Consider the following 55,637-nt stretch of genomic DNA (forward strand, 5'->3'; position numbering starts at 1 on the left):
TTCCGATCTAATTTGAGGGACAAATCAAATCGGCTACGGTTTCTCTCAATCCAGACGGGAAGTATTATGTGTCCCTTCTAGTTGATGATGGTCAAGAGCAACCTATTCCCAGTGCTGAGGGGAAAGCGATAGGAATTGACCTGGGGTTGACGCACTTCGCAATTACTAGCGATGGCTCGAAGTTCGACAACCCTCGGCAGTGATCTCAAACATGCTCGTAACCTAAAGCGCAAACAGAAGAAGCTTTCTCGCAAACAGAAGGGAAGCAACAATCGAGATAAAGCTCGAAAGCGAGTCGCTCGCGTTCACCATAAAATAGCTCGCTGTCGTGAAGATTTTCTGCACAAGCTATCCCGCAAGATAGTCAACGAAAACCAAGTGATTGCTGTAGAAAATCTTTATGTGAAGGGGATGGTGCGCAATCCCAACCTCGCTAAAGCGATTAGTGATGCTGGCTGGGGGATGTTTTGCACCATGCTCAAGTACAAAGCTGAAAGAGCAGGAAAGATATATATCGAAGTCAATCGTTTCTTTCCTTCTTCAACAACCTGCCATGTTTGCCTGAATCAAGTGGGTAGCCTACCGCTTGAGGTTCGCAATTGGACTTGTGATGTTTGTAATACAGAGCATGATAGGGATATAAATGCTGCAATCAACATAAGAAATGAAGCCTTGCGGATATTGGAGTTAGGAACTAGCTCTACTGCCTTTGGGAGGGGACGTAAGACATCTGGTAAAACTTCGGTTTTGCTAGATGCTGTCCCCGTTGAACAAGGAAGCCGCTTATCTATCGCGTAGCGATGATGAGCGGTAGTTCACTTATACGCATGGAGAAAGCGTACAGCTACCGTTTTTACCCAACTGCTCTGTTTGCCGAAGCGGTTTTCGTTCAGTCTTTCAGTTTTGCTTCAAGGGTACGCACGCGCTTCAGGAGGTCGGGTAACTGTTTGAGTGCAGCAGAAACTCGTAAATAAAGACGTTGCTCCATGGCAGGAATGCCCCCCATGCGGGCGTTGGCTGGTACAGAGCCACTGATGCCTGATTTGGCAGAGACGATGGCGCGATCGCCAATAGTGAGGTGCCCCGCTGCCCCCACTTGCCCCGCTAAAATCACCTGATCACCAATATGGGTGGAGCCAGCCAGTCCTACTTGGGCGCAGAGAATCGTATTTTTACCAATGGTGCAGTTGTGTGCCACCATGGTCAGGTTATCAATTTTACTGCCTGCCCCTACGGTGGTGGCACCGAGAGTCGCTCGATCAATGGTGGTACTGGCGCCAATTTCGACATCATCCCCTAGGGTGACTGTCCCCACTTGGGGAATTTTATAGTGCCGCCCATCCGGCAGAGGTACATAGCCAAAGCCATCTCCCCCCAAAACCACACCATTTTGCAAGATGACGCGATCGCCCAGTTGCACGCCTTCGCGCAGGGCACAATGGCTGTGGATTAAGCACTCAGCCCCCACAACCACGTTGTCATACAGGGTGCAGTGACTATGAATCACGGTGCGATCGCCAATGCGGACGCGATCGCCAATGACCGTATAAGGGCCAATGGTGACCTCTGCCCCCAGCTCCACGTCTGCTCCCAGAATAGCGGTGGGGTGAATCTTGCCCAACGGTTGGGGTTGGGGATAAAACAACTCAATACACTTGGCAAAGGCAAGATAGGGATGAGGCACCCGTAACAATGGACAGGCCGCCGCCCCTTGGAAATCAACCCCCACAAACACAGCAGCGGCAGATGTCGTTTGCAATAGCGGTGTGTACTTCGGATTCGCCAAAAATGACACATCGGTTGCTGTTGCGGCTTCAAGGGGGGCGACCCCCAACACTGGGCGATCGCTAAGCTCAACTGCATCTAGGGAGGCACCAAACCGTTCCGCCAGTTCACCAAGCCGCATACTTGTCTCCACATCCGCCGTTGTTGCTCAGTCTAGCAGGTCTATCGTCCTCAAACAGCGCATCCGCGATCGCCCACCACTGGCGATACCCTGCCACTAGTTGAATAAACTGTTCATCTTGGACACTTTCTTCAGGAAGAGGATGCTATTCATTGAGTGGCAACTTTGTCAATGTGTTTGTTATATTTTTTAACATACACATACCATGTTTAATGGAGTAAGGAGTTACGTCCTATGGAACAACGATTCCCAGAGCTGAATGTTGATCTCAGCTTCGAGCAGGAGTTCCAAATGCGAGTGATGGAAGAGCAGGTCGGTGCCATGAGTCTTCAGCAAACGCGTGAGCTACTGCTGCAAGCCTCGCGGTTGCTAATGATGAAAGATAACGTCATTCGCTCCCTCGTCAAACGCGCTGCCTAGGCTACAGGATGTGGGGCTGACCTCCTGCTTCACCTTGCTTCGTTGCCAGAATCAAGTAGGGGCTGTGGGGCTGAACCACCATTTCCTGAGCGGCTATTCATCGAATAGAGACTAGATAGGTACTAAACATCTGGCTAATATCTGGCGAATCACGCCTTTTACTCTCTTAAAAAGATTATTCGTTACTTATAGAAACCGGAGGGTTCGGGAACCGGATAAAACCTCGCTCGTTCCCGACGGGGATACAGAACGGTTCCCGCGCCTACGGCAGTAGGCAGAATCAGTCTTGACATTCTTCTCCAGACAAAGTGATGTCCTGACTGATACGTGCAATGACGAGTCGATTTTAGCTGTATGCCATCTTCTCTCATACGGTTGCTATTCGCGTAAATCGGCATCTATAATAACTGCATGCCATCTTAACCCAATGATGTTTTTAGCCGTCCAAAAAGATGTTTTTCAACCTGACAAGCAGCTTGCTCAGTTGCTTACTGAGTTAGCGCGTCTTGCCAACAATCTCTACAACCAAGGTGTGTATGAGTCTCGACAATACTTCTTTGAGCAAGGACGGAAACCGTTCAAGGTTCTGAAGTACGTCAACCTCTACGCAAAACTGAAGGAGAGTGAAAACGGGAAGCTGTTACATTCTCAGGCTGCACAGCAAGTGTTGAAATCTGTGAATGAGGCGTTCAAAAGCTTCAAATCACTCTCAAAACTGTTCAAACTGGGGCAGTTCGACCATGAACCAAAATTGCCGCGATACCGCACCAAAGGCGGGTTGTATCAAGTCGTATTCACGGGGCAATCCCTGAAAGTAGAGAAAGGCTTGATTCGAGTTCCTTTGGGTAACGGTGGAAAAGCTGCATTTGGAAGAGATGCGTTCTACATCCCGTTACCAGAACGATTAAAGGATGTGCAGATCCGAGAACTGCGATTCATTCCGGCGAATGGGCAGTGGGTTGTTGAGTATGTTCACTTCACGATGGGCAAGACTGCTCAATGCTGCAAATTGTGTCCTGAGAACGTTTTAGCGCTTGACCCAGGCCTGAATAACCTCTTGACCGGCGTGACAAATACTGGACTTGCCTTTGTGCTGGATGGTAGAGGGTTGACATCTCGAAACCAATGGTTCAATAAGCAGGTTGCCAAATTCAAATCGATTCTGACTCATGGCAAGCCATCCATGAAGGGTGCGACCTCGAAGCGAATCCAACTTAATACCCATAAGCGAAATTGCTACGTGCGAGACTACATCAACAAAACAGCACGGTGGGTCGTCAACTTCTGCTTGGAAAACGACATCGATACTATCATCTACGGTCGAAACAACGGGCAGAAAGATGAAATCAATTTGGGTGCAAAAATGAATCAGGAGTTCGTGCAAATTCCGCACTACAAAGTGTTTGGACGAATTAAGCAGCTTTGTTTAATTTTCGGGATTCGATTAGTCGAAACCGAAGAATCGTATACGTCTCAAGCCTCGTTTTTCGATAACGACTTCTTGCCTACGTTCGGCGAAAAACCTGAAGGGTGGAAGGCATCAGGAAAACGAATTCTTAGAGGTCTGTACCGAACTGCGCAAGGATGGCTCATCAATGCAGACTGTAATGGAGCCTGCAATATCATGAGAAAGGTAAGCACAAAGCTCAATATCGATTTGAGTGGAGTGTGTAGAGGGGCTGTGGCAGCCCCTTCTAAGGTCAAGTTAGGGCAGATTGGTTTTGCTCTAGCCTAACTTAGAGAAGCCTCGCCGTTCCACGGCGGGGAGTGTCACGACACGTATTACACGCTGAGAATTTGAATCGTTGTTGTGTGTGGTAAATTCCCCGCTGAGGCTGCAAGGGAGCTACTGCCACTCCACCGCACAGGGGTGCCTTCCATTACTGATAAAAAGTCATCTAAGCCCGTTAAATCGCAATTGTTCGGATCAGATGTGGCGGTGCGAAAGTGCCACGGAATGACTACACGGGGTTGCAATAACTGGTGTTGCTGAATGTGGCTATGAATTACCCTCATCCCCAACCCTTCTCCCCAAGGAGAAGGGAGCTAAGAGTCTTGTTCCCTCTCCGTTGGGAGAGGGCTAGGGTGAGGGCGGCAAAAGACTCAAACCCGAAGATCATACGTCTATTCAGCAACGCCCCCATCCAGTAGCGCAGACATATGTTGCGAATGAACTGAGCCGTTCTAATCGCGTCATCAATCAGCGCGAACTGATTTGGATTCCCCCTGAGCTTGGTTTCCAGAACAATTATGGGCAATCAGACTAAATCTTATGGGTTTATTTTGCCATAATCAGGAGTACGGGTGTATGCAACGATGGTCGGTTTTGTCCGATAGATTGAGTGTCCGTTTCCGCGCATCGCTGCAACGGACGTGAGAAGAGATGGCTACATCCCCGTGGATGAATCGCAGGGGCTTTGCAATCTCCTCTCAAACTCTCCCCTTTTCGGTAAGCTGCCGCTTTTACGTACCCCCAGTACCCGAAATACCTGAATTTTGCGCTCTTTGCCCTTGAGTTCAAGAGGCCCCCACGCTTCCGTGTCGTAGCGATCGCCTAAATAGTCAAGGGTCTCTTGGGCAACCAAAATCCGGCAGGGACTCATCTGCCGATGTTTATCTACACTTTCAAGGCGGGAGGCTGTGTTAACGCTATCGCCAATGACACCGTACTCTAGGCGGTTTTTACTGCCCAAACTACCCACAACAATCGGGCCGGTGTAAATCCCCGCCCGCATCATGACTTGGGGTAACCCCTGCGCTGCCCACCCTTGATTCAGTTGCTCTAGTAGTCGCCCTAAGGCAAGGGCACAATCTACCGCATTGCGAGCATCGGCAGCAATGCCTTCGCGCGTTGTCCGGGGAAAGGGCMCCCCAAACACCGCCATGATGCCATCTCCAGTAAACTTGTTAATCACGCCATGGTAACTTTGAACCACATCCGCCACTTTTTCGAGGTAGGCGTTGAGCCAATCAAAGAGTTCCTCAGGTTCCATCCCCTCAGAAATGGTGCTGAAGCCCTTCAAGTCGGTAAACAGTAGGGTGGCAATGAGCCGTTGACCGGGTAATTTTCCGTCCTTAAGCAGCTCATCGCGGCGTTCCCACATGGCGGCAGCAATTTCGGGCGACATACTTTGCCCCAGCAGTCGCATCACCATCTGCCGTTGCCGTTGCGCTTGTTGCGCAGTGTAGGTCACCACTGTTCCGCCCGAGAGCAGCAGCGTTAAGGTGGGTGGCACGAGGGGAACCCAGCCCAACTTTAGGAACAGACCATAGCAGCTGACTAGCAAAATCGTCAGACTCAGGCCAACGGCGATCGCCAACCCCAAGGGATGTCGCACCCGCCATGCCAAGATTGCCCCCACCAGAGACCAGACCACCATCCACAGGACTTCCAGCGAATCTGGCCAGAACCAGATCATCGACCGCTGCCCCTGCCCAGCATCAATGAATTGCCCCACCATTTGGGCGTGGATAAACACCCCCGCCATCCGCTGATCATCCCGCAAGCTGGAGCTAAAGGGGGTGTAAAAGAAGTCCTTGCCACTCTCGGCAATATTGCCCACCAGCACCACGCGATCGCGAATTAACGCTGGCGCAACCCGCCCTGCCAACACATCCCCAAGGGGAACCCATGCCACCGCACGATTATCCCCGCGATAGTTGAGCATCACCTGATAGCCTGCGGTATCGGCACCGACATAGCCGCCGTCATTCGGCTGTAGCGGCGTAAACACCGTCTGCCCCAATTGCATCACATTGGGGTCAGCATCACTACCGCGCGGCTCAATTCCCTCGTCCGCAAGATAGCGCAGGGCTAAACGCAGCGAAAAGGAGTAAAGAGGATTGCCCTGATCATCCGCTAAAAACAAAAGATTGCGGCGGACAATTCCCCCCGCATCAACCGTGACATCATTAAACCCCACTTGATCCGCACTGAGCGCTGGTGGCGGCTGAATCGTCGGATGGGTATCATCCCCCACCTTTATCACCCCAAACAGGCGATCGGAGCTTTGCCACACGCGATTGAGCGCTTGATGACCGGGTTCTACGGGAAAGTCACGATAAATATCTAAGCCAATGGCGCGCGGGTTGTGCTGCAAGAGCTTTTGCAGCAGTTCCGCATAGACTTGATCCGGCAAGGAAAGGGCGCGGTAGCGTTGAATATCTGCTTCGGTGATGGCCACCACCAGTAGGCGCGGATCTGACCCCCTAAAGGGGCGTAGCTGCATGAGCCGGTCGTAGGCCGCTAGTTCCAATGGCTGTAGCCCCCCTACGCTGCGCACGCCCACCACAACCATGCTGGCAACGGTACTGGCCATCAAGACAAGACCCAGATCAGCAAAATAGCGGCGAAAGTGGGAAAATAGGGGGGGCATCGGTTATTGTCGAAGGATATTTCCTCTATCGTAGCTAGCTGTGACTTTAGTATTCGCTGTACTTAGTGTCCTAAATCGTTCAATGACCCCCACCTCGGCGGATGCTAGGTGGGGGAGTGACCGGAGATAACCCGGTCGTAGCTGCGAATCGGCCACCAAGGTTAGTACGGCAACACTTCCGGTTGCTTCTCTAAATCGGATTATCTGTAAGGCTCTGGAATCTCAGGGAGTGGGTTCAGCCCAGCAACACCGTACTAACTGGCTTAAGAGACCTGTAGTTTTGGAATTATCTTCCATGCAACGCAYCCCCGTCCAAAACCCTGATGGTACTCCCGCCATGCCCACTAAGAGTAGTCGCGCTCAACGGTGGGTAGAGCAAGGCAGAGCAACATGGGTAAAAACAAATCTCCGCCTTAAGGCCGTGCGCCTAACCGCCGAACCATCGGGTCGTAAGACTCAACCCATGGTGGTTGGAGTCGATCCCGGCAAACTCTATTCAGGGATTGCCGTTCAATCCGCTCAAGCGACATTATTCCAGTCCCACCTAGAACTCCCCTACCCCAAGGTGCGGGCACGGATGGATAATCGCAGAATGCTACGGCGTTCTCGCCGCAGTCGGCGGATTCATCGAGAGTTACCTTTTCAATTACGGAATCATCGCCAAAAGCGATTTAACAACCGTAGACAGCAGACAGTCGCCCCCAGCATCCGCGCCAACCGAGACTTAGAGTTTCGGGTGGTTCAGGAGTTATCTCGACTCTTCCCCATTGCTGCCATTGGCTACGAGAAAGTTCGCGCCGACGTGGACTTAACCGCAGGTCGAAAGGGAGCAAACTCTGGGAAAGGTTTCTCTCCGGTCATGGTAGGGCAAACCTACGCCATTGAGAAAATGGAGCAGATTGCCCCCGTCTACAGTCGCGACGGGTGGCAGCCGGACGGCAATGGCACCGCTCAACTTCGCTCTGCCTTGGGATTGAAGACGTCTCAGGACAAAGCAGAACAAATTCCCCAAACCCATGCGGTAGATGGTATCGCCCTAGCTTGTGGATGCTTCATCGAGTATCGTCCCTTCCACCGGAAACGCAGTCACGGTTATCTTTGGTTTGGAAAGGTTAAGCTCACATCTGCCCCATTTGTGGTGATTAAACGGCCACCCATCAGTCGCAGGCAACTGCACCTTACGGTTCCCAGTAAAAAGGGTCTACGTCGCAAATACGGGGGCACAGTAACCCGCCATGGATTCCGGAAAGGGGATCTAGTGCGGGCTGAGATGGCAGGTTGCGTCTCGGTGGGCTATGTGAGTGGGGATACGACTCGGCAAGTTTCTGTTTCTGAGTTTACTTGGAAGCGTATTGGGCAGTTTAGTGCTGCCAAGGTTGAGCTACTCTATCGCGCCACGGGTATTTTGGTCAGTTGCCCGCAGAGATTGTCAGTCAGTGGGGCATTTAATCCCGCTGCCTGACGCTTGTTTCCTCCGCCACCTGCGGTGCGAGGTGGGGGTTTCCACAAGGAGTTTTTGATGAAGACTGTCTTGGTTGCAACGGTGGGCGATCGCCTTGGTGCAGAAGCTATTTATACCCGCTTAGAAACCGATGGCTTTCCGATGGCCAAGGTAAAACTATTGGGGCGGGGTTATAAACAATGGTCAGAGGCGGGAGTCGAAGATCCCTTTGCGACGGCGCGTCAGCAAATGCAGCGAATGCTCCTTTGGCTGGTGCCCTTTGGGTTCTTTGCGGGGTTTACCTTTAACCAAGCCACCCAAATTGATATTCTGCCTGGCTTCAACCGCCTAGATAATAGTTTAATTGGGGGACTTTTTGGGGCAGTTGCCGGAGCCTTGGGCAGTTTAACCGTTGGCGGCGGACTCAAAGTGGTCATTGCCGGGCGATCGGGAACACCCTTTGAAACGCGGTTACAACAGGGGAAGTATCTAGTGCTCATTCAAGGGAGTGACAGCGAGATTCGCCGGGCAGAGCGCCTCCTCAAAGCCCAGCCCCTTGAATACCTGCAAGCCTATACTCTAGATGAGTAGGAGAAGGGATTGAGGGATGAGGGGGCAAGATTTTGCTGGGGAACTAGGTATAGGTATTATCCCGGAAGGCTCGAATAACCGCTTGAGTGGCTATTTGCTGATGCTGTGCTTCACCACCCTCAAACTCTCCAAAGCGCACTGTTCCCCCCGTGGTTTGCAGTTGTACCTGAAATACTCGGTTGCGCCGTCCACGGCTAGAGCGCCATTCTTGGGCAATATCGATATTTTGAATCGCGGCGATGGGCATGTGATCGTGACGGCAAAGCAGTTCGTATGTGGCGGTCAACCAAACGGGAACTGAGCCACCAATCACGAGTAGCATCCCTGCCAGCCATCCTTTCCAAGGGCGGTTGCGCAATATCAAGCGTTGGGGCGATCGCTCAAGGATGTCCATGGGCTGAAGGGGGTGATGGGGCAATACCGCTATCGTGGTTAGAGGCAAACCGCTGCCATGAAAAAGCCTTGAGGTGGCGATCGCTGGTTTGGTGCAACACTAAATTAGCCAAGAGTTTTGCCGTGATGGGAGCCAAGAGTACGCCGTTGCGGTAGTGCCCTGTGGCAAGGTAAAGATTGGTTGCAGGCCCTTGCCCTAAAATAGGCAGTTCATCTGGCGTGGCGGGTCGGTAGCCCCACCATGTATCAATCACTTCATAGTCAACCAGAGTTGGCATGACAGCGGTGGCACGGTTCAGGAGGGTTTGTAACCCTGCCACGGTATTTCCATCCTGAAACCCAACATCTTCACTGGTGGCTCCCACCACAATTTTGCCGGAGCGGCGGGGCACAAGGTATAGCTGATCTGCAAAAATAACATGGTTGAGGAACGGGGCGGCGGGGGGGTGCAGCGCCAGCATTTGTCCTTTGCGAGGGGTCACAGGGATTGGCAACAGTGCCTGACTCCATGCGCCGGTGGCCAGCACGTAGGCACCGGCCAACCAACGTCCGCGATCGCTCTGTAGGGCTGTAATCTCCCCTTGGCGATTCTGATGCCAGTGCTGAACCTGTACCCCTTCAATGATTTCGACACCAAGAATGCGAGCGGCACTCAACAGCACCTTAGCAAGATTGCGGGTATTGACTTGGCCATCCTGAGGGAACCACCATGCCCCTAAGACGGTGTCGGCAAACCCCGGTTGCTTCTGCGCCAATTCCCTTGCCTCTAGCCAGCAACTATCGGGTTCCATAGGGTGGTGGCGATCGCGCCGTTGCGGATCCGTCACAGGAGCCAAGATGCCGCAGGCCCAATAGCCCGCATCCATCCCAGTCAGTTGCTCTAGTTTGTCAATCCATGCCGGATAGAGTTTGCAACTCGCGGTACAGAGGTTCCACATTGCCCCCGCAGGTAGCCCTTCCGCTTGGGGCGCTAACATCCCTGCCGCAGCATGGAGCGCCGCCTCCCGAAATTGGCGACTCAGAACGGTAGGACGCACACCGCGCAGTGCTAGCTCGATGGCGATCGCTAACCCCATTGTGCCGCCACCAATAATCAAAATATCCCGCTGCTCATCGCCAAGGATCATATATGGACGCTCAATGCTGCTGAAATTTCGCCTTCCTATGATACTGTCTGTTTTGCAGCCGAACAGGTGCATACACGGCTAGCCACCTATAGGGTAGAGTCCCACTGGCACATCCAACCGATGGGCAAATGGATGACGCGAGAGAATTGTAGCTTTGACAACAGTTTTCAGTGTTTTGTAACAGTCAATCGCGTCAAATCTAAAGAATTGGTGAAAACCCCACTCCTTTGCAGCAGGTGCCCTTATGGTAAGGAAGCAAGATACCTCCTAACTGCGTCTTTGACCCCGCCCTCTTACCGTATGCGTATGGTGTGGGGTCTCTTTTTTCTCATTCCTCCGGTAGCTCTTCGTGGGGATGCACCACCGTATTGGCAGAAACAGCCACCCCTTGATCTAGTTTTTGGCGTACCAGTTGCCCCACCTCTTGGGCAAAGGCGGGGTTCTCTTCCATGTACTTAATGGTATTGTCGCGGCCTTGAGCAAGGTTTTCCCCGTTGTAGGAGTACCATGCCCCCTTGCGGGTAATAATTCCCGTTTCTTCCGCCATATCTAAAATGCAGCCCAGATTAGAAATACCCTTGCCAAAAATAATGTCAAACTCAGCAATACGGAATGGGGGGGCAACTTTATTTTTCGCCACCTTGACTTTGGCGCGAATCCCAAACTCCTCCGTCCCCTTTTTCAGGGTTTGCACACGGCGAATATCTAAGCGCACCGATGCATAAAACTTGAGCGCGGTGCCTCCCGTGGTGGTCTCCGGGTTCCCGTAGGTGACACCAATTTTCTGCCGCAGTTGGTTCAAAAAGATCACTGTACAACCGGTTCTCGCGATGTTACCGGTAATTTTGCGCAGGGCTTGGCTCATTAACCGTGCCTGCAGGCCAACGTGGCTATCTCCCATATCCCCTTCAATTTCGGCACGGGGCACAAGCGCCGCCACTGAGTCCACCACCACCACATCAACAGCGGTAGAACGCACCAGTTGATCCACAATTTCTAGACCCGCTTCCCCAGTATCTGGTTGGGCCACCAGCAGGTTTTCAATATCAACGCCAAGGGCAGCGGCATAGGTGGGGTCAAGGGCATGCTCTGCATCGACAAAGGCCGCCACGCCACCTAACTTTTGCACTTCTGCAACGGCGTGTAGAGCAAGGGTGGTTTTACCGGAGCTTTCTGGGCCATAGATTTCAATCACCCGTCCTTTAGGCAAGCCGCCCCCCAAGGCCAAGTCAAGGGTGAGGGCGCCGGAGGAGGTGGTTTCCACTCTCATGCGCGTGGCATCCCCAAGGCGCATAATGCTGCCTTTGCCAAAAGTGCGCTCGATTTGGGTTACAGCAAGGTCAAGGGCTTTACGCTTTTCGGGGGAGAGGCTAACATCGCTCATTGAACTATCCTAGGTGGCAAAACAGACGGGCGGTGTGTAGTTTCTAGGGTAGCTTGCGGCGAACCACAATGGCGTTGTTGCCCACCACTGGCTCACGAACCAGTGGCTGACCTTGGGTATCTGTAATCACCACGGTGGTATAGCCCAGATCGTGGGCTTGCTGCCAGAGTGCTTGGGCGAGTTGATCTTGCTTGGCGGCACTGAGGTCGTACCAACCCGCTGCCAGCATCAGATCGAGTCGATGGTCGCTAGGATTGAGGGTGAGGGTGGGATCAAGGGCATTACTGTAGCGATCGCAGATGGCCAACAGTTGCTGACGAACGGTCGCCGTATCGCTAGGAATGGGAGCGGGCGAAGGACTGGGGGGCGCTACCGCAGCAGGCGCTACAGGGGCTACCGTTGGTACAGGGGTTGGCGCAGGAGGCGGCTCAACGCTCGTGGATCGCCGCGGCTGTACCAAGATTGTACTGGGAACCTCAGGGCGAGGGCGGGGGGTACTAGGGCTGATCGTAGGACGCTCAGGAGCCTGAAACCAACTCAGGGGATTCAGCCAAAGCAGGAGCAGAAGGATGCCGAGGGCGATCGCTGTTAAGGTGGTACGGCTATAGCGCTCTCTGAGGCCACTGGGTAAGCGCTGTTGCAGCCAGCCCATCGCCTGCCACCATAGCGTGCCAAGACGTTGTAACCAAGGGGTAAGTTTTCCTAGCCAAGACGCTTCTGCAGCCAGTTGTGCCGAGGGAATGTGTTGGTTACTCGCTGTTGTCTTAAGCTGTGCCGTAGCTTGACCAAGGAGGTGAGTGATCCCCTCTAGGAAGACGATGGCTTCTCGCAAGAGAATGGGTTGGACAGTTTGCCAGATGGTGGGTTTAGAAGGGGGAGAGGGGGTCATCGGGTGTTCAACTATCTAGCAACCAACGATCTTAAATTACCAAAAAGGGGGCACGCCCCTGCCATTCGGCTCTAGGAGTACAACGCCTTTTGCAGTGTCAGGGTAACAGCGGATTGGATCTATCTCAGGCGGCTCGGCTGCAATTGCTGAGCATAGTCGCGAAAGCGCTCTAAATCTGCCTGTAATGTACTTTCGACGATCCGCCCTAAAAAGAGGCGATCCATCAGTTGACCTAAAATGCCGGGAATCGCATAGGCCACTGAGAGCTTTACAACCGTGCTGCCGTGGCGATCGTAAAAGCGAATGGCACCACGGTTTGGCAGCCCATCCACTGACTCCCACTGAATGATCTGGTGCTTGATTTGCTTGCGAATGCGCGAGAGCCAACTAAAGTGCCAGTTACCCGTCGCAAGCGTCCAGCGGGAGAGTTCAGCATCGTCGCTGGTAATGACCACTGACTCTATCCACTTCATCCACAGGGGGATTTTTTCTAAATCTGACCACAGCGACCAAACCAAGTCGATGTCGGCAGCAACTTCAATTTGGACGGTGTGCTCTAGCCAGTTCGTCATCGGTTTCCTCCCGCTAAAATTGCTTGAGCCGCTTGTCGTCCAGACATGGTTGCTCCTTCCATACTGTCAATGTAGTCTTGCTGGGTATAACTGCCTGCTAGAAAGAAATTAGGAATGGGCGTTTTCTGGGGAGGGCGATAGGGATCCATGCCGGGGGCTTCACGGTACAGCGATTGGGCGAGTTTGACGACACTGTACCACGTCATTGTTAAGTGCCGCGACGAGGGAAACAGCTCATGGACTTGCCGCAAAACGTGCTGTGCAATCTCTTCGTTGCTGGCTTTAATGAAAGGGTCGCCGGGGGTGAGCACCACTTGCAGGAGAGAGCCTTGGCCTTCCCGGTAGTAATCCGCTGGGCTGGTCAAGGCTAAATCGGCAAAACAGGAAAAGTCGGCATCGGCAGTATAAAGCAGATTATCTAGCCCCGTAGCGGCCACCTGCCGTTGCTTGCTGGGGTCTTGCAGTTCGGTAACCCAACCGTCGAAACGCAGTTGCACTGTGGCCACCGGAACGGCATCTAGTTTGAAAATGTTGTCAAATACTGGTAGCGCACGCCACGCTTGGGGAATCAGGCGTTGAATGCCGGGAACATCGCAGGCACAGAGGTAGGCGTCGGCGGTTACAGTTGCTAGGGGATCGTCATCTTTGGGAATCACTAAGCCATCTACCCGCCACGCGCTTGGCTCGCTACCACTATAGAGAATTTCCTTGACCCGGCGGCGCAGGTGTACCGTTGCGCCACGGGCACTGATGTAGTTCACCAAGGGTTTGAGGAGGTATTCTGCGGGGGATCCCATCAGCATATTCAGGCGCGACGCTTCGGTTTTAGCCGCAAACATCATAAAAATTGTCAGCATACAGCGTGCCGACATGTGCTCTGTGTCAATAAAGCCCAAGGCGTAGGCAATGGGGTTCCACAGCCGCTTTAAGCTATTCTCAGAGCCACCGTGCCGCCGGAACCACTCAGCAAAGCTGAGGCGATCGAGGGCGCGGATCTGTCGCATGGCGCCATTGTAGTCCACCAAACCGCGCACCACTGGACTGGTTCCCAAGGCAATAGCGTTGAAAAATTTATCGACCAAGGAGAGTTGCCCTGTGGTGAAAAATGCTTTGAGACCGTTAAAGGGGGCACCCAAGGGAAACCGGAAGTCCAATTCCCCTACTTGGCCACCGCGATTGATGAAGGTGTGGGTGTGGTCTTTGGGCAGGAGGTGGGCGATCGCCCCCACCTTAGTCATCAACTCAAAGAGGTTGGCGTAGTTATAGAAAAAAACGTGTAACCCCATCTCGATGTGGTTGCCGTCAGCATCCTGCCAACTGCTGACTTTGCCACCAACGAATGGCCGGGACTCATACATTTCAACGGTGTGACCGGCATCGACTAGATCCACTGCCGCCGCTAAGCCCGCCAGACCGGCACCAACAATGACAACCCGCATCAGTGATTCCAGAAAACTTCACAGATTTTAACAATCCTAACATTTTTCGCCAACTGCCCTCTGCCACAAGCATTAAGAAAGTTGGCAGACCCCCACCGCCGCCAATCCCCTGTTCTATGATTAAGGTAACCTTAGTCCATAGAATCGCTCACGCTCACGGTATGCTTATGGCTTCGCGTCGTGTTCTTCGATTTCCCCTTTGGCTTTACCTGAACCAGCCCCTATTTAGCCGTCACTTTATGCTGAATCCCAGACGATTTTGGCTGGAGTATCGCAATGCCTACCTTGAACGCTGTTGGCAGCAGGAGTACACCTCTAAAGGCGAACCATCCTGTTAATCGTTCCCTCGGTTCGCTACAATGGGATAGCTCACTTTCCCAATCAAGATTAGGGACTTTGGTGAGCAGTAAGTTGCACTGCATTCATCCCGCCTGCTGGAACACAGAACACTATGGTTGCTTCCCCTCCCTCTGCTGACGTTGCTGCTAAGCGTTCCAAAGTTGAAGATCTTAAGGAACAGAGTCAGCACCTCCGTGAACCCGTTGCCACAGAGCTGCGAGAGCCAACCAATCGCTTTAGTGAGGCGGGAATTCAGATCCTGAAGTTCCATGGTTCCTACCAGCAAGACAACCGCGATAACCGCGTGAAAGGGCAGGAAAAAGACTACCAGTTTATGCTGCGCACCCGCAGCCCGGCGGGTTATATTCCGCCCCAACTCTACCTGACCTTGGATCGCTTGGCGGACGAGTACGGTAACCATACTTTACGGGCAACCACTCGCCAAGGGTTTCAGCTACACGGCATTCTCAAGAAGAATCTGAAAGCCGCGATCGCCGCCATTATCCGCAGCATGGGATCCACCCTAGGTGCGTGCGGTGATTTGAACCGGAATGTGATGGCGCCGCCAGCCCCATTTAGGGATCGCCCCGAGTATCGCCTTGCCTACGAGTATGCCCACCGCATTGCCGATTTGCTCACGCCCCAAACGGGTGCTTATTACGAAATTTGGCTCGATGGTGAGAAGGTTATCTCTGCTGAAGAGCATCCTGAGGTCAAAGCAGCCCGCCAGCGCAACGGTACCGGCACCATTTTTCACGACAACGAAGAGCCAATCTATGGCGATCGCTACATGCCGCGTAAGTTTAAGTGCTGTGTCACAGTCCCCGGGGACAACTCGGTGGATTTGTTTTCCCAAGACCTCACCCTCGTTGTGATCACTAACAAAAAAGGCGATCTAGAGGGCTTTAATATCTATGCGGGGGGCGGTTTGGGGCGCACCCACAATAAAGAGGACACCTTTGCCCGCATGGCTGATGAAATTGGCTTTGTGGCTGCTGCTGATGTATACGATGCGGTGAAAGCCATTGTGGCAACACAACGGGATTACGGCGATCGCTACAATCGTCGCCACGCCCGCCTCAAGTACTTGATCCATGATTGGGGAGTCGCCAAATTCAAAGCCAAAGTCGAAGAGTATTTTGGTAAACCCCTTGCTCCCTTTCGTCCCTTGCCGCCGTGGCAGTACCATGACTTTTTGGGCTGGCACTCCCAAGGAGATGGCAAGTTTTTTTATGGGGTCTCCATTGCCAATGGTCGCATCCTTGATCGTGGTAGCTTCAAGCTCAAAGCAGCTCTGAAAAAAATCGTCAAAGAGTTTAATGTGCCGTTGCGGGTCACCCCCCACCAGAACGTGCTGATCTGTGATGTGGCTCCCGATCAGCAAGATGCCATTCAACTGATTTTGCAGCAGCATGGGATTCCTGATGTTAGCGCTATTGATTCCCTAGAGCGCTACAGTATGGCTTGCCCAGCACTCCCCACCTGCGGCTTGGCCATTACCGAATCCGAGCGTGCCATTCCGGGGGTTTTAGAGCGGATTCGTCGCCTCATGGATCGTCTTGGGTTAGAGGATGAGCATTTTGTGATCCGGATGACGGGGTGCCCGAACGGCTGCGCTCGCCCCTACTTAGCTGAACTAGGCTTTGTGGGGATTGTGCCGGGAACGTATCAAACATGGCTGGGGGGCAGCCCTCACCAAACTCGCTTGGCTCAAGTTTATATCGAGCGGTTGCCCATTACGGAACTGGAGGCCACCCTTGAGCCGTTACTTGTCTATTACCGCGATCGCCGCCACAGTGGCGAGTCCTTTGGGGATTTTTGCCATCGGGTCGGCTTTGAGGCACTGCGCCAGTTTGCCGCAAGCTATACCCCCCCTGCAACCCAGCGCAAACGCTATCGCGTGGACGTACAGGCAGAGCAGTATCAGCAACTAAAAGCATTGGCAGCAGCAAAGGGAGTGTCGGTGGCCGCCTTAACCCGCCAAGCCCTGCAGCAATACCTATCAGCCCAGTAGCCAATCGCTCTGCTGAGGGGCTAGGGCACGGGAAATAGCATCAACGGCAGACATGCCCTGACGCTTGGCCGTGTTAACCACCTAAGCGAACAACGGTGCCCCCCAGTCCGAGCAGGCACCGTTGGTGACCGTGAGAACTAGACTGCACCCGACTAGTGCCATAAGAGTTTGTTCATCTGCGCGGCATTGAACCCCTTGATGAACACGCTTTCATCCCGATGGTCACGTTAGCCTTCGGAAAGTGAGCTACAGGTAGAGCGCAGGACTTCCCGCTTGATAGCTGAAGGTTAAGGTTGGTTGCGGAAACTGGAATTTTGTAGCGAAGGCGGCTCTATCGTCCGAGTTATGCTTAATCAATAGCTAAATGCCAGCAAATTAAGCAACGTAACTGAAAATTGTCAAAGTTCCTGAACCCATAACCTGACCGCTTGATCAGCTTCAATTTATTGTTAATACCTTCAACAACACCACTATTTGTGTGATTATCAAAATAGGTGGTGACTTCACCAAACCACCGACAAATTGTTCTTACGCTCTCTTGAAAAGAATCCTGAGCTTGAGCTAACCAATCGAGCAATTGAAACGTTCCATCTTCCCAATCTTTTGCTGGCTCAAAGATGGCTCTAAGCGATTCCTTCTCCTGATGCATTCGAGCCAGACTTGGCACTACTTCTCGAATTTCTTCCAGTTTTGCTTTTTACTTCTGAGTTAGATTTTCCTCCGGCTTGAGTAACGCATATTTACTTTGTTTGAGCGCGGCTGCAATCTGGGCTTTCTTGACTTCATTTACCGTCTGTTCATTCGCTTTACAAATACTTTGTCGAGCCTTATCCAATTCCTGATTCACAATCTTCATAACATGAAATCGGTCGGCAACCACCGTAGCATTAGGTAGGAGTTTATGAACCAAACTTTTATAGTTTCCAGACAGATCAATACTCACCTCAATAATTTGATTGAGTACTGCTGCTCCCCATACCTCAAGCACTTGCCTCACATCTTCCTGCTTGCGAGAAGGGGCAAGGGGAATTCACCGCTCTAAATCGACCAAGACGACTATGTAATCTCCTTGTCCTTTACGTAAGGAAATCTCATCTATACCTAATCGTTTTACTGAACTCACATCGACGTGGAGTTTTTTGACTGATCGACGTGGAGTTTTTTGACTGACATACTGTACTATTGACCATACTTCTTCATCAGTGAGACCATTTGAAATTGCAACATTATGAATGTTGCTGTGCAAAACCTGTTGCACGATTGACTGAGCAAATCGATCCGTTTGCTTGCGACGATTGCCGATGAAATCGAGCGTTTCACTGAATGGCTTACCACAAGTTCGACTCTTAAACTGGCGACGATTGATCTTAAGAAATACGGTTCGTCCACTGATGCTTAAATCTCGCACTAGATACCAATGATTCTGGTGTAAATGAAACTTTTTTGTTGGCAACGTGGGCAAATCGCCTCGGTTGTCTTTGCTTCCACTATAAGAATCAATTCTCCTGCAACATCGGTATAATCTTCAACCTCAATTCTAGGTAGGTTTAGTAGATCAGTTAGAAGTAGCTGCATATCTCAGATTTGGTATAGCATGTTACATTAGCATACCAAGTCCGATAGACCCCAAAAATCAACCCTTGAATTTGCTTTGGGGCAGTAGTCCGATGACACTCGCCCAACTATATGATGAATTTGTGGCAGCAGGGGGCAAGGTGATGGTCTGTCCAGCTTGTGCAGAAGCTGCAGGGATAACAGAAAGCAACTTGCGATCAGGCGCTCAATTGGCAAAAGAGAATCAGGATATCCCCAGTTTGATTTTGGCGGCAGATAAGATCATCGACTTCTGATTGGTTCTTATCTATGGTGAAATAGCAAGGGATGAGACTGTAATCTTTTGCTGAATGGTGGGAATGCCTTAAGTCAAGGCGTGTGTTTGAGAATCGGTTGTATTATTGAGGAACTCGGTTTTGGTGGGGAACAGCCACCAGACGTAAGGGGGAAAGAGCAGTGTAAATCTGCCGCTGTCCCGCAACTGTGATAAGAGATTTATCTCTTTAAGTCAGGATGCCCGCCGAATGTGACAGCTTGTTTTGATTGAGAAGTCTGCGAGGTACAGATGAACAGGAAAAACCATCAATGGTTCAGCCTTGTGATGATGGCGGGGCTGAGCTGTTATTTAATTCTTGGATCGCCCACGCCTGTGTATGCCATGCATATTATGGAAGGGTTTCTGCCGGTTGGCTGGGCTGTTTTCTGGTGGATCGTGTATCTGCCATTTCTGTTCTGGGGGCTGCGATCGCTCACTCACATCACCCGTCAGCATCCTGAAGCCAAACTATTACTGGCTTTAGCAGGCGCATTCACTTTTGTTCTCTCTGCCTTAAAAATTCCCTCAGTGACAGGCAGTTGTTCTCACCCAACCGGCACAGGTTTGGGAGCCGTGTTATTTGGGCCAGGGGTGATGTCGGTGTTGGGTGGCTTGGTCTTGCTATTTCAGGCTTTACTGCTAGCGCATGGCGGCCTTACAACCTTGGGTGCCAATGCCGTGTCAATGGCGGTAGTGGGGCCTTGGATCGCCTATGGCATTTATCAACTGGTGATGCGTATAAGCGCTGTGCTCAAAACTGCCCCCGTGAAAGGGTGAGTTGATGCATCGGTAACTAGGCCAAGGAGTCCCGCTACAATTTGTAATAGTTGCATTCAATTCAACCGGCTCATGAGCACACCTCCTCTGATTTGTCTTGAGCATTTACAGAAAATCTATGGTCAAGGTGAAACAGAAGTGCGTGCGCTCAATGGCATTGACCTCCAAATCCAGCACGGAGAATACGCTGCCATTATGGGGGCCTCAGGGTCTGGCAAATCCACGATGATGAACATTATCGGCTGCTTGGATCGACCCACCTTTGGTAAGTATTTCCTGGATGGTCAAGATGTCTCGCGGCTCACGGATGATGAATTGGCGCATATCCGTAATGCCAAAATTGGCTTTGTGTTTCAGCAGTTCCATTTGTTGGGGCAACTGACAGCGCTGGAAAATGTGATGCTGCCGATGATCTATGCCCAAGTTCCCCCCAAAGAACGACGGGAGCGAGCGATTGTGGCGCTGGAAAAGGTAGGACTGGGGCACCGCTTACATAACCGCCCAAATCAACTATCTGGGGGACAACAGCAACGTGTGGCGATCGCCCGTGCCATTGTCAATCAGCCATTGTTGCTGTTAGCTGATGAGCCAACGGGTGCCCTTGATAGTCAAACAACTATTGAAATCCTTAATATTTTTAGTCAGTTGAATGCTGCTGGGATGACGGTTGTCATGGTTACCCATGAGCCAGACGTAGCTAGTATTACGCGACGCATCATTCACTTTCGCGATGGCCAGATTCGCTCTGATGTGCCAAATATACCTAACTCTGCCGTCGCTTCTGCCTTATCATGAACTACCCCACCGGATAGACGGAGTCTCTGCCTTGTCCTTAGCATTCCAGATTCGTGCGGCTGCCCCTGCCGATGTACCGACTCTATTTCGCCTGATTCAAGACCTAGCTGCCTACGAACATCTAAGCCATAGCGTCAGTGGCACCGCTGCGCAGCTAAGGGAGCACCTGTTTGGCGATCGCCCCTACGCGGAAGCCCTCCTCGCTGAAAGCCACGGCCAAGAGATTGCCTATGCCCTGTTCTTTACCACCTACTCCACATTTTTGACCCGACCGGGACTCTACCTCGAGGATCTCTTTGTGCTGCCCACCTATCGCCGCCAAGGAGTTGGCACCGCTTTGATCAGAGCACTGGCTCGTATTGCCCGCGATCGCCACTATGGCCGCCTAGAGTGGAGTGTCCTTGAGTGGAACCATCCCGCCATTGCCTTTTATGAAGGCATTGGTGCTGAGGTGTTACCTGACTGGCGCATTTACCGCTTGAGTGGTGCCCCCCTTTGGCAATTGGCGCAGAGCCAGTCATCCCAAGCCAGCAGTTGAAATCTCAAAACGACCTTTGCTAGATTAAAAGCGTTGTTAAGATTCGTAAACTTGGCGCTCACTTTATCTTTAGGGCAACCTAAAGGTGCAGCCAAGCGCGAATCCGGTATTATCTTTGTGGAGTTTAATTCCATGACAATAGCAATCGGACGTGCGCCAGCGGAGCGAGGATGGTTCGACATTCTCGACGACTGGCTCAAGCGCGACAGATTTGTGTTTGTGGGCTGGTCAGGCATCCTGCTGTTTCCCTGTGCCTACCTTGCCCTGGGTGGTTGGCTGACCGGCACCACCTTTGTAACCTCGTGGTACACCCACGGCTTAGCCTCCAGCTACTTGGAAGGCTGTAACTTCCTGACCGTGGCAGTCTCGACCCCGGCCAACAGTATGGGACACTCCCTGCTGCTGCTGTGGGGCCCCGAAGCCCAAGGGGACTTTACCCGCTGGTGTCAACTGGGAGGCCTGTGGACGTTTATTGCCCTCCATGGTGCCTTTGGCCTCATTGGCTTTATGCTGCGGCAGTTTGAAATTGCCCGCTTGGTTGGCATTCGCCCCTACAACGCCATTGCCTTTAGTGCGCCGATTGCCGTATTTGTGAGTGTCTTTTTGATTTACCCACTGGGGCAGTCGGGCTGGTTCTTTGCGCCTAGTTTTGGGGTAGCGGCGATTTTCCGGTTCTTGCTATTCTTCCAAGGGTTCCACAACTGGACCTTGAACCCCTTCCACATGATGGGGGTTGCCGGGGTGCTGGGGGGTGCCCTACTGTGTGCCATTCACGGTGCGACGGTTGAAAATACCCTGTTCCAGGATGGGGAAGGGGCCAGTACCTTCCGTGCCTTTACCCCCACCCAGTCGGAAGAGACCTATTCGATGGTGACGGCGAACCGGTTCTGGAGCCAAATTTTTGGGATTGCCTTCTCGAACAAGCGCTGGCTACACTTCTTTATGTTGTTTGTGCCAGTGACAGGTCTGTGGATGAGTGCGATTGGAGTTGTAGGGCTAGCGGTGAACCTGCGCTCCTACGACTTCATTTCGCAAGAGATTCGTGCGGCTGAAGACCCTGAGTTCGAGACGTTCTACACCAAGAACATTCTGTTGAACGAAGGGATTCGGGCGTGGATGGCGCCGCAAGACCAACCCCATGAAAACCTAGTCTTCCCCGAAGAGGTACTCCCCCGTGGTAACGCTCTCTAGTAATTCTATTTTTTCCACCAACCGCGACCAAGAATCCTCAGGGTTCGCGTGGTGGGCCGGGAATGCTCGCCTGATTAACCTGTCTGGTAAGCTTTTGGGTGCCCACGTTGCCCATGCTGGCCTCATTGTCTTCTGGGCAGGTGCTATGACCTTGTTTGAAACGGCTCATTTCATCCCTGAAAAGCCGATGTATGAGCAAGGCTTAATCCTACTGCCCCACATTGCGACCCTCGGCTGGGGCGTAGGCCCCGGCGGTGAAGTTGTCGATACCTTCCCCTTCTTTGTGGTGGGGGTGGTTCACCTAATTTCCTCCGCTGTCTTGGGCTTGGGTGGTGTTTATCACGCCATTCGTGGTCCCGAAACCTTAGAGGAGTACTCCTCCTTCTTTGGGTATGACTGGAAAGACAAGAACAAAATGACGACGATCCTAGGATTTCACCTGATCGTCCTTGGCATTGGCGCCCTCCTACTGGTGGCGAAGGCCATGTTCTTTGGGGGGCTGTACGACACTTGGGCACCCGGTGGTGGCGATGTGCGGGTGATTACCAACCCCACCCTTGATCCCACGGTGATCTTTGGCTACCTACTCAAGTCTCCCTTTGGCGGTGATGGCTGGATCGTCAGCGTCAATAACCTTGAGGATGTGGTCGGTGGTCACATTTGGATTGGTTTAATCTGCATTTTTGGTGGTATCTGGCACATTCTCACCAAGCCCTTTGGTTGGGCACGCCGTGCCTTTATCTGGTCCGGTGAGGCTTACCTCTCCTATAGCTTGGGTGCCCTCTCGATGATGGGCTTTATTGCCACCTGCTTTGTTTGGTTCAACAACACGGTGTATCCCAGCGAGTTCTATGGCCCCACAGGCCCTGAAGCCTCGCAAGCCCAAGCGATGACGTTTCTGATCCGTGACCAAAAGCTAGGGGCAAACGTTGGTTCGGCTCAAGGCCCAACTGGTTTAGGTAAATACCTGATGCGATCGCCCACAGGTGAAATCATCTTTGGTGGCGAAACCATGCGCTTCTGGGATTTCCGTGGCCCGTGGCTAGAGCCGCTGCGTGGGCCGAATGGTCTTGACTTGAACAAGATCAAAAATGATATTCAGCCATGGCAAGCTCGCCGTGCTGCTGAGTACATGACCCATGCACCGTTGGGTTCATTGAACTCCGTTGGCGGCGTAGCCACCGAAATTAACTCGGTGAACTTTGTGTCGCCCCGTTCGTGGTTGGCCACATCTCACTTTGTACTGGCCTTCTTCTTCTTAGTTGGTCATCTGTGGCATGCAGGACGTGCCCGCGCTGCTGCGGCAGGGTTCGAGAAAGGCATTGATCGCGAAACTGAACCCGTGCTGACAATGCCAAGCCTTGACTAGTCGCTAAGGCTAAATATCACAACCATGTCTAAGGCTCCCATTTAGATGGGAGTCTTTTTATTTTTGACCGTTTAAGAGCACAAATCCGAGTTATCAGTTTGCGTGACACGCAGATAGGATGGCGCGATCGCCAGGACTGACGTGATCAAGGCTGTAAAAACTAAACAGATCAACGTGGGCTGGATAGGTTTCGTCATCGTAGGTGGCCTCTACAGTGACATCAAGTTGCTGATCACCAACAGTTCCTACAAAACAATCAAAGGAAGAGTTGGGTAGGTAAAATGCACCACGAACTTGTTGATTCGAGACTTCAAAGACTATATAGCCATGCCCCGTCTGGTGGGGCTGGGGAGATTCACCAAAAAGATAGATACCGTCTGCTAACTGCGTAGGCTGGTTTTGCCGAGCAATTAAGCTGACGGGTTGGGCGATCGCCCCCCCTGCAAAAAGCGTGACAACACCAACCAAAACAGACAATTGCCGACCAAACAACCGCACTGAAAACATTGCTGGACCTACCTGAGACGAGGTAAATGAATGGTCAACGGTCATACCAGAGCTTTCGACAGCGAATTGTAGCGAAGCGTGGTGTGATAGCGCTGATACCTTGATCGTGACAGATTTTAACTGATCGCTCTACTGAACTGTGACAGTAGTGGCACAGGCACAGATGAACGATTAAATTGGCTACACTAGCTGGGATTTTGCTGGCTACGAGCGTGGGCGATCGCCTCGCGCAGATGCTGTAATGCCAACGCTAGGCGAGCTTCAGGAGCAACAGGAATCAACCCTTGGGCTGTCATTTCATGAATTTCAAAATGGAGGTGTGGACCGGTGGAGTTTCCGGTACTACCCACCAAACCAATGACCTCCCCCTGCTTGACCCACTGACCGGGATTGACAAATAGTTGTGACAGATGCGCGTACAGGGTTTCATGCTGATCCGGCGGGTGTCGCAGAATGACCGTGAGGCCGTAGCCCCCTAACCGGTTGGATTCAACGACTCGGCCATCAAATACCGCAAGGACAGGTGTTCCTTCAGGGGCAGCTAAATCAGTGCCAGAGTGAAACCGGCGATCGCCAAAGATGGGATGCACACGCCAGCCAAACGTAGAGGTAATGGAGGCAGCAAAAGGCAGCGGAAACAGCATTTGCCGGTTATTAAAATTCAGCCAACGCAGGGGATTGGCCCCCGGAAAGGGTTGGCGGACGTAGGTGGTGGTTGTTGCCCTCGGTTGTGATGCGTGTGATGCGCTATGGAGTGGCGGATAGGAGTGATGGGTCGGGTAACTGGCAATTGTAGCGGGGGTGGCAGGGGCAGCAGGCGCGATCGCTGGGGCGCATAGAGAGGCGGGAAGTTCCTCAGCGCCATGGAGTGTTGCTTGGCAGCCAGTGGAACGCTCTTGCAGAACAACGGGCAAGGGGCGAGCAGGACGCAGATTTTCGAGGGGTTCACTGCCCGCCGGCGGATCCACTGGCTCCGTTGAAAACACAAGGGGTTCACTGTCCACCGCTTCGACAGGATTGATGAGGGTTGGCGCAGGGGAACTATCTTCAGAAACTGCTAGTGGAGGTTCAGCATAGCTGGTGCCCGTCCCTACTGCTAGCAACCCAGCGGTTAACCCTATTGCCACTAATCGCAATCCCATGGCCTTAATATCCCCTTCACACCCAGTTCTCCCCAAATTTTAGCTTAAGCAGCGGGATGCTGGCGTTTAACTTAATTAACACTCCCCGCACTAAAGTGACGAGGCTACCAAGCTGTTTTAAGGTGTCGCGGACATCCCCATCCTGTGAGGTCGTTGGCTCCCTTAGCGTGGCCTATGCCCCACCAAGATCAAAGCCTGCTGCGTAGGATAGAGGTAGGCGCACTGGTGTTGTCCTATGGCTACTTTTTTCCGATTCCGGAGCCATTTACTGTTTCTTCTGGTGCTACTGGGGGTGGGGGGGCTAGCACGGTCGGTGATGGCGCAGAATGAGTCCCAGCAGTTACGGGACATTATGCAACGCCTTGACTCACTACAGCAGCGCTACACGACGGCGGTGAGTGAGTTGGATGTGATTCGCCAAACCTCCTTTGGTGCCGATAGTGGGAATGTTATTGCCCTAACGAACTCAATTGAACAATTACAGCGGCAGGGAAACTATACCGCCGCGATCGCCCCGTCCCAGGAATTAGTGGCGATCGCCGAGCGGGTGTTAGGGCCAACGCATCCAACCGTAGCGGCCACCCTAAACAATTTGGCCGTCCTCTATAAAGAATTGGGCAACTTTAGCGCTGCTGTGCCGCTGTACCAACGCAGCCTCAGCATTCGGGAACAGGCGCTGGGGGCACGCCACCCCGATGTGGCCACCAGCCTGAATAACCTAGCAAATCTTTTTAGTGATCAGGGCAATTATGGGGAGGCGCTTCCCCTCTATCAACGCAGCCTCAGCATTCGCGAGCAGGCATTGGGTGCCAATCACCCCGATGTGGGGGTTAGCCTACATAACCTTGCAGTGATGTACCACCTCCAGGGCAATCTGGCGGCGGCTTTACCCTTGTATCAGCGCAGCATTGCCGTGGTAGAGTCCACCCTTGGCGCAGACCATCCCCTTGTGGCCACGCTGCTCAATAACCTAGCTGAACTTTACCGGGCACAGGGCAACTATGGTGCGGCTTTACCCCTGTACCAACGGAGTTTGAGTCTGCGCGAACGTGTTCTTGGCCACGATCATCCCGATGTGGCCACCAGTCTCAACAATTTGGCAGAACTTTACCGTAGCCAAAATAACTATGGAGCCGCACTACCGCTGTATCAACGCAGCATTGCTCTGCGGCAGCGCACCCTAGGGAATGAGCATCCTTATTTGGCCTTGAGTTTGGCGAATCTGGCCAAAGCTTACTGGGCACAAGGCAATGTGCCGGAGGCTCTAGCCACCCTGACGCGCTCCCTTGAGATTGAAGAAACGAACCTTGCTCGTAATTTAGTCGTGGGTTCCGAAGCGTATAAGCGCAACTATCTCAGCACCTTCCAAGACTCAACGAATACCGCCATTTCCTTCCACCTGCAAGGCAATCCCCAGAATCCAACAGCGGCAACTCTGGCCTTGACCACTATTTTGCGGCGTAAGGGTCGGTTACTGGATGTGTTGGCACAGACCACTAGCCGCTTGCGCCGTCAACTGGATGCTGTTGGCCAACAGCAACTGGAGGAACTCATCCGGCTGCGCACCCAGATTGCCAGCCTCACCTTTGTGCGCGATCGCCCAGTGCCCAGCAGTCAAATTAGCCAACTCGAGCAGCGTGCCAGCCAGCTGGAAGCCCAACTCACCGGCCAAAGTGCTAATTTCCGTGTCGAAGTGACCCCGGTCACCCTGGCAGCCGTTCAGCAAGCCATTCCTGCCGATGCGGTTTTACTGGAATTTATCCAGTACGTGCCCTACAATCCCAAAACCAATCGCTGGGACGCACCTCGCTATGCCGTTTATGGCCTTAAAGCCACCGGTGCACCGCAGTGGCGAGATTTAGGCACCGTTGCTGAGGTGGATAGGGTTGTCAATGCCGCGCGATCGCGGGTGGCGGATCCGCGTTTGACGCCCAACATTGTCAAGCCCCCTCTCAAGGCAGCCTACGAGACCTTGCTAGCACCGCTGGAACCATTCATTGGCGGCAGTACCCACCTCCTCATCGCCCCTGATGGCCAGTTAAATACTCTCCCCTTTGAAGCGTTAGTCAATCGCCAAGATCGCTACTTGCTGGAATCCTACACTGTGACTCTCCTCACCTCGGGTCGGGATTTGCTGCGGCTACAACAGCGTGGGCGATCGCCCAGCCCTCCCTTAGTGGTGGGGAACCCTGCCTTCGGCCAAAGCCGCCCTAGCCCACAGCAGAGCAGTAGCAGTCGCTCCCTAGATCTGCGCAGCCTTACCTTTAATGAGTTGCCCGGAACTGCTACCGAAGTGAAAACTCTGAGTCATCTGCTCCCTCAAGCGCAGGTGCTCACGGGGAGCAATGCTACAGAAACAGCCATCAAGCAGGCCAATCGTCCCCGCATCTTGCATTTGGCCACCCATGGCTTTTTTCTAGAGAGTCCTTCGATCAGCCCTCAGGGGTTACAGAACACGCGGGGCTTGAATGCCTACGCACCCTTTGGGGGGGAAAACCCGCTGCTGCGCTCTGGCTTGGCCATGGCCGGCTTCAATCAACGCCAAAGCGGTAGTGATGATGGCGTGCTCACTGCCTTGGAAGTGACCGGTCTTAACCTAGAGGGCACCGAACTCGTGGTGATGTCTGCCTGTGATACGGGGCGGGGCGACATTTTTAATGGCGATGGGGTCTATGGGTTGCGGCGTGCCTTTACCCTAGCCGGAGCACGCACTCAACTCAGTTCCCTGTGGAAGGTGGACGATACAACAACCCAACAGTTAATGACAGCCTTTTACCAGAACTTAGCCGCCGGCAAGAGCCGCAGCGAGGCATTGCGACAAGCCCAACTCACCTTAATGCAGGACACTAGCAAGCAGATTCCCTACTTTTGGGGGGCGTTTGTGACCAGCGGCGAGTGGCGATCGCTCCCCTAGCGGTTTATCTCCCGCAAAATACAGCGCAGATTATCCCAAGTGCTCATATAAACCAAATTGTCAATCTGCCAGCGATCGCCCGTCTTTTTCATGATCACCTTAATGGGCACAGGGGTTCCCCGCCGTCCCCGTAGCCCAGCAATAACATCAATATCCACGTCAGCGCTGCGCGGATCTGTGGTGGAGGGAGTCACCGTGCGTACTTGCATCCCCAAAGTGCTGACCTGGGTGTAGGAAAAGGGGTCAAAGTCTAGCCATGCCCCATCCTGGGGTTGTTTGCGAAAGGCCGCCGTTAGCTGCTGATACAATTCCGGCGTGAAATGATGCTGTTGCTGCCGCAGTTGTTGGCGACTCTGGTCTTGATGTTGCACCAGCCATTGATAGAACTGCGTGACCACAGCCTGAGGAGGAAGGCTGGCGATCGCCACCGCCATAGGTGAGATCACCAGTCCCGCTGCAATGCCTAATCCCAAACCAGCCCGCATTAGGCCAGTCCCACCAGTTTCTCACTCAGTTCCCAGAGGCGGCGGGCTTTTTGCTCATCACTGCCTTCCGCTGAAAGCTCCTGAACAAAGGCTTGGCGACCCGCTTTTTGGCGATTGCCCCAACTCCAGTGCACACCCGATTGCCGAAACTCCGGATCTGCCACCACCATCGCTAAGCGTTCCCCCGCCAACTCCTGGGTGACATAGCCCCCGGTGATATTTTTCTGGAACAGGGGAAAGAGCTTCTGAAAGAGGGGAAAATGATGACGGAACAAGGGCGTATCGGCTACACAGCCAGGATAAAGCGAGTTAAAGATAATCCCGGTGGACTCATGGAAGCGACGATGCAGCTCCCGTGTGGTCAGCATATTACAGAGCTTACTATCCTTATAGGCTTTACCCGATTTGAAAGGCTTGCCATTAATCATCGAAATGGGGGCTTTGAACCCCTTCTCAAAGCCTTCTAGGTTCCCCAGATCGGGGGGAGCCGGAATCGGAATTTTGCCCCCCAACTCCTTGCGGTTGGCCGTAACCGTACCCAAGATAATCAGGCGTTTATCGCTTTCGGGAGACTGTTGTAAATCGCTCAGGAGTAAATTACACAGGAGGAAGTGCCCCAGATGGTTGGTGGCCACCGTCACTTCATAGCCATCAACGCTGTAGATTGGCTCTTTCAGCAGTGGATAGTACACTGCTGCATTGCAAACCAACGCCCGCAGCGGCCGATTCAGAGCGCGAAACGACTCGACAAATCCGCGCACACTGGCTAGAGAAGCGAGATCCAGATGCAGCAGGGTATAGGCATCACTGGGGAGATTGAGATCCTGCGCCGCCTGTGCTGCTTTTTCAAGATTACGGCAGGCCATGACAACGTGCCAGCCCTTGGCGGTTAAGGCTTTGGTTCCGTACAGTCCAACGCCAGAGGAGGCACCTGTAATAATAACGGTAGGGCGTGGCTGATCACTCATAGGTCTTGCGGGGTACGTGCTGTAACGTCGCTATTGATCCTGCCACAGAAGCGATCGCCCCCTAGGGGGTGCCCCACTGATAATTTACAGTTACTTAATAAATAGACTCAATAATTCATTAAGTTTTGTATTTATACGTCCTCTGCTCTATTGCTATCATTCAAAGGCATTATGACCCATCTTCAGCCCCTCCCAGCTTGGTTACGCAAACCCCTCGGCAAAGCCAGCGATATCGCCACCGTACAGCAGTTAATACGACGGCACGGCATCCACACCATCTGTGAGGAGGGGCGCTGCCCCAATCGGGGGGAGTGCTACGCCCAAAAAACCGCAACGTTTTTACTATTGGGGTCAACCTGTACCCGCGCCTGTGCCTTTTGCCAAGTGGATAAGGGACACGCCCCCCTAGCGGTGGATCCCCAGGAACCGGCGAAGGTAGCCGCGGCAGTCGCTACGCTGGGGTTAGACTACGTAGTCTTAACCAGTGTGGCGCGGGATGACTTACCTGACCAGGGAGCCGGGCAGTTTGTGGCCACCATCCAAGCCATTCGCCAACAGCGACCCCAAGCGCAAATTGAAGTCCTCACCCCCGACTTTCGCATGGATCACAGGCGGCTGAGCCAGCGCGACTGTATTGCCCAAATTGTTGCCCTAGACCCCGCCTGCTATAACCATAATCTGGAAACCGTGGCACGGCTGCAAAAACCCGTTCGGCGCGGCGCCACCTATGAGAGTTCCTTGCGGGTACTGGCAACCGTCAAGGCGTTGAACCCACAGATTCCCACCAAATCGGGGCTGATGCTTGGTCTCGGCGAGTCTGAAGCAGAGATTGTGGCCACGCTGAAGGATTTACGGGCAGTGGGGTGCGATCGCCTCACCCTGGGGCAGTACCTGCCCCCATCCCTTAACCATCTTCCTGTTGTCAAATACTGGCACCCTGAAGAGTTTGAGCGCTTAGGTGAGATAGCCAGGGAGCTGGGGTTTAGCCATGTACGCTCAGGCCCACTGGTGCGAAGCTCTTACCACGCTGGTGCAGCTTAGGGGACATTTGCACCAACGCATGTCTGAGACACCATCAAAGCCAAAGTGTTATTCTAACGTTACTGTCATGATTCCCCTGCGCTTATGAATCCTGCACTCTCCCAGATTGGCCAACAAATGTCCCAACTGACGGGAGTACGGGCAATCATGAAGGACATTATCGAAACCCTGCGTCTGAATCGCGGTCAGGATCTTATTAACCTGAGTGCAGGCAACCCGCTGATTTTGCCGGAGGTCGAGCAACTGTGGCGAGAGTGCACCCAAGAACTCATGGCCAGTCCAGAATTTGGCCAAGTAGTGTGTCGCTACGGTACCAGCCAAGGTTATGAGCCGCTCATTGCCGCCGTTGTCGATGACTTTAACCGCCGCTATGGCTTGAACCTCAGTGAGCAGAATGTGCTGGTGACCCCCGGCAGCCAAGCGATTTACTTCTTTGCTGCCAATGCCTTTGGAGGGGCTGCGGCGAACGGTCAAGCCAAGAAAGTGGTGCTGCCCTTGAGTCCCGAATATACCGGCTATGGTGGCGTGAGTTTGATGCCCCATACCGTAGTGGCCTACCGTCCCCGCTTAGAGATTTTTGAAACGGAGCACGCCTTTAAGTACCGTCCTGATTTTCAGCAGTTACAGATTGATGACACCACTGGGTGTGTAATTTTTTCGCGCCCCTGTAACCCCACTGGCAATGTTCTGACCGATGTGGAAGTGCGGCAAATTGCAGATCTGGCGGTGCCCTACGGGGTACCCGTGCTCATTGATGCCGCCTATGGCCCTCCCTATCCCAGCTTGAATTTCACAGAACTGGTGCCTGTGTTTGGTGGCAATATTGTTCACTGTCTCAGTTTGTCTAAGGCGGGCTTACCCGGTGAGCGGGTGGGGATTGCCATTGGCGATCGCGACATTCTCAGTGTTCTAGAAGCGTTTCAGACCAATGCGTGTATTCATGCCTCCCGCTATGGTCAGGCAATTGCTGCCTTGGCCATAGCCAATGGTGCCCTTGCCGATGTCTCACTAAATGTCATTCGGCCATTTTATCAACGTAAATTTGCTGTTTTAGAGGAAACCCTAAGAACCGCCTTACCTCAAGATTTGCCATGGTTCCTCCATCGCGGTGAAGGGGCGATTTTTGCCTGGCTATGGCTGCGGAATTTGCCAATGACGGATTGGGAACTGTACCAGCACTTGAAGCAAGCGGGGGTGATTGTGGTTCCCGGTAGCTCCTTCTTCCCCGGTCTGAGCGAGGAATGGCATCATAAGCAAGAATGCTTACGCATTAGCCTCACTGCCAGTGATGAGGAAATTGCTCTGGGGATGGAGCGCTTAGCAGCAACAATTAGCCAAATCTATCAAGACGCTTCGACCTACTCTGCCGGTCAGCAATGGCAGATTTCTGAAGCAGGTATGCGACCATAGACATTATGTCCATGGTTGAGCTTCGGAGATAGATGCTGCCTACATGATTGATGAGTTGCTGGAACTGTCACCCAATTGGGGGGTGGACACGCTGCTGTTGCTGGTGGTGTTGTTGGCGTTAGAAGCAATTCTCTCCGCTGATAATGCGATTGCTCTGGCAGCATTAGTACAGGGCATTGACGATCCGCAAGAGCAGCGCAACGCCCTGAATTTGGGGCTGGCCATCTCTTACATTTTTCGCATCGGCCTCATTTTTACGGCAAGCTGGGTACTCCAGTTCTGGCAGTTTGAATTGGCGGGCGCACTTTACCTCCTCTGGTTGGCGATCAAGTACTTTTTCTTCACAAACGAACCAGAGCACGAGCATGAACGGGTGATTCGCTCCTTTTGGCAAGCGGTACCCCTGCTGGCGCTGGCAGATTTGGCGTTTTCTTTAGATAGTGTGACAACGGCGATCGCCCTGTCGGATGAACGCTGGCTGGTGGTGCTGGGGGGCACCATCGGTGTCATTATGCTGCGGTTTATGGCAGAGCTATTTATTCGATGGTTAAAGGAATTTCCTCGCCTTGAAGATGCTGGCTACTTAACCGTCACCTTGGTGGGGTTACGGCTGCTTATGCGGGTTGTCAACCATGCCCTTGTTCCCCCTGACTGGCTGATGATTAGTCTCATTGCCCTGTGCTTTCTTTGGGGGTTTTCCAAACGGGCGACGGACGAGCCCCCTCCAGCCATAACCCCGCAAGCCCAGGAGCCTACATCTCGTACACCCAAGAGGTAAGGGATGGCTCCCAAGGAACCAGTTCTTGCGTTTGGAACCAGAGGTTAATTTCGCGCTCTGCGGTTTCGGCGGCATCAGAGCCATGGATGATATTGCGCCCCACGTCCACACCAAACTCTCCACGCAGGGTGCCTGGCTCGGCATTCAGGGGATTTGTCGCGCCAATCATCTTACGGGCAGCGGCAATCACACCGCGACCTTCCCACACCATCGCTACCACAGGCCCTGAGGTAATAAAGTTCACGAGCCCCGGAAAAAAAGGTTTATCCTTGTGCTCGCCGTAGTGTTGCTCCGCCAGTTCGCGGCTCACCCGCAGCATTTTCAGACCTACTAATGTGTAGCCTTTTTGCTCAAATCGTTGGATAATCGTCCCCACTAGACCCCGCTGGACACCATCGGGCTTAATGGCTAGAAATGTCCGTTCCACGCAGTCGTTCCTCTGCTTGCACTACAGCATAAATTTTACGGGTTTAGAGGTACCAGATGGGGCTACCACTCTATCAAGTTGATGCATTTACTAAAACTCCCTTTTGCGGTAACCCAGCAGCCGTATGTGTTCTCCCAGTGTTCCTAGAGTCCGATCAGCTCCAGGCGATCGCTCAGGAAATGAATCTTTCGGAAACCGCCTTTGTGGTGCCCACGGCTGCGGGATTTGATCTGCGATGGTTCACCCCCGTGGCCGAAGTCGATCTGTGCGGTCATGCTACGCTGGCGGCGGCTCATGCCCTCTGGCAGCATCAGGGAGCGGTTGGTGATCTGCTATTTCATACCCGTAGCGGCACCTTGGTAGCCCGCCAAGCTGAGGACTGGATTGCCTTGGACTTTCCGCAACAACCGGTGCACTCCCTCGAGCATCCGAAACTCCTTGAAACACTCACTGCTGCCTTAGGGATTTCCCCCGTTTGGCTCGGTCAAACCGCCAGTGATTTATTTGTTGTCTTGGACAATGAAACCCTAGTGCAGCAGTTAAGCCCTGATTTTGCCCAAATTGCCACCCTGCCCTGTCGAGGGGTGATTGTGACAGCATTAAGCCATGCTCGGGATTATGACTTTGTCTCGCGCTTTTTTGCTCCGCAATTAGGCATTCCTGAGGATCCAGTCACCGGATCGGCTCACTGTAGCCTTTATCCCTACTGGCGAGAGCACGTTGCTAAGGAAACATTAGTGGGGTATCAAGCCTCGCGGCGAGGCGGAATCGTCAAAGTCCAAGGCGCAGGCGATCGCGTCATCCTCTTTGGTCAAGCCGTTACCGTGTTGCAAGGAGAACTGCTAGGACTGGACTAGAATTCAATGCCAGGTTGGGCTTTTATCCCTTGTTCGCGGAAGGGATGTTTCACGAGGGTCATTTCCGTCACTAAGTCTGCGGCCTCAATCAGAGCTGCAGGCGCACCGCGCCCTGTGAGAATCACATGGGTCATGGCGGGTTTCTGACTCAAACCAGCCAGCACGGGCTCCACCGCAAGGTACTCCAGTTTTAAGGCAACGTTAATTTCATCCAAAAGCACCAAGCGATACTCCGGATTTCTCAGGTAAGTGAGCGCTAATTCCCAGGCCGCTAGGGCATGGGCAATGTCCCGCTGCCGATCTTGGGTTTCCCATGTAAACCCTTCTCCCATGGCATGGAAGGCTAACTGCTCTGACCAATGGCTCAGAACGGCTTTCTCAGCGGGTTCCCACGCCCCCTTAATAAACTGAATAATGGCCACGCGGTAGCCGTGCCCCAAAGAGCGGACAACCATTCCCAGAGCGGCAGTTGTCTTACCTTTACCATTGCCGGTATGGACGATGATCAGCCCCTTTTCGCGGTTGCGCTCTGCCAGTCGTTGTGCCTGCACCGCTTTACGTTGCTGCATTTTTTGGCGGTATTGCTCATCGCTTAGCATCGGATACCTTCCAAACTAGCAAAAATAAATAGGGTAGCTCTGACAGTCGAACTACCCTTGGCGGTCAAGATACCAGAAATTAAGCTATTTGATGCTGACTTTGGCGCCAGCCTCTTCTAGCTCTTTCTTGGCAGCTTCGGCATCTTCCTTGGTAGCCCCCTCTTTGACAGCTTTGGGGGTTGATTCCACCACTTCTTTAGCTTCTTTTAGCCCCAGCCCTGTCAAGGAACGGACGACTTTCAGAACGGCAATTTTCTTGTCGGCAGGAACGTCCTCGAGGATGACATCAAAAGCAGTTTTTTCTTCGACTTCCTCCGCAGGAGCGGCACCGGCAGCAACGGGAGCCGCCATCACCATGCCGCCGACCGGCGCAGCCGCACTCACGCCAAAGGTCTCTTCAATTTGTTTGACCAGTTCGGCAGCTTCTAACAGGGTTAGGGATTTCAATTTTTCGAGAATTTCATCGGTTGCAGCAGACATTGTTAACTCCTAAAGTGTAGTAAATAAAACAACAGGTGGATTCTCAAACAGAACCCAAAAGCAGGATGATCTATGCCGCCTCTTTGTCGGCGATCGCCTGCGTTGCCCGCGCCAAGGAAGCCGGAACTTCCTTGATGCCAATGGCAATCTTGGCCGTGACAGCGTTGAGGGCACCGGCAATTTGCGCCATGAGTTGCTCCTTGGAGGGCAGATCGCCGATGGCCTTGACTTGGGCTTCGTCAAGGGCGCGTCCCTCTAGGACACCACCGCGCAAGGCTGTCTTTTTCGTGGCTTTCTGGAATTCTTGGTAGGCTTTAATGGTGCCCCCCAAGTCATCCGTGGCCAACAAAAAGGCGGATGGTCCTTGCAAGAACTGGGTCAGAGGTTGCCAGTGGTCACTGTCTTTGACCGCCAGTTCCATCAGCGTGTTTTTCGTAACTTTGCAACTGGCATTGCACTTGCGCAAGCGCTGTCGTAAGTCCTTGAGTTCAGCATCGGTGAGACCTTGATAGTCAATCACCAGTGCCATTTGGGCTTGACTCAAGCGGTCTTTGAGTTCGGCTACAATTTGTTTTTTATTTTCTAGCGTGCGTCCCACGCGGATCACCTCCCTATGGTTTCAAGAAAAAACCCCAGCAGTGCTGCCGGGGCGATCGCCCAATCCCGCAAGATGGACATCGCAAACCTCAGCAGGACGATTATGTCTTGGCAGTCGCCAGACCCCTGCGGTCTTCGGTTTCAAGAACTCAATTTTTTGGGTTTGGGCAATAGGCAACTCCTCCTTAGGCCACGTCCGCCAGCTTCAGCTCCCGCAGGGCATTAATATCCACTTGGATACTCGGCCCCATGGTCGCCGTTACATAGACACTGCGCCAGTAGCGCCCCTTGGCACCGCTGGGTCGGTTGCGATCAATGGCCTCCTGCAAGGCTTTCAGGTTCACCAGCAGATCCTCAGCGCTAAAGCTCGCTTTGCCAAAAAGGACATGAACAATTCCGGTGCGATCGGCGCGGAATTCGACCTTACCGGCCTTAAATTCAGCAATCGCTTGGGGCAGATCAAAGGTCACAGTCCCCGCTTTGGGAGAGGGCATGAGGCCGCGCGGCCCAAGAATTCGACCCACCTTAGCCACTTGGGGCATCATATCTGGGGTGGCAATCAGCAAATCAAAGTCCATCCGCCCTTTTTGGATTTCATCAATCAGCTCTTCAGACCCCACCACATCGGCACCAGCGGCACTGGCCTCCGTCACTTTTTCACCCCGGGCAATAACCGCCACCCGAATGGTTTGCCCTGTGCCTTTGGGGAGCGCCACAGTGGTTCGCAATTGCTGATCCGTATATTTAGGATCAATCCCTAGACGAATGTGGGCTTCTGCCGATTCCGGAAATTTAGCAGTGGCGGTTTCCTTKAGCAGTTGGAGTGCTTCAAGGGGTGGGTAAGGGCGATCCTCTACTTTGGCATAGAGGTCACGCAGTCGTCGCGAGAGTTTAGGCATTTGGTTAACCTCCACGGGGTGCAAGCGAAACTCGGTTTCTCCCCCAACACAACAATTTAACAGCGAACACACGAAAACCCCTTAGTCGGTGACGGCAACCCCCATATTCCGCGCCGTCCCTTCAATAATGCGCATGGCCGCCTCAATGTCATTGGCATTGAGGTCTGGCATTTTTTTCTCGGCAATTTCCCGCAGTTGGGCGCGGGTAATACTGCCGACTTGTTTTTTGTTGGGCTCCCCAGAGCCTTTCTCGATCCCTGCCGCTTTTTGGATGAGCACCGAGGCGGGCGGCGTTTTCAGAACAAAGGTAAAACTGCGATCTTCATAGACCGAAATTTCCACCGGTACAACGGTACCCACCTGATCGGCAGTGCGAGCGTTGTACTCTTTGCAGAACATCATGATGTTCACACCGTGCTGACCCAAGGCAGGGCCAATGGGAGGGGCAGGGTTGGCTTTACCTGCCTGAATCGCTAACTTAATAATTGCGACGACTTTTTTCGCCATAGTGATTGAGCGTCCTATCCTTCTTTTTCCACTTGATTCACTTCGAGTTCAACCGGTGTTTCGCGGCCAAAAATCGAGAGTAATGCTTTGAGCTTGCTGCGCTCAGGGCTGACTTCAATAACTTCACCCTCAAAGTCTTTGAACGGGCCACTGAGAACTTTGATCTTATCACCACTGTTGAGATCAATGCGGTGAACCGGCTCTTGCTCTTGGACTTTGCGGAAGATGCGATCCACTTCTGCCGCACTCAAGGGCATGGGTTTGACGTGCCCTCGCCCGCGGCCGGTACTCCGCCGTTGCTCGGCACCTACAAAGTTAATGACATTGGGGGTGTTTTTGATAACCTGCCATGCTTCATCATCAATCTGCCACTCACCGGTGTCTGGCGACTGCTGTGCCCGCACTTGAATGAGCACATAGCCCGGAAACACTTTTTCCTCAATGGTTTGGCGTGAGCCGTCTTTCTTGATTTTGATGATTGGTGTTTGGGGAATTTCAATGCGGAAGATACGATCAGCGACATCTAAGGTATGCAGCCGCTGCTCAATGGTGCTTTTAACCTTTTTTTCGCAGCCGGAGGCCACTTGCACAGCGTACCAAAATCGCTTTGCCGATTTTACGGATTCGTCATCCGTGGTACTCATGCTGTCATTGAGGGGATCCTGCTGATCGTAATCTGTAAATTCGCTAGCCATAGGCGCGTACGTGTAATCCTTGTGGGCTGCCTAAAAAATAAGTTTCGCCAACCAGCGAAAAAGTTCATCAACCAAGTAGATAACGACTGCTGAAAGAGAGACAATTAAAATCACAGCAGCAGATTCGCCAATTAAACGTTGGCGATCGGGCCACACCACTTTGTTGAGCTCTTCCTTGGTCTCGCGGAAAAACTCAGTGAGGTTGAAGCCACTGCTGGGCTTATCGCCTTCGGTGCTTTTGGTCACGGCGGAACTCCTTCGGGCACAGGGGCAGCCTGTTACTACCAGTCTAATTCAGCGCGATTTATTATCGTAGCAGGTTTCTTTAGTTTAGGGAATATCATGATCAAGAGTTTGCGATCGCGCACCCTCACCACTAGTCTTGGCGATGTGGTCTATAGAACAGGCGATGTGGTCTATAGAACAAATGACTTCAACCTCGGGGCTACAACGCCACCGCTGTTTTTTTGGCATGGTCTCGGGGGAGGCTCCAGTTCTTACGAGTGGTCAGCTGTGTACCCTGCCTTTGCTGCGGATTATCCTGTGTTTGCCCTAGATTTGCCCGGATGGGGTGCCTCTGCCCATGTAGCTCAGCCCTACACGGTTGCAGCCTACGCCGCCCACATCAGTGAATGCCTCAGCCAGCTAGCAACTGAGCCAGCGGTGGTGATTGCGTCTTCGCTGACGGCGGCGTTTGCGATCCAAGCGGCGATCGCCCAGCCACAGTACGTTCGTGCCTTAATTCTGGTGTGTCCAACGGGTCTGAGTGATTTTGGCCAAGACTACCGTCAGAGCCTCATTGCCCAATTGGCTCGCCAACCTTACCTAGATGTGGTCTTCTATCGGCTGGCGGTAGCCAATCCCTTGGGGGTGCGGTCGTTTATGGTGAATCAGCAATTTGCGCAGCCGCAACGAATCAGCCCACAGATGATTGCCACCTACACCCAAGTGGCGCAGGCAGAAGGGGCAGAAATTGCGGCACTGGCCTTTGTGCGCGGGGATCTCTGTTGCGATCTTAGCCATCGTTTGCCCCACTTAACGGTACCGACCTATATCGTGTGGGGCGAGCAGGCCAAGTTGCCGCCGCTGCGTGTGGGGCAACGCTTAGCTGAACTGAATCCAGAGGCGATTCGTGCCTTTGACACTGTGCCTGAGGTGGGGCTAACCCCCCAGTTGGAGTGTCCGGCGGTGATGATTAGTTTGCTGGATCGCTATTTGCAGCAGGTGTCGGGTCAAGACCATAGCGATCGCGCACAAGGTAGAGGGGACGCTGTTTGACTTCTTCGTAAATGCGGCCAATGTACTCACCAATGATGCCAAGGGTCAGCAGTTGCACCCCCCCCATAAACAAAATGGCCACCATGAGGGAGGGGTACCCGGGTAAGTCGGCACCAAAAAGCAAGGTGCGCACGACCAGCCACAGGGCATAGATCAACGCCACCCCAGAGATCATCAGGCCAACGTAGAGCCACACCTGTAGGGGCTTGACGCTAAAGGCAAAAATGGCACCTAGGGCAAAATTCCACAATTGCCAGTAGCTCCACTTGCTCTGGCCTTGACGGCGAGCTGGCCGTTCAAAATAAACCGCAGTTTGGCGATACCCCACCCAACTAAACAGTCCCTTCATAAAGCGTCCTCGCTCTGGTAATTGTTTGAGGGCTTCCACCACCCGTCGATCTAGCAGCCGAAAATCCCCCGTATTGGCAGGAATAGGCACAGAACTCAGTCCTTGCAGCAAGGCATAGAAGCCGTGCGCCGTCCATTGCTTCAGGAGCGACTCCCGCCGCCGCTGTCGGGTGGCATAAACGACATCAAATCCCTGCTGCCAGCGCTCCACAAGGTCAGGGATTACCTCGGGCGGGTCTTGTAAGTCCGCATCCATGGGAATAACCGCCAACCCCGTGGCAGCATCAATCCCAGCGGTGAGGGCAATGTCTTTACCAAAGTTGCGGGACAAATCGAGAATTTTAATCGTGGGGTGGCGATCGCGCCATTGGAGCAACCCACTGAGTGTGCGATCGCGACTGCCATCGTTGACGCAAATAATTTCGTAGGGCAACCCTAACTGTGTCAAGACTGGCAATAGTTCTTGAAATAGTTCATCCAGATTGGCTTCTTCGTTAAAACAGGGAATGACGATCGACAGGGTCGGTGGCAGGTTCCCCATACCTAGGGTTGGCGGGCAGTGGCGGTCGCTGGTAGGGTGGTGCCATAGACCGCGGGGCGATCGCCCTGGGCCAGTTGGGTGCTGCCATGACTATCCACCGCCCAAAGGGTTGCCTGCGCGTCCCCCATCACGTGGGTTTGAAAGAGCACCTGATCCGGGTACGTGTGGCTCCAGCCCAAAAGCGTTGCAACGTCATAGTCGGCTGCCGTGGGATACACTGTTGCCACATGGCCGCGCCCAGGCTGCCAAATCCAAGCGGCATCCGTGACGAGGTCTGACGCAAATAACCCCATAAACTGGCGTACCAAGAGACGATTATCGCGTTGCGACCACCCCACCGGCACTAATACCGCAATCAAGCCTTGGTGGCGAGGCACCTCTGCTAAAAACTCTCGCGGGACTTCCTGAAGGCTGTCGATGCGCTGGCGATCGCCCGTGTGCAGGTCGGTAATCTCCAGTATGCTCGTTAACTGTTGTTCGAACGCCTGGGGTGCCGCCTGAAAGTAGAGGGTGGCTTCCGCCACATAACGACCATCGGGGGAAACGTAGCGGGCTGTCTGCTGGCGGTAGGAGAGGGGCTTTTGCGCCTTTAGGGCTGCCTCGTGTCCCTGCTCAATCCACGTCCACGGTAGGGGAAAGGGGCTTTGCAGAGGGTCAGTGGCCGTGGGCACTACTTGCAGCAACTGATCTGCCTTCGGTGGGGTTACGTCAGGTTGGGCAAGCGTCAGGGGGGGAACCACCACAGCCGTGAGTAGCGCACAGAGTGAGGAGGTTAAAATMCCCCGCCACTGCTCAAATCGGGTTACCATTGGGTCACTCCTCCCCAGAAAACAGTGTGAGTGGGCTATGTATAGGTGGATAAGCGGGTCAGCCAAAAACGCCAAACAATCATCACGAGCCCTCACTTCTCTAGCATAGCAAGTGGCCTAGGCCGATCGCGGCGAGATTAACTATTTTTTATGATTTTATCAGAATTGCTCAAAAAAAGCCGTCAATTTCTATGCCAGCTGGCCACCATTGATCTACAGCGGCAGTGGTGTGCCGTTGCGCCCCACGCCCACCCCTTGCCCGCAGAGGGTCTGCCCTACCCTTGCAATGCCAAGGGACATTTAGCTTGGGACAAAGGGGGACACCCGCTGTGGTTAGGACAGCGGATTACGGTTCCTACGGCAGTTCAGGGCTACGCTGTTGCGGGGTTAACGCTGCGGCTGGCGCTCACTTGGTGGGCAGATCGAGCCACAGTCTATGTGAATGGCCAGGCGGTACACCATGGTGATTTATTTGACCATTCCGTGCGGTTGTGCCTTGACGTGGCCGTGACCCCCGGCCAGACGTGGGATGTTGTCGTGGAATTGGTCAGTCCCCACCACGATGAGGGGGCGTTGGTGCGCTCGCAACTCCTATGGGAATCACCTGAGGGGGTTGACCCTGGGTTTGTGGCCGCTGAGCTAGAGATTCTAGAAACGTTTGCAGAACACGTAGAGGCCAACGCCCTCGCACCGTTGCTCGCTAAGCTCTTGGAAACAGGGGGCGATCGCTTAGATCCCCTCCTCCATCACCTCCACGATCGCCTACAGGACTGCGCCGAACCACTGCGCCAATTTCAGATGCATCTGTGCGGCCATGCCCACCTCGACCTTGCTTGGCTGTGGCCGATTTCTGAAACGTGGTCTGTTGCGCAGGCCACCTTTGCCTCAGTGCTAGCCCTGAAAAAAAATTACCCAGAATTGACCTTTACCCATTCCACCCCGGCGTTATATGCCCATCTGGAACACCATGCTCCCGCTTTGTTTAGGGCGATTCAAACTGCTGTCGCGCAGGGCTGGTGGGATATTGCGGCTGGACTGTGGGTGGAGCCGGAGTTAAACCTCATTAGTGGTGAGTCCATTGTCCGCCAACTTCTTTACGGTCAACACTACCTACAACAGGCGTTTGGGGAGGTCAGCCCCATTGCTTGGCTACCGGATACCTTTGGCTTTCCGGCGCGGTTGCCTAGCTTCCTAACCGAGGCGGGGATTCGCTACTTTGTCACCCAAAAACTCCGCTGGAACGACACCACTCGCTTTCCCTACGGTTGGTTTCAGTGGCAGGATGCAGCGGGAGCACGCCTGCCCAGTTTGATGTCTGCCCCCATCGGCGAAGGGGTTGATCCGGTGAAGATGGCGGCCTATGCTCAGGAGTGGTTTCAGCAAACTGGCTCGCGGCGCAGTTTATGGCTGCCGGGGGTTGGGGACCACGGGGGTGGCCCCACCGCTGACATGGCTGAGATCGTGCGGCGTTGGCAGCGCTTAGGAGGGATTGGGCCGCAGTGGCAGTGGACACCGGTGCGCTCCTACCTCGATCAGTTGATGGCTGAAACCCCTCCTCAGGCAATCTGGTGTGATGAACTGTATCTAGAATTCCATCGCGGTTGCTACACCAGCCACGGCGATCAAAAAGCGGTTCACGATCGCGCCCAGCGGCAGTTGCAACAGGCAGAGCTATGGTCAACCCTAGCGGCGATCGCCACCGCTACCCCCTATCCCCAAACCACCCTCAAAGCTCTCTGGCAACAATTGCTGTTTAACCAGTTTCACGATATTCTGCCGGGTTCCTCTATCCCTGAGGTCTATGCCGAGGTTAACCCCACTTGGCAAACCCTCATTGACAGCACCCAAAACCTGCTCAGCCAAGCTCAAGCAGCCATTCTCACCGCGATCGCCGATGGATCTCCCCCAGAAACGGGTGCTATTCCAGTAGTGATCTTTAATGGCTTGAATGGCGATCGCGCTGGGGTCATTCACCTTAATTTGGCGGATCTGCCCGCAGCGGTTCCCTCGTGGCGCGTCTATTGCCCGCGCGGTGATTACGATTTACCAACGCAACTCAACCTACCCCAACAGTGCCTGAGCTTTTGGGCGCAAGACATCCCCCGTGTAGGCTATCACCTGCTGTGGGTGTGTCCGCGCTCCCAACCGGATGGGCTGCCAACCCCGCCCCTCGGCTATGTCCTTGAAAATGACTATCTCCACGTAGAGATTGACCCCACGACAGGGGAAATTACCAACCTCTACGATAAACTCAACCACCGCCCCTGCTTGGGAGGGCCGGGCAATCAACTGAGATTTTTCCGCGATCAAGGCCAGTACTGGGATGCGTGGAATATTGACCCAAACTACGCCCAGCACCCACTGACAGGGGCAACCTTAGAGTCCATTGAATGGGTTTGCTGGCATCAACTGGAGCAACGGCTGCGGGTGACGTGGCGATTCCAGTCTTCACGGATTCAGCAAGAGTATGTCCTGCAGTACCAGACTCCATGGCTGCGTATTGACACGTCCCTTGACTGGCACGAAGCGCATATTCTGCTAAAAGCCGCGTTTCCCTTGGCCATCAGTGCACCAACTATCACCTGTGAAACCCCCGGCGGTATCACAGAGCGCCCCACGCTTCCCAATCGTGATCTAGACCCCCATGCCCAAGCGAAGTGGGAGGTGCCCTTTCTCACGTGGGTAGATTTAAGCACGCCAGAGTACGGGCTGAGCCTCTTGAGCGATTGCAAGCATGGGGTGGATGCCCAGCCCCAACAACTGCAATTAACGCTGTTGCGATCGCCCACGTGGCCGGATCCCCACAGCGATCGCGGTGAACACCACTTCAGTTATGGCCTATTTCCCCACAGTCAATCGTGGCAGAAGGCACGGGTGCCCGATCAAGCAGCAGCCTTTAACCACCCCCTCACGGCGGCGATCGCCCCCCTATCAACCTCAGGTTCCCTACCCAGTCATGGCTCACTGCTGGCATGGTCTGACCCAAACCTCCACCTGATGGCGCTGAAGCAGGCCGAAGACGCTAGGGGCTGGATCCTGAGAGTGGCCGATGCCTACGGCGACGGGGGCACCTTCACCCTTCAGCCTAGCTTGCTACCGTGGTACCCCACAGAGCAGCACAACTTCTTAGAAGCTCCCCCGCAGTCCCTGCCGTGGCCAACCCGCTTAAAGCCATGGCAATTTCTAACGTTACGCTTGGGGATGGCAGCTAAGGGCTAGAACGGCACTTCGTCGAGATTCAAATCCTCTGGCGGCGGTGGTGCGACGGGCACCTTAGGGGCACTCTGAACACTACTGGGGTGAGCCACATGATCAACCACATTGCCCTCCACCGCATAAAACCGGCTGACAACCAATTCCGCTCGCTTTTCCTTAAAGCCTTCAGCACGGTCAATGGTATCCATCTTGAGGCGACCCTCAAGGATCAGGCGATCGCCCACATGGCACTCAGCGTGCATTTTTTGGCCAAGGCCACCCCAGCCCACTGCCCGCAAACTCATCGGTGGCTCCTCACTACGAATGCCCTGAAACTGCACCACCATGGTTGCCACCGCCATCTGGTTGTCTTGGGTATAACGCAGTTCCGGAGCCTCAATGACCTCGGCAAAGAGTACACAACTGTTCATGGTCCTCATCCCAATTCGAGAGCGCTTGTAGCCAGTGTGCCACCCTTTCCAGCCCATCGGGGTGTTTTTAACAATAATTGTGAAACCATTTGTACTTCTCGCGATCGCCACCGCAAAAAAGATTATAGTAAAAGCACAAGGATAAGCATAACGTGTTGAGTTGTCGGTAGCCTTTGAAAACTGATAGCCTTGTAAGCTACAGCGAGCATTGACCGACTAAAAAAACCGACTAAAAAATAGATATAACCCCCCAATAGCAAACGCTCACTGTTCTTGACTATGACCACTGCCGCCGAAAAAGTCCTGCTCAAACAGGGATCTCTTGTCCTCAAGCAATGTAAAAAAGCACTGCTGGAGCACGATATGGCTGCTCTTCAGCAGCAAGCACGTATTCTGCAGGTCGCTGCGGTTGCCTCGCGGCAGACGCTTGTTGAAGCCGAAGCACGGCTACTGGAGCAAGCTGCACATCAGAATCAGCCCCGGCGTGCTGCTGAGATTTTAATGAAGATCAAAGATTGCTTGGTTGCCTTGGCCGGCGATCGGGCAATGGCTGAAAGCCTACCCGATGTGCCCGCAGCGCCAGCGACCCCAGCGAAAAACCGCCCGTTTATTCAACGGCCACAGGATGATAGCTATACAAAACGCCTAGGGAATTATCTGGTTGAAGCAGAGTTAGTCACCCCAGCCCAAATTGAAGTTGCGCTTGCGGATCAGCGCTCTACGGGTGCTCGCCTTGGCGATATCCTAGTGGCGCGAGGTTGGTTACGCAAAGGCACCATTGAATTTATTATGGAGCGTGTGGTCGTTCCGGATCGGCGGATGGGGCGACCTGAAGCGTCACCAGCCGCTAAGTCTCCCTCGCCTGCCAGTCCGGCAGTCAGTAACTCCGCCAACGATCGCGCCACCCTTATCGATACCCAGTTTTCCGGCCACGGCTAGGTAGTGCTTCTGCAACGTAAAGACACTGTGCCCATTCCCTATTCCGTCCATGTCCGCCAACGGGGCGATCGCGCCCTGCGGTGTAGTCCATTTTTACCCCAACTCTTCCGTGCGATGCAGCAAGGAAGTGTTGCGCTTTTAGAAATTGCTGCCCACAAGGGGGTGGAAGCGGGCTTTACGCGATCGCCGCTGCCAGCCTTAGTAGTCGAAGCGGAACTGGATTGGTTGATCCAAGTTGGCCTACTGCGCCGTGAAGTCGATGGCCAAGGGTTGACCGATCGCTATCGCCTTACCCCCTTGGGGCAATCCCTCCTAGAGGAGCTGGCGACTCAAGACTGGTCAGCCTCCTGGGGCGATCGCCTGCAAAACCTATGGAACCGTTGGTTTCATCCCTAGCAGAATGTAACGGTTCTGTAATGAGCCGTAATGCAGTGTCGTATTTTCGCTACCATGCTCTATAGAGTGCCGTTAGCGACAGCGAGACACAGCGTTTTATGGTCAATACCGTAGCTAAGCCCGAGTTTGAAGAACTGCGTCCGGGCGTCAAAGCCCCCGCTCAAGAAACCATCCTCACCCCCCGCTTCTACACCACCGATTTTGAAGCGATGGCGGAAATGAGCATCACTGAAAATGAGGCAGAACTTCAGGCTATCCTTGAAGAATTCCGCACCGACTACAACCGCCACCACTTTGTGCGGGATGCGGAATTTGAGCAATCGTGGGATCACATTGATGGCGAAACGCGGCAACTCTTCATTGAATTTCTAGAGCGCTCCTGTACCGCAGAATTTTCTGGCTTCCTGCTGTACAAAGAACTGAGCCGCAAGCTTAAAGATCGCAACCCAGTACTGGCAGAATGCTTTGCGCTAATGTCTCGGGATGAAGCGCGCCATGCGGGCTTCCTCAATAAAGCCATGTCGGACTTTAACTTATCCCTTGATTTGGGGTTCCTCACCCAAAGTCGCAGCTATACCTACTTTGAGCCAGAATTCATTTTCTACGCCACGTACCTCTCTGAAAAAATTGGCTACTGGCGCTATATCACCATCTATCGCCATCTCGAGAAGCACCCTGAGCATCGCATCTACCCAATTTTCCGCTTCTTTRAAAATTGGTGCCAAGATRAAAACCGCCACGGGGACTTCTTTGATGCCATTATGCGCGCCCAGCCACAGATGCTGGATCGCCCCCGTTCCTTCTGGCAAAAACTTAAAGAAATGCCGCTCTCGTTGTCAGGCAAGAAATGGGCACGCTATTTCATGATCTGCTGGCTGCCACCCACCCTCTGGTGCCGCTTCTTCCTCCTGTCGGTCTTTGCCACAATGTACCTCAACGATCTGCAGCGTGCGAAGTTCTATGCAGCCATTGGCCTCGATGCCCGGGAGTATGATCGCGAGGTGATTGCTAAAACCAATGAGACTGCTGGGCGAGTCTTCCCCATTATTTTGGATGTCGATCATCCCGAATTCTACCCTCGCCTTGAGAAATGTGTTGAGAACAATGCGAAGCTCAGCGAGATCGCCCGTGCGGGCGGTGGGTTCCTGAAAAAGCTCCCCCTCTATCTCTCTAACGTGGTGCAAATGGTGAAGCTGTTCTTACTGCCAGTGAAGGCACCAACCTCCGCACCCGTTCGCTAAGGCATCCTCTCGTTAGCAAGATAAAAGATAAGGTCAGGGTTATGCTCAAGAGAGCATAACCTTTTTTATTGTTTTGATAAAAATTATTGCCATAATGTTGCGAAACATTGCGTAAGTATGAAAAGATTCTAAAAGCTCTTTTTAGAAATGGGGATCGCTGAAATAGCCTATGGCGATGGGTTTGAACCTGTGATCAGATAAAAATCGACCTGTGGCAATTTCGTAGGATGGAGGTAGAGGTTTATTGCTTCGGAGTTGATCCCCGCGATGGATACCCCAGTGATTCCCCCCCCTACCTGTCGTTTTTGCTCCTTCTATCATTCCGAAGGGCGGCGTGGGGGAACGTGTGAAAAATTAAATGTGCCTGTGCGGGGGTTTTGGCGCGCTTGCTCCTTAGCAGTCGCTCCCACTAGGGCAGACTCCCTTCCCTCCTCATTGCAGACGGCAGTACCCCCAATCACGACATCTTTATTTTTCTTTGAGGATGATCCCGAAGCCATGCTGTAACCTCTTCAAGGGTAGGCTGGGCGGCGATCGCCCCTTTTTGGGTCGTCACTAAGGCACCGACAACAACTGCAAACTGTAAACAGTCGTGCTGCCAGTCTGGTTGGCGATAGTCTTCCGGTGTGCCTGTGAGCAATTGATAGAGCCACCCCGCCACAAACCCATCCCCTGCCCCCGTCGTATCCACAACTGCCATTGATGGGGGGTCAATCGTGCCAAGGTGGCCATGCCAACAGTAGCGAATGGGGGCACCGCCATCGGTAATGACAACGGCGCGATCGCCCACATCCCCCCAGAGGTGGCCATAAACCACTTGGGGATCACTACTAGAGAAAAATAGTTCTGCCTCTTCCTTCGCCAGCTTGAGAAAATTGGCGGCTTCCAAAAAAGGACGAATTTGCGCCACCGCCATCTCAGTATTTGGCCAAAAAATAGGCCGCCAATTGGCATCAATTAAAATATCTTTACCTTGGGCGTGCAACTGCTGCACAAGGTTCCGGAGAGTGGTTGCCGTTGGCTCAGTGGCTAAGGCAAGGGTTCCTGTGACCAGAAACCGCGCCGCTGCGACCTGCCTAGGGGAAATGGTGCTCCCTAGAAATTGGGTATCGGCAAAGGCTAAGGTATTGGCGGGGGCAAAGCCCACAAACTGGCGATCGCCCGTGGCACTCAATTTGACCCGCACCTGTCGAGTCGGCACACTGGGGATGGTCTCCATGCTACTAACATCCACCCCTATAGCGGCCAATTGCGATCGCGCTTGCTCCCCTAAGGCATCCTCCCCAACCGCCCCCAAAAATGCCGTAGGTACCCCCAGCTTGACCAAGCCACAGGCCACATTCGCGGGTGCGCCCCCCAGAAAACATTCCTCTGCCCCATCATCTCCTTCGATGCAGTCAACGAGAACCTCACCGAAGCATAAAACAGTAGCCTCTGACATTGCTAATAATTTGCTATTAGTGGATTTAGTTTTTTCTATTGATCCCTAGCCTAGCGATTGCTGGGGGAGTGTGTCAAAATGGTAGCGATTCCAACATAGAAAGGTGCGCTGCAACTGTGTTTGTTCTCACGGGCTACGAGTATTTTCTTGGCTTTTTGCTCATTTGTGGGTTAGTACCGGTTCTTGCCCTTGCGGCCTCCGCCGCTGTCCGACCCAAGTCAGGCCGGATGATCCGCCTCACCACTTACGAATCGGGGATGGAACCCATTGGTGGCGCATGGATTCAGTTCAATGTTCGCTACTACATGTTCGCGCTGGTGTTCGTTATTTTTGACGTGGAAACGGTGTTTTTGTACCCTTGGGCAGTGGCCTTCCACCAGTTAGGGGTGCTGGCCTTTATCGAAGCCTTGATATTCATTGCCGTGCTTGTGGTTGCCTTGGTCTATGCATGGCGTAAGCGCGCGCTGGAATGGTCGTAGCTATCCTGAACTTCTGACTTTGTGTATGTATCTCTCGCCGTTCTGCAATAGTGTTGGAGCCAACCCATGACTGATACCCCCCATAGCGATGCCCCTATTGTTGAGGCAGGCCCGATTAGCCGCTGGTTGCAGTCTCAAAACCTGACCGTAGAATACTTAGGGCTTGATGCCTCTAGAGTAGAGCTGCTGAAGGTGGATCGCGATTGTCTGTTAGCCGTTTGTCAAGCACTTTACGCCGATGGCTTTAACTATTTACAGTGCCAAGCGGCCTACGATGCTGGTCCGGGGCAAGAGTTAGTGAGCACCTACCATCTCATTAAGCTGAGCGATGCGGCCGATCGCCCCCCAGAAGTTCGCCTCAAGGTATTTGTGCCGCGGGATGATGCTCGGGTTCCTTCAGTGTATTGGATTTGGAAAACAGCGGACTGGCAAGAGCGGGAATCCTACGATATGTTTGGCATTGTCTATGAGGGGCACCCCCACCTGAAACGGTTACTCATGCCTGAAGATTGGGTGGGCTGGCCTTTGCGCAAGGATTACATCACCCCTGACTTTTACGAACTTCAGGAAGCTTACTAGCGATCGCCAGTGGCTGTTCCCACCGATGCGGCCTACTGGTATAGCTGGGCACAGGTTCCCGGCATTGGGCCGGTACTGTTGCAACGCTTACGGCAACACTTTGGCACGCTGAAAGCGGCATGGGAGGCGCCGCTGCGTGACCTAGGAGCCGTAGAGGGGATTGGCACAAAACTCTTGGCGGTGATTGAGCAGCAGCGATCTAGTGATACTCCTGAACGCGCCTATGCGGAGCACGCTCGGCAAAACCCGCAGCATTGGGTCTATGGTGACACAGGGTATCCCCACCTCCTCACGGAAATTCCGGATCCACCCCCCCTGTTGTACTACGGTGGCACCTTAGGTGCGAGTGTCTTCACGTCGGCACAGGGGGCGATCGCCATTGTGGGCACCCGAGATCCATCGGAATACGGTCGCCGCTGGGCACGCAAGCTGGGATACTGCCTAGGCCAAGCTGGCTTTGTCGTGGCCTCGGGGATGGCCGCTGGCATTGATGCTGAAGCCCATTGGGGCTGCCTTGAGAGTGGTGGCAGCACCATCGCCGTTTTAGCCACTGGGGTGGATATGATTTACCCACCCGAAAACCAAGCTCTGTATTGGCAACTGGTACAGCGCGGTGCGCTCTTGAGTGAGTATCCCCGTGGTACTAGTCCGGATCGCGCTCAGTTTCCGCGCCGCAATCGCATTATTGCTGGTCTGTGCCGCGCGGTCATTATTGTTGAAGCCCCCTTCAAATCCGGTGCCCTGATTACGGCACGCTATGCTGCCGAGTATGGCCGCGATGTCTATGTTCTGCCGGGTCACCTCGATAACCATCGCTCCAAGGGGGGACTTAGCTTAGTGAATCAGGGAGCACACATTATTTTGGGGGAAGAAGCACTGCTGCAACAACTGGGGCAAACGCCTCCCCTTCAGCTACCCTCTCCCCCAGCCGTGCCACAGCTGACGCCTCAACAGCAGCAAATTTTGCAAACCCTGAGTCACCTCAGCGTCCAAGGGCACACTGGCAGCATTGCCTTTGATGACATTGTGCAGGCAGTACCCCTCGATACCGGCACTGTGGCGGCTGAACTGCTGACCCTAGAACTTCTCGGGGTGGTGCAGCAGGAACCCGGCAACCGCTATCTTCTCCCCTAGCTATCCGCTAGAGACTGTGTCAGGGCATACTCGTAGCGAAGTAGCTCCAAGCTGCGCTCACCGTAGCGATCGCTAATGTGTTCACGACAGCAGGCGATCGCAAACTCGTCTAGTTCCTCAGCCGTAATACCGTACAGATCGGCAAACACCTCAGGGGTAACGCGACAAAAGCGCGGACGCTCGGCATAAATTTGGCAGCGGCGGGTGATTGGCTCAAAGTGAATACACCAGCCATCCTCACCAATCAGGGATTGGTACAGGGCAAACTCAGCCTCATCAAGGATGGTGGCCACCTCTGGGCGATCGCTCAAGTCGAGATAGCAACACGCCCCACAGCCTTGCATACATTGCCATGTTGCCATGCTTAGAGTGCTCCAACCTGCCGTAAAATAGAACCACAATGACCTACCGCTGATTGCTCGGGAGAACCTATGGGAATCTTCAACGGAATTATTGATTTTGTCGCCAACATTAACTTTGAAGTCATTGCCCAACTGACGATGATTAGCATGATTGGTCTTGCTGGCCCTATGGTGGTGTTCCTCTTGGCTGTGCGCCGTGGTAACCTTTAAGTCCCGCTAGAGGAGGCAGGGTGCCTTGAGGGCAAAAATTTTCTGGAGAACGTCCTCCACCACCTTGTCAGGGGTTGAGGCTCCCGAAGTCACCCCAATAGTCACTGGGCGATCGGGAAGCCAGTTTTCGGCTACGGTTAACTCCTGATTGAGCGGTTTATGCTCAATCCGATTGCCAGGCCCGATGCGATCGGCAGCGTCAATATGGTACGAGGGAATGCCGTGCTCAATAGCAATTTCTTGGAGGTGGGTTGTATTGGAAGAGTTATAGCCCCCAATCACCACCATCAAATCAAGGGGTTCCTCAACCAAGGACAGCATGGCATCCTGCCGCTCTTGGGTGGCATCGCAAATGGTATTAAAGCTTTGGAAGTGATTGTTCAGTTGGTCGGGGCCATACTTTTGCATCATCGTCCGCTCAAATAACTTACCAATCTGCTCTGTTTCACCCTTGAGCATTGTTGTTTGGTTGGCAATCCCCACCCGCACCAAGTCTCGATCTGGGTCAAAGTCCGCTGATGCTGCCTTGGCAAACTTTGCCATAAAGGCATGGCGATCGCCCCCATGGAGAATGTAATCGCAAACGTAGCGGGCTTCCTCAAGGTTCAGCACAATCAAGTACGTCCCCGCAAAGGAACTCGTGGCAATCGTTTCTTCGTGATTATATTTGCCGTGAATAATTGAGGTGAAGCTCACTTTTTTGTGCTTCTCAACGCTGTGCCACACTTTTGAGACCCACGGACACGTCGTATCCACAATGGTGCAGCCGCGCTCATTGAGTAACTGCATCTCCTGCACACTTGCCCCAAAGGCAGGCAGAATCACAACATCCCCCTGCGCAACATTGCTAAAATCCTTCACGCCGTTAAGGACGGGAATAAACTCCACCTGCATCTGCCGCAGCCGCTCATTCACCGACGGATTGTGGATAATTTCGTTGGTAATCCAGATGCGCTCTGTGGGAAAGTGAGTGCGGGTTTCGTAGGCAAGGGCAACGGCGCGCTCCACCCCCCAGCAAAAGCCAAAGGCTTCCGCCAAACGAATGGTGACATCGCCGTGCTGCCAGCGGTAGCCATTATCACGAATTTGCTGAATGAGAGAACTTTGGTACTCTCCTTGAAGTTGTTCGTTGACTACTTCCCCGTGGCCAAACCCTTTGCGGTGATAATTTCCAGAACTGTGTAGCGATCGCTTAAAGGCGCGGGTATCCATAGGTCTCCTCATGCAGCAACCTAGAGGTATTGTGACATACTCCCCGCCCTTCCCTTACCAAGCAGTCCTCAGACCAACGTGGCCAGATACTTGGCAAAGGCAATTAACTCATCGCGATGCCCGCTCATGGTGACTTGCGTGTGCTCAGGCTGCGGCTCTAAAACTAATTGAACCGTTTCAACCCGCTGCGCCCCGCGCCAGTAAAACCACGGTGCCACAGGCGCCAAGCCCACCAAGCCAAAGGCTAAAATCCCCCTTGGGGGAAACAACACCGTCACAGCTAGGGCAATACAGGTGGCTCCAGCGACCGCCAAGCCAAAGAGGAGAGCCGCTAAAAAACGACTAGCGGCCACGGTTCCCTGAAACGTAACCTGTCGGCCATCGCTGCTCACCGAGTGCAGCCGATACCCCCGCTGTTGAAAATACTGCTTCAGCAGGTCGCCCACCTCGGCGACTGGACGGGCGATCGCCCACACCTTTGTTTCTAAGCGCTCCTTCGTGGAGGCTCGCACAAAAAAGACAAAGCCAATGGCTAATAGACTGGTGAGCAACAGCGTGGATGGATAAACTAAATCAATTGGCATAGCAGTATTCCAAGCTATTGGGGGCACTAAGGGGTCTGCCGTGGCAAGGGTTGCTGCGTGGGCTGATTGCGCATTTGCACAAGGGGTTCCTGAGGATTCACCAAATCTATAAAAACAATTTGGCGCGGATCCAGATAGTCAGGGAGTTGCTGCAAATTTACCAAAGCCATCAGTTGTTGCTCAAGGACATGGCTGTTCCACTGCACTGCGCCAAGATGCACGGGTGCCAACGGTGTTTGCACAATTAAGTTTTGCTCATTGCGCCAGTCTATCGCAATAATCGGCAGGGATTGGCGTTGCAGGAGGCGGTAAAGCTGCTGCCATTGTTGTTGGCGATCGCGGGAGACCGCCAGCACATTGGGGCGAGATGGCGTACTCACTGCCACAAAGTACCCCTGAATCATCAGTGTGGGAGCCGGATTCAGGGCAGTTGCTTGGTAACTGGTACTAGGAGCCACCGCCCCTGTCGCGTCAATAAACCAGCGACTAGCAGGGCCTTGGGGTTGCCCCCCTTCACTGATCACCAAGCACTGGCGACAGGTGGTGACGGCCACGGGTAAGCGTTCCTGTACCTCAACGATGAGCTGGGGAGGAAAAAGTTGGCGGGCAATGGTGACTCGCTGTAGCGGTAAGGTTGCCTCTAGGCTTTGAATCAGGGGTTGAGGCTGTAGCCGCAGCAGGGATTGGGGATAATCTAGGGCTAGCTGGGCTTGAATGGCCGTTGTCTTGAGCAACACATTGCCGCGAATCTGCACTTGATCGGGGCGACGAATAATCCAGTCGGGCAGTGTCAGCCCCCACACCAGCCCGCCAGTCAACCCCAACAGCACCATTGTTCGCCATAAACCAGCTAGTTGCCGCCAGCGACGCTTACTTTGCAGTTGACGGCGGCGTTCACGGATGGCATCGTTGGCCGCTGCACCTTGGCGGGAGGGATTTACCATACCCACTGCCTCAGAAATCTTGGGAATTGGAACCTTAAATGTAAACTCTTTGTCATGCTTGGTGATAAGATACCCGTTGTCAATTGTCGTCTTGACTGCCTCCATCTTATAAAGGGTCAGCACCATGCCCGTTACCACCTCTGCCAACTGGTCAAGATCATCCCTCCTGCTTGGGGTTGTACTGCTGGGAGTACCGACCCGAGCGGTGCTGGCTCAAACAGCGTCGCCAAGTGTTGAAATTGTAGCTCCGACCCCTCCCGCCGGTGGCTCGGTCTATACCATCGAGGGAGGCAAACGACTCATGGATGAGGCGGCAGCGGCAGTGAGTGGCCGTAACTATCCCTTAGCGGCACGGAAGCTGTTGGAAGCGCGTACCGTGATGAACCAACTGTCCAATTTTTACCAATCCCTGAGTTCAAGTTTTTTGGGGATTGATAGCAATGCCGCCGACAGTAGCCGACGACGGGCACTGGAAACTGCGCAATTGCGAGATCAAGCCACGTTTCAGCTTGCCCTTGTCTATCGGGCAAATAACCAACCAGAGCTAGCGGTGCCCCTGCTTGTGGAAATTATCCGCAGTCAAAACCCCACCCGCGAACTGGGGCAAAAAGCGTATCAGCAATTGCTAGAATTGGGCTTTGTGGATGTGCCGTTTCCGCGCGCTGGCACGGTTCCGGCAGCCACGGGAACGCCGGCCACGCCAACGCCTAGTAACTAACCTGTCCATGATGGTTTCTGACGTATCTACCCCTCAAGGTCGTGAGGTGCTGCCACGGCAGGCGATTGTTGATCGCCAAACCAAGGAGACCCGTGTTCACGTCGAGGTGTGCTTAGACGGCACGGGAATAGCCCACAATGACACGGGAATTCCCTTCTTGGATCATATGCTGGATCAGTTGTGCTCCCATGGCTTACTAGATTTACGGGTGCAGGCCACCGGAGATACTCACATTGACGATCATCACACCAATGAGGATGTGGGAATTACTTTGGGGATGGCCTTAGACCAAGCCTTGGGCGATCGCCGGGGTATTCAGCGGTTTGGCCATTTTGTTGCTCCCCTTGATGAAAGTTTAGTGGAGGTGGCACTAGACTGCTCCGGTCGTCCCCACCTCAGCTACGGACTGAATATTCCCACTCAACGGGTGGGCACCTACGATACCCAACTGGTACGGGAATTTTTTGTGGCGCTAGTGAACCACAGCCGCATGACCCTGCACCTGCGGCAGCTTGACGGCTTGAACTCTCACCATATCATTGAGGCCACCTTCAAAGCCTTTGCGCGGGCACTACGGATGGCGATCGCCATTGACCCACGACGTGACCAGCAAATCCCTAGCTCTAAGGGAATCATTCAAGCCTAGAGCGCAATGGGGTATGATAACTCTTGCAGTCTATCTGCGCTTGATTCATGGGCTGCTCGGGTGCATGAGCCGCCATAACCACTGATCTGGCCAGCTTAGCCTGTAGCGTAACCCTACTTAAACCTTAGTCAACAGAAAGCAGGACACTATGGAAGTCAACGATCTCGGCTTAGTGGCAACCGCGATGTTTGTACTGGTGCCAACGGTGTTTCTCATTATCTTGTACGTGCAAACAGAAAGTCAGCAGAAAAGTAACTAATATAGATCTCTATGGCACTAGTTCGATAACGTCTATGTGCCAAGGTATCTAGAGCATGTAGGTTTTATCGTGCCTGTGACTGCGGCTGATCTTTCATTGTTGTGCGTTGCGCCAACCCACGTCTATCGAGGGTGGTCGATTCTCCCTAAAGCTG

61 protein-coding genes, 1 pseudogene, 1 riboswitch and 1 other annotated feature (1 of these 64 running past the window's edge) are annotated in these 55,637 nt (G+C 53.4%); of the genes and pseudogenes, 31 read left to right on the plus strand and 31 right to left on the minus strand.

The window, feature by feature from the left end; genetic code table 11:
• Positions 1-171 precede the first annotated feature (171 nt).
• On the plus strand, positions 172-798 hold the full coding sequence (locus tag L5220_RS05105; RefSeq protein ID WP_499572116.1) for an RNA-guided endonuclease InsQ/TnpB family protein: 627 nt from the start codon (positions 172-174) through the stop codon (positions 796-798).
• A gap of 91 nt (positions 799-889) precedes the next feature.
• On the opposite strand, the gene lpxD is transcribed toward L5220_RS05105, so the two are convergent.
• A complete protein-coding gene (gene lpxD, locus L5220_RS05110) occupies positions 890-1,906 on the minus strand; it encodes a UDP-3-O-(3-hydroxymyristoyl)glucosamine N-acyltransferase (RefSeq protein ID WP_499572118.1) in 1,017 nt (338 codons plus the stop codon).
• Between the two features lie 234 nt (positions 1,907-2,140).
• Here lpxD and L5220_RS05115 point away from each other — a divergent pair, with 234 nt between their 5' ends.
• Positions 2,141-2,326 carry an NblA/ycf18 family protein gene (locus L5220_RS05115; protein WP_099799364.1) on the plus strand — a complete coding sequence of 62 codons (186 nt, stop codon included), beginning with the start codon at positions 2,141-2,143 and terminating at the stop codon, positions 2,324-2,326.
• A gap of 427 nt (positions 2,327-2,753) precedes the next feature.
• Positions 2,754-4,061, plus strand: a complete 1,308-nt coding sequence (locus tag L5220_RS05120; protein ID WP_499572120.1) for an RNA-guided endonuclease InsQ/TnpB family protein — start codon at positions 2,754-2,756, stop codon at positions 4,059-4,061.
• 47 nt (positions 4,062-4,108) lie between these two features.
• On the opposite strand, the gene L5220_RS05125 is transcribed toward L5220_RS05120, so the two are convergent.
• Both L5220_RS05125 and L5220_RS05130 read right to left on the minus strand, forming a co-directional pair.
• Positions 4,109-4,342: a hypothetical protein gene (locus tag L5220_RS05125; protein ID WP_499572124.1), complete on the minus strand. Its 234-nt coding sequence runs from the start codon at positions 4,340-4,342 to the stop codon at positions 4,109-4,111.
• 371 nt (positions 4,343-4,713) lie between these two features.
• Positions 4,714-6,702, minus strand: a complete 1,989-nt coding sequence (locus L5220_RS05130) for a CHASE2 domain-containing protein (RefSeq protein ID WP_499572126.1) — start codon at positions 6,700-6,702, stop codon at positions 4,714-4,716.
• Positions 6,703-6,997: 295 nt separating this feature from the next.
• On the opposite strand from L5220_RS05130, the gene L5220_RS05135 reads away from it, so the two are divergent.
• Together L5220_RS05135 and L5220_RS05140 are read left to right on the plus strand one after the other, a co-directional pair.
• The gene (locus L5220_RS05135; RefSeq protein ID WP_499572128.1) at positions 6,998-8,164 is read left to right on the plus strand and encodes an RRXRR domain-containing protein; all 1,167 of its coding nucleotides are present in this window, start codon (positions 6,998-7,000) and stop codon (positions 8,162-8,164) included.
• A gap of 57 nt (positions 8,165-8,221) precedes the next feature.
• Entirely contained in the window at positions 8,222-8,734 is a 513-nt protein-coding gene (locus L5220_RS05140; RefSeq protein WP_499572130.1) for a hypothetical protein, read from the plus strand.
• A 43-nt stretch (positions 8,735-8,777) separates the two neighbouring features.
• Here L5220_RS05140 and L5220_RS05145 read toward each other — a convergent pair whose 3' ends face one another.
• The 6 genes from L5220_RS05145 to zds form a co-directional block, all read right to left on the minus strand.
• Positions 8,778-9,152, minus strand: coding sequence for a hypothetical protein (locus L5220_RS05145; protein WP_499572132.1), 375 nt, complete (start codon positions 9,150-9,152; stop codon positions 8,778-8,780).
• On the minus strand, positions 9,115-10,254 hold the full coding sequence (thiO, locus tag L5220_RS05150) for a glycine oxidase ThiO (RefSeq protein WP_499572134.1): 1,140 nt from the start codon (positions 10,252-10,254) through the stop codon (positions 9,115-9,117). Before thiO ends, L5220_RS05145 begins: the two co-directional genes overlap by 38 nt.
• A gap of 328 nt (positions 10,255-10,582) precedes the next feature.
• Complete coding sequence (gene recA / locus L5220_RS05155) at positions 10,583-11,638, minus strand: recombinase RecA (protein WP_448515515.1); 1,056 nt, start codon at positions 11,636-11,638, stop codon at positions 10,583-10,585.
• Positions 11,639-11,681: 43 nt separating this feature from the next.
• Positions 11,682-12,527 (minus strand): hypothetical protein, encoded by an 846-nt coding sequence (locus L5220_RS05160; RefSeq protein WP_499572136.1) that lies wholly within the window; start codon positions 12,525-12,527, stop codon positions 11,682-11,684.
• A gap of 119 nt (positions 12,528-12,646) precedes the next feature.
• Positions 12,647-13,099, minus strand: coding sequence for an SRPBCC family protein (locus L5220_RS05165; protein WP_448515517.1), 453 nt, complete (start codon positions 13,097-13,099; stop codon positions 12,647-12,649).
• Complete coding sequence (gene zds / locus L5220_RS05170) at positions 13,096-14,538, minus strand: 9,9'-di-cis-zeta-carotene desaturase (protein WP_499572138.1); 1,443 nt, start codon at positions 14,536-14,538, stop codon at positions 13,096-13,098. Before zds ends, L5220_RS05165 begins: the two co-directional genes overlap by 4 nt.
• Positions 14,539-14,705: 167 nt before the next feature.
• On the opposite strand from zds, the gene L5220_RS05175 reads away from it, so the two are divergent.
• Both L5220_RS05175 and sir read left to right on the plus strand, forming a co-directional pair.
• Complete coding sequence (locus L5220_RS05175; protein WP_198406277.1) at positions 14,706-14,876, plus strand: hypothetical protein; 171 nt, start codon at positions 14,706-14,708, stop codon at positions 14,874-14,876.
• Between the two features lie 113 nt (positions 14,877-14,989).
• Entirely contained in the window at positions 14,990-16,891 is a 1,902-nt protein-coding gene (gene sir, locus L5220_RS05180) for a sulfite reductase, ferredoxin dependent (protein WP_499572140.1), read from the plus strand.
• A 349-nt stretch (positions 16,892-17,240) separates the two neighbouring features.
• On the opposite strand, the pseudogene L5220_RS05185 reads toward sir, so the two are convergent.
• Both L5220_RS05185 and L5220_RS05190 read right to left on the minus strand, forming a co-directional pair.
• Positions 17,241-17,921 (minus strand): annotated as a pseudogene (locus L5220_RS05185) (ISL3 family transposase).
• Complete coding sequence (locus L5220_RS05190) at positions 17,922-18,299, minus strand: helix-turn-helix domain-containing protein (RefSeq protein ID WP_499572142.1); 378 nt, start codon at positions 18,297-18,299, stop codon at positions 17,922-17,924.
• A 259-nt stretch (positions 18,300-18,558) separates the two neighbouring features.
• Here L5220_RS05190 and L5220_RS05195 point away from each other — a divergent pair, with 259 nt between their 5' ends.
• The 6 genes from L5220_RS05195 to psbC all read left to right on the plus strand — a co-directional run bounded on the left by L5220_RS05195 (position 18,559) and on the right by psbC (position 23,431).
• Positions 18,559-18,741, plus strand: a complete 183-nt coding sequence (locus L5220_RS05195) for a DsrE family protein (RefSeq protein WP_499572144.1) — start codon at positions 18,559-18,561, stop codon at positions 18,739-18,741.
• 98 nt (positions 18,742-18,839) lie between these two features.
• Positions 18,840-18,984, plus strand: a riboswitch (cobalamin riboswitch).
• Between the two features lie 26 nt (positions 18,985-19,010).
• On the plus strand, positions 19,011-19,538 hold the full coding sequence (locus L5220_RS05200) for an energy-coupling factor ABC transporter permease (RefSeq protein WP_499572146.1): 528 nt from the start codon (positions 19,011-19,013) through the stop codon (positions 19,536-19,538).
• A 72-nt stretch (positions 19,539-19,610) separates the two neighbouring features.
• Positions 19,611-20,333: an ABC transporter ATP-binding protein gene (locus L5220_RS05205; protein ID WP_499572148.1), complete on the plus strand. Its 723-nt coding sequence runs from the start codon at positions 19,611-19,613 to the stop codon at positions 20,331-20,333.
• A gap of 31 nt (positions 20,334-20,364) precedes the next feature.
• Positions 20,365-20,871, plus strand: a complete 507-nt coding sequence (locus L5220_RS05210; RefSeq protein WP_499572150.1) for a GNAT family N-acetyltransferase — start codon at positions 20,365-20,367, stop codon at positions 20,869-20,871.
• A 132-nt stretch (positions 20,872-21,003) separates the two neighbouring features.
• Positions 21,004-22,062, plus strand: a complete 1,059-nt coding sequence (gene psbD / locus L5220_RS05215; protein ID WP_099799577.1) for a photosystem II D2 protein (photosystem q(a) protein) — start codon at positions 21,004-21,006, stop codon at positions 22,060-22,062.
• Complete coding sequence (psbC, locus tag L5220_RS05220; RefSeq protein WP_448525650.1) at positions 22,046-23,431, plus strand: photosystem II reaction center protein CP43; 1,386 nt, start codon at positions 22,046-22,048, stop codon at positions 23,429-23,431. The genes psbD and psbC overlap by 17 nt, the downstream gene beginning before the upstream one ends.
• A gap of 93 nt (positions 23,432-23,524) precedes the next feature.
• Here psbC and L5220_RS05225 read toward each other — a convergent pair whose 3' ends face one another.
• Positions 23,525-23,938, minus strand: coding sequence for a hypothetical protein (locus L5220_RS05225; protein ID WP_499572152.1), 414 nt, complete (start codon positions 23,936-23,938; stop codon positions 23,525-23,527).
• Positions 23,939-24,123: 185 nt separating this feature from the next.
• On the minus strand, positions 24,124-25,080 hold the full coding sequence (locus L5220_RS05230; RefSeq protein WP_499572154.1) for a M23 family metallopeptidase: 957 nt from the start codon (positions 25,078-25,080) through the stop codon (positions 24,124-24,126).
• 235 nt (positions 25,081-25,315) lie between these two features.
• Here L5220_RS05230 and L5220_RS05235 point away from each other — a divergent pair, with 235 nt between their 5' ends.
• Complete coding sequence (locus L5220_RS05235; RefSeq protein WP_499572156.1) at positions 25,316-27,994, plus strand: CHAT domain-containing tetratricopeptide repeat protein; 2,679 nt, start codon at positions 25,316-25,318, stop codon at positions 27,992-27,994.
• On the opposite strand, the gene L5220_RS05240 is transcribed toward L5220_RS05235, so the two are convergent.
• Positions 27,991-28,479, minus strand: coding sequence for a DUF3828 domain-containing protein (locus tag L5220_RS05240; RefSeq protein WP_499572158.1), 489 nt, complete (start codon positions 28,477-28,479; stop codon positions 27,991-27,993). The genes L5220_RS05235 and L5220_RS05240 overlap by 4 nt on opposite strands.
• Positions 28,479-29,447 (minus strand): protochlorophyllide reductase, encoded by a 969-nt coding sequence (locus tag L5220_RS05245; RefSeq protein WP_499572160.1) that lies wholly within the window; start codon positions 29,445-29,447, stop codon positions 28,479-28,481. The genes L5220_RS05240 and L5220_RS05245 overlap by 1 nt, the downstream gene beginning before the upstream one ends.
• A gap of 171 nt (positions 29,448-29,618) precedes the next feature.
• Between L5220_RS05245 and lipA the strand changes: the two genes are divergently transcribed.
• From lipA to L5220_RS05260, 3 genes are all read left to right on the plus strand, one after another.
• The gene (gene lipA, locus L5220_RS05250; protein ID WP_499572162.1) at positions 29,619-30,488 is read left to right on the plus strand and encodes a lipoyl synthase; all 870 of its coding nucleotides are present in this window, start codon (positions 29,619-29,621) and stop codon (positions 30,486-30,488) included.
• 84 nt (positions 30,489-30,572) lie between these two features.
• Positions 30,573-31,898 (plus strand): valine--pyruvate transaminase, encoded by a 1,326-nt coding sequence (locus L5220_RS05255; protein ID WP_099799570.1) that lies wholly within the window; start codon positions 30,573-30,575, stop codon positions 31,896-31,898.
• Positions 31,899-31,941: 43 nt separating this feature from the next.
• Positions 31,942-32,676, plus strand: coding sequence for a TerC family protein (locus L5220_RS05260; protein WP_099799569.1), 735 nt, complete (start codon positions 31,942-31,944; stop codon positions 32,674-32,676).
• On the opposite strand, the gene ndk is transcribed toward L5220_RS05260, so the two are convergent.
• Positions 32,651-33,103 carry a nucleoside-diphosphate kinase gene (gene ndk / locus L5220_RS05265; RefSeq protein ID WP_099799568.1) on the minus strand — a complete coding sequence of 151 codons (453 nt, stop codon included), beginning with the start codon at positions 33,101-33,103 and terminating at the stop codon, positions 32,651-32,653. The genes L5220_RS05260 and ndk overlap by 26 nt on opposite strands.
• 56 nt (positions 33,104-33,159) lie before the next feature.
• Between ndk and L5220_RS05270 the strand changes: the two genes are divergently transcribed.
• The gene (locus tag L5220_RS05270) at positions 33,160-33,960 is read left to right on the plus strand and encodes a PhzF family phenazine biosynthesis protein (protein ID WP_448514232.1); all 801 of its coding nucleotides are present in this window, start codon (positions 33,160-33,162) and stop codon (positions 33,958-33,960) included.
• Here the strand turns inward: L5220_RS05270 and cobO are convergent.
• From cobO to secE, 7 genes are all read right to left on the minus strand, one after another.
• Complete coding sequence (cobO, locus tag L5220_RS05275; protein ID WP_448514231.1) at positions 33,957-34,559, minus strand: cob(I)yrinic acid a,c-diamide adenosyltransferase; 603 nt, start codon at positions 34,557-34,559, stop codon at positions 33,957-33,959. The genes L5220_RS05270 and cobO overlap by 4 nt on opposite strands.
• Positions 34,560-34,643: 84 nt before the next feature.
• Positions 34,644-35,039 (minus strand): 50S ribosomal protein L7/L12, encoded by a 396-nt coding sequence (rplL, locus tag L5220_RS05280; protein WP_099799565.1) that lies wholly within the window; start codon positions 35,037-35,039, stop codon positions 34,644-34,646.
• A 70-nt stretch (positions 35,040-35,109) separates the two neighbouring features.
• On the minus strand, positions 35,110-35,637 hold the full coding sequence (gene rplJ / locus L5220_RS05285) for a 50S ribosomal protein L10 (protein ID WP_099799564.1): 528 nt from the start codon (positions 35,635-35,637) through the stop codon (positions 35,110-35,112).
• Between the two features lie 17 nt (positions 35,638-35,654).
• Positions 35,655-35,793, minus strand: a sequence feature (ribosomal protein L10 leader region).
• Positions 35,794-35,821: 28 nt separating this feature from the next.
• Complete coding sequence (rplA, locus tag L5220_RS05290; protein ID WP_099799948.1) at positions 35,822-36,535, minus strand: 50S ribosomal protein L1; 714 nt, start codon at positions 36,533-36,535, stop codon at positions 35,822-35,824.
• An 81-nt stretch (positions 36,536-36,616) separates the two neighbouring features.
• Positions 36,617-37,042, minus strand: a complete 426-nt coding sequence (gene rplK / locus L5220_RS05295; RefSeq protein WP_099799563.1) for a 50S ribosomal protein L11 — start codon at positions 37,040-37,042, stop codon at positions 36,617-36,619.
• Between the two features lie 14 nt (positions 37,043-37,056).
• Positions 37,057-37,686 (minus strand): transcription termination/antitermination protein NusG, encoded by a 630-nt coding sequence (nusG, locus tag L5220_RS05300; protein WP_376787948.1) that lies wholly within the window; start codon positions 37,684-37,686, stop codon positions 37,057-37,059.
• 81 nt (positions 37,687-37,767) lie between these two features.
• Positions 37,768-37,983, minus strand: coding sequence for a preprotein translocase subunit SecE (gene secE / locus L5220_RS05305; RefSeq protein WP_099799561.1), 216 nt, complete (start codon positions 37,981-37,983; stop codon positions 37,768-37,770).
• A 96-nt stretch (positions 37,984-38,079) separates the two neighbouring features.
• On the opposite strand from secE, the gene L5220_RS05310 reads away from it, so the two are divergent.
• Complete coding sequence (locus tag L5220_RS05310; RefSeq protein WP_499572165.1) at positions 38,080-39,015, plus strand: alpha/beta fold hydrolase; 936 nt, start codon at positions 38,080-38,082, stop codon at positions 39,013-39,015.
• On the opposite strand, the gene L5220_RS05315 is transcribed toward L5220_RS05310, so the two are convergent.
• Both L5220_RS05315 and L5220_RS05320 read right to left on the minus strand, forming a co-directional pair.
• Positions 38,933-39,904, minus strand: a complete 972-nt coding sequence (locus tag L5220_RS05315) for a glycosyltransferase family 2 protein (protein WP_448514229.1) — start codon at positions 39,902-39,904, stop codon at positions 38,933-38,935. The two genes, L5220_RS05310 and L5220_RS05315, sit on opposite strands and share 83 nt — an antisense overlap.
• A 2-nt stretch (positions 39,905-39,906) precedes the next feature.
• Positions 39,907-40,713, minus strand: coding sequence for a hypothetical protein (locus tag L5220_RS05320; protein ID WP_448514228.1), 807 nt, complete (start codon positions 40,711-40,713; stop codon positions 39,907-39,909).
• Between the two features lie 150 nt (positions 40,714-40,863).
• On the opposite strand from L5220_RS05320, the gene L5220_RS05325 reads away from it, so the two are divergent.
• The gene (locus L5220_RS05325; protein WP_499572168.1) at positions 40,864-43,932 is read left to right on the plus strand and encodes an alpha-mannosidase; all 3,069 of its coding nucleotides are present in this window, start codon (positions 40,864-40,866) and stop codon (positions 43,930-43,932) included.
• Here L5220_RS05325 and L5220_RS05330 read toward each other — a convergent pair.
• The gene (locus L5220_RS05330; RefSeq protein ID WP_099799557.1) at positions 43,929-44,339 is read right to left on the minus strand and encodes a single-stranded DNA-binding protein; all 411 of its coding nucleotides are present in this window, start codon (positions 44,337-44,339) and stop codon (positions 43,929-43,931) included. The genes L5220_RS05325 and L5220_RS05330 overlap by 4 nt on opposite strands.
• Positions 44,340-44,618: 279 nt before the next feature.
• Here L5220_RS05330 and L5220_RS05335 point away from each other — a divergent pair, with 279 nt between their 5' ends.
• The 3 genes from L5220_RS05335 to acsF all read left to right on the plus strand — a co-directional run bounded on the left by L5220_RS05335 (position 44,619) and on the right by acsF (position 46,915).
• The gene (locus L5220_RS05335; protein ID WP_499572170.1) at positions 44,619-45,278 is read left to right on the plus strand and encodes a cyclic di-GMP-binding domain-containing protein, MshE-related; all 660 of its coding nucleotides are present in this window, start codon (positions 44,619-44,621) and stop codon (positions 45,276-45,278) included.
• Between the two features lie 3 nt (positions 45,279-45,281).
• Positions 45,282-45,674: an Npun_F0494 family protein gene (locus L5220_RS05340; protein ID WP_227517411.1), complete on the plus strand. Its 393-nt coding sequence runs from the start codon at positions 45,282-45,284 to the stop codon at positions 45,672-45,674.
• A 98-nt stretch (positions 45,675-45,772) separates the two neighbouring features.
• On the plus strand, positions 45,773-46,915 hold the full coding sequence (gene acsF / locus L5220_RS05345) for a magnesium-protoporphyrin IX monomethyl ester (oxidative) cyclase (RefSeq protein WP_499572172.1): 1,143 nt from the start codon (positions 45,773-45,775) through the stop codon (positions 46,913-46,915).
• A gap of 457 nt (positions 46,916-47,372) precedes the next feature.
• Here the strand turns inward: acsF and L5220_RS05350 are convergent, their stop codons facing one another.
• On the minus strand, positions 47,373-48,356 hold the full coding sequence (locus tag L5220_RS05350) for a carbohydrate kinase family protein (RefSeq protein ID WP_499572174.1): 984 nt from the start codon (positions 48,354-48,356) through the stop codon (positions 47,373-47,375).
• A 116-nt stretch (positions 48,357-48,472) separates the two neighbouring features.
• Between L5220_RS05350 and ndhC the strand changes: the two genes are divergently transcribed.
• The 3 genes from ndhC (at position 48,473) to dprA (ending at position 50,548) form a co-directional block, all read left to right on the plus strand.
• A complete protein-coding gene (gene ndhC / locus L5220_RS05355) occupies positions 48,473-48,835 on the plus strand; it encodes a photosynthetic/respiratory NAD(P)H-quinone oxidoreductase subunit C (RefSeq protein WP_099799555.1) in 363 nt (120 codons plus the stop codon).
• Positions 48,836-48,901: 66 nt separating this feature from the next.
• Positions 48,902-49,414 (plus strand): NAD(P)H-quinone oxidoreductase subunit J, encoded by a 513-nt coding sequence (locus L5220_RS05360; protein WP_499572176.1) that lies wholly within the window; start codon positions 48,902-48,904, stop codon positions 49,412-49,414.
• Between the two features lie 9 nt (positions 49,415-49,423).
• Positions 49,424-50,548: a DNA-processing protein DprA gene (dprA, locus tag L5220_RS05365; RefSeq protein WP_499572179.1), complete on the plus strand. Its 1,125-nt coding sequence runs from the start codon at positions 49,424-49,426 to the stop codon at positions 50,546-50,548.
• On the opposite strand, the gene L5220_RS05370 is transcribed toward dprA, so the two are convergent.
• Positions 50,545-50,910 (minus strand): YkgJ family cysteine cluster protein, encoded by a 366-nt coding sequence (locus L5220_RS05370; RefSeq protein WP_099799552.1) that lies wholly within the window; start codon positions 50,908-50,910, stop codon positions 50,545-50,547. The two genes, dprA and L5220_RS05370, sit on opposite strands and share 4 nt — an antisense overlap.
• A 69-nt stretch (positions 50,911-50,979) precedes the next feature.
• On the opposite strand from L5220_RS05370, the gene psb30 reads away from it, so the two are divergent.
• Positions 50,980-51,120 carry a photosystem II reaction center protein Ycf12/Psb30 gene (gene psb30 / locus L5220_RS05375; RefSeq protein WP_099799551.1) on the plus strand — a complete coding sequence of 47 codons (141 nt, stop codon included), beginning with the start codon at positions 50,980-50,982 and terminating at the stop codon, positions 51,118-51,120.
• A 6-nt stretch (positions 51,121-51,126) separates the two neighbouring features.
• Here the strand turns inward: psb30 and L5220_RS05380 are convergent, their stop codons facing one another.
• From L5220_RS05380 to L5220_RS05390, 3 genes are all read right to left on the minus strand, one after another.
• Positions 51,127-52,332 carry a 4-hydroxy-3-methylbut-2-enyl diphosphate reductase gene (locus tag L5220_RS05380; protein ID WP_499572181.1) on the minus strand — a complete coding sequence of 402 codons (1,206 nt, stop codon included), beginning with the start codon at positions 52,330-52,332 and terminating at the stop codon, positions 51,127-51,129.
• Between the two features lie 68 nt (positions 52,333-52,400).
• A complete protein-coding gene (locus L5220_RS05385) occupies positions 52,401-52,916 on the minus strand; it encodes a cofactor assembly of complex C subunit B (RefSeq protein WP_499572183.1) in 516 nt (171 codons plus the stop codon).
• A gap of 26 nt (positions 52,917-52,942) precedes the next feature.
• Positions 52,943-53,860 (minus strand): cell division protein FtsQ/DivIB, encoded by a 918-nt coding sequence (locus tag L5220_RS05390; RefSeq protein WP_499572185.1) that lies wholly within the window; start codon positions 53,858-53,860, stop codon positions 52,943-52,945.
• 124 nt (positions 53,861-53,984) lie between these two features.
• Between L5220_RS05390 and L5220_RS05395 the strand changes: the two genes are divergently transcribed.
• From L5220_RS05395 to L5220_RS05410, 4 genes are all read left to right on the plus strand, one after another.
• A complete protein-coding gene (locus tag L5220_RS05395; protein WP_099799549.1) occupies positions 53,985-54,578 on the plus strand; it encodes a hypothetical protein in 594 nt (197 codons plus the stop codon).
• A 10-nt stretch (positions 54,579-54,588) separates the two neighbouring features.
• Positions 54,589-55,224 (plus strand): imidazoleglycerol-phosphate dehydratase HisB, encoded by a 636-nt coding sequence (gene hisB, locus L5220_RS05400; protein WP_499572194.1) that lies wholly within the window; start codon positions 54,589-54,591, stop codon positions 55,222-55,224.
• A 148-nt stretch (positions 55,225-55,372) separates the two neighbouring features.
• Positions 55,373-55,483 carry a photosystem II reaction center protein PsbM gene (psbM, locus tag L5220_RS05405; protein WP_099799548.1) on the plus strand — a complete coding sequence of 37 codons (111 nt, stop codon included), beginning with the start codon at positions 55,373-55,375 and terminating at the stop codon, positions 55,481-55,483.
• 66 nt (positions 55,484-55,549) lie between these two features.
• A protein-coding gene (locus L5220_RS05410; protein WP_448514081.1) for an iron-containing alcohol dehydrogenase family protein crosses the window boundary here: on the plus strand, positions 55,550-55,637 show its beginning. 1,043 nt of this gene lie beyond the right edge of the window; the window shows 88 of its 1,131 coding nt (coding positions 1-88); the start codon lies at positions 55,550-55,552; its stop codon lies off the right edge, out of view.

The sequence above is a fragment of the Synechococcus sp. PCC 6716 genome (assembly GCF_022570815.1).
GTDB classification, from domain to species: Bacteria; Cyanobacteriota; Cyanobacteriia; order Thermosynechococcales; family Thermosynechococcaceae; genus Thermosynechococcus; species Thermosynechococcus lividus.

What these genes read in the sequence shown, in the direction of transcription:
- L5220_RS05105 (WP_499572116.1), top strand. Translation starts at nt 172, where the DNA reads ATGGCTCGAAGTTCGACAACCCTCGGCAGTGATCTCAAACATGCTCGT.
- lpxD (WP_499572118.1), bottom strand. Translation starts at nt 1,906, where the DNA reads ATGCGGCTTGGTGAACTGGCGGAACGGTTTGGTGCCTCCCTAGATGCA.
- L5220_RS05115 (WP_099799364.1), top strand. Translation starts at nt 2,141, where the DNA reads ATGGAACAACGATTCCCAGAGCTGAATGTTGATCTCAGCTTCGAGCAG.
- L5220_RS05120 (WP_499572120.1), top strand. Translation starts at nt 2,754, where the DNA reads ATGATGTTTTTAGCCGTCCAAAAAGATGTTTTTCAACCTGACAAGCAG.
- L5220_RS05125 (WP_499572124.1), bottom strand. Translation starts at nt 4,342, where the DNA reads ATGAGGGTAATTCATAGCCACATTCAGCAACACCAGTTATTGCAACCC.
- L5220_RS05140 (WP_499572130.1), top strand. Translation starts at nt 8,222, where the DNA reads ATGAAGACTGTCTTGGTTGCAACGGTGGGCGATCGCCTTGGTGCAGAA.
- thiO (WP_499572134.1), bottom strand. Translation starts at nt 10,254, where the DNA reads ATGATCCTTGGCGATGAGCAGCGGGATATTTTGATTATTGGTGGCGGC.
- recA (WP_448515515.1), bottom strand. Translation starts at nt 11,638, where the DNA reads ATGAGCGATGTTAGCCTCTCCCCCGAAAAGCGTAAAGCCCTTGACCTT.
- L5220_RS05160 (WP_499572136.1), bottom strand. Translation starts at nt 12,527, where the DNA reads ATGACCCCCTCTCCCCCTTCTAAACCCACCATCTGGCAAACTGTCCAA.
- L5220_RS05165 (WP_448515517.1), bottom strand. Translation starts at nt 13,099, where the DNA reads ATGACGAACTGGCTAGAGCACACCGTCCAAATTGAAGTTGCTGCCGAC.
- zds (WP_499572138.1), bottom strand. Translation starts at nt 14,538, where the DNA reads ATGCGGGTTGTCATTGTTGGTGCCGGTCTGGCGGGCTTAGCGGCGGCA.
- L5220_RS05175 (WP_198406277.1), top strand. Translation starts at nt 14,706, where the DNA reads ATGGCTTCGCGTCGTGTTCTTCGATTTCCCCTTTGGCTTTACCTGAAC.
- sir (WP_499572140.1), top strand. Translation starts at nt 14,990, where the DNA reads ATGGTTGCTTCCCCTCCCTCTGCTGACGTTGCTGCTAAGCGTTCCAAA.
- L5220_RS05195 (WP_499572144.1), top strand. Translation starts at nt 18,559, where the DNA reads ATGACACTCGCCCAACTATATGATGAATTTGTGGCAGCAGGGGGCAAG.
- L5220_RS05200 (WP_499572146.1), top strand. Translation starts at nt 19,011, where the DNA reads ATGAACAGGAAAAACCATCAATGGTTCAGCCTTGTGATGATGGCGGGG.
- L5220_RS05205 (WP_499572148.1), top strand. Translation starts at nt 19,611, where the DNA reads ATGAGCACACCTCCTCTGATTTGTCTTGAGCATTTACAGAAAATCTAT.
- psbD (WP_099799577.1), top strand. Translation starts at nt 21,004, where the DNA reads ATGACAATAGCAATCGGACGTGCGCCAGCGGAGCGAGGATGGTTCGAC.
- L5220_RS05225 (WP_499572152.1), bottom strand. Translation starts at nt 23,938, where the DNA reads ATGTTTTCAGTGCGGTTGTTTGGTCGGCAATTGTCTGTTTTGGTTGGT.
- L5220_RS05230 (WP_499572154.1), bottom strand. Translation starts at nt 25,080, where the DNA reads ATGGGATTGCGATTAGTGGCAATAGGGTTAACCGCTGGGTTGCTAGCA.
- L5220_RS05235 (WP_499572156.1), top strand. Translation starts at nt 25,316, where the DNA reads ATGGCTACTTTTTTCCGATTCCGGAGCCATTTACTGTTTCTTCTGGTG.
- L5220_RS05240 (WP_499572158.1), bottom strand. Translation starts at nt 28,479, where the DNA reads ATGCGGGCTGGTTTGGGATTAGGCATTGCAGCGGGACTGGTGATCTCA.
- L5220_RS05245 (WP_499572160.1), bottom strand. Translation starts at nt 29,447, where the DNA reads ATGAGTGATCAGCCACGCCCTACCGTTATTATTACAGGTGCCTCCTCT.
- lipA (WP_499572162.1), top strand. Translation starts at nt 29,619, where the DNA reads ATGACCCATCTTCAGCCCCTCCCAGCTTGGTTACGCAAACCCCTCGGC.
- L5220_RS05255 (WP_099799570.1), top strand. Translation starts at nt 30,573, where the DNA reads ATGAATCCTGCACTCTCCCAGATTGGCCAACAAATGTCCCAACTGACG.
- L5220_RS05260 (WP_099799569.1), top strand. Translation starts at nt 31,942, where the DNA reads ATGATTGATGAGTTGCTGGAACTGTCACCCAATTGGGGGGTGGACACG.
- L5220_RS05270 (WP_448514232.1), top strand. Translation starts at nt 33,160, where the DNA reads ATGGGGCTACCACTCTATCAAGTTGATGCATTTACTAAAACTCCCTTT.
- cobO (WP_448514231.1), bottom strand. Translation starts at nt 34,559, where the DNA reads ATGCTAAGCGATGAGCAATACCGCCAAAAAATGCAGCAACGTAAAGCG.
- rplL (WP_099799565.1), bottom strand. Translation starts at nt 35,039, where the DNA reads ATGTCTGCTGCAACCGATGAAATTCTCGAAAAATTGAAATCCCTAACC.
- rplK (WP_099799563.1), bottom strand. Translation starts at nt 37,042, where the DNA reads ATGGCGAAAAAAGTCGTCGCAATTATTAAGTTAGCGATTCAGGCAGGT.
- nusG (WP_376787948.1), bottom strand. Translation starts at nt 37,686, where the DNA reads ATGAGTACCACGGATGACGAATCCGTAAAATCGGCAAAGCGATTTTGG.
- L5220_RS05310 (WP_499572165.1), top strand. Translation starts at nt 38,080, where the DNA reads ATGATCAAGAGTTTGCGATCGCGCACCCTCACCACTAGTCTTGGCGAT.
- L5220_RS05315 (WP_448514229.1), bottom strand. Translation starts at nt 39,904, where the DNA reads ATGGGGAACCTGCCACCGACCCTGTCGATCGTCATTCCCTGTTTTAAC.
- L5220_RS05325 (WP_499572168.1), top strand. Translation starts at nt 40,864, where the DNA reads ATGATTTTATCAGAATTGCTCAAAAAAAGCCGTCAATTTCTATGCCAG.
- L5220_RS05330 (WP_099799557.1), bottom strand. Translation starts at nt 44,339, where the DNA reads ATGAACAGTTGTGTACTCTTTGCCGAGGTCATTGAGGCTCCGGAACTG.
- L5220_RS05335 (WP_499572170.1), top strand. Translation starts at nt 44,619, where the DNA reads ATGACCACTGCCGCCGAAAAAGTCCTGCTCAAACAGGGATCTCTTGTC.
- L5220_RS05350 (WP_499572174.1), bottom strand. Translation starts at nt 48,356, where the DNA reads ATGTCAGAGGCTACTGTTTTATGCTTCGGTGAGGTTCTCGTTGACTGC.
- L5220_RS05360 (WP_499572176.1), top strand. Translation starts at nt 48,902, where the DNA reads ATGACTGATACCCCCCATAGCGATGCCCCTATTGTTGAGGCAGGCCCG.
- L5220_RS05370 (WP_099799552.1), bottom strand. Translation starts at nt 50,910, where the DNA reads ATGGCAACATGGCAATGTATGCAAGGCTGTGGGGCGTGTTGCTATCTC.
- psb30 (WP_099799551.1), top strand. Translation starts at nt 50,980, where the DNA reads ATGGGAATCTTCAACGGAATTATTGATTTTGTCGCCAACATTAACTTT.
- L5220_RS05380 (WP_499572181.1), bottom strand. Translation starts at nt 52,332, where the DNA reads ATGGATACCCGCGCCTTTAAGCGATCGCTACACAGTTCTGGAAATTAT.
- L5220_RS05385 (WP_499572183.1), bottom strand. Translation starts at nt 52,916, where the DNA reads ATGCCAATTGATTTAGTTTATCCATCCACGCTGTTGCTCACCAGTCTA.
- L5220_RS05390 (WP_499572185.1), bottom strand. Translation starts at nt 53,860, where the DNA reads ATGGTAAATCCCTCCCGCCAAGGTGCAGCGGCCAACGATGCCATCCGT.
- L5220_RS05395 (WP_099799549.1), top strand. Translation starts at nt 53,985, where the DNA reads ATGCCCGTTACCACCTCTGCCAACTGGTCAAGATCATCCCTCCTGCTT.
- hisB (WP_499572194.1), top strand. Translation starts at nt 54,589, where the DNA reads ATGGTTTCTGACGTATCTACCCCTCAAGGTCGTGAGGTGCTGCCACGG.
- psbM (WP_099799548.1), top strand. Translation starts at nt 55,373, where the DNA reads ATGGAAGTCAACGATCTCGGCTTAGTGGCAACCGCGATGTTTGTACTG.